General features: G+C 36.4%; 62 protein-coding genes (1 of these 62 cut by a window edge). 45 read left to right on the top strand and 17 right to left on the bottom strand.

What is annotated here, in order from left to right:
- From WJN01_RS01295 to obgE, 3 genes are all read left to right on the top strand, one after another.
- Nucleotides 1–681 carry the 3' portion of an adenylate kinase gene (locus tag WJN01_RS01295; RefSeq protein ID WP_445195350.1) on the top strand. Its footprint begins 429 nt before the window's first position, so 681 of the gene's 1,110 nt are visible here — the last part of the coding sequence; its start codon lies off the left edge, out of view; the stop codon is at nt 679–681.
- Nucleotides 682–726: 45 nt separating this feature from the next.
- Nucleotides 727–1,140 (top strand): hypothetical protein, encoded by a 414-nt coding sequence (locus WJN01_RS01290; RefSeq protein ID WP_445195349.1) that lies wholly within the window; start codon nt 727–729, stop codon nt 1,138–1,140.
- Between the two features lie 187 nt (nt 1,141–1,327).
- Nucleotides 1,328–2,326 (top strand): GTPase ObgE, encoded by a 999-nt coding sequence (gene obgE / locus WJN01_RS01285; protein ID WP_445195348.1) that lies wholly within the window; start codon nt 1,328–1,330, stop codon nt 2,324–2,326.
- 2 nt (nt 2,327–2,328) lie between these two features.
- Here obgE and WJN01_RS01280 read toward each other — a convergent pair whose 3' ends face one another.
- The 4 genes from WJN01_RS01280 to radC all read right to left on the bottom strand — a co-directional run bounded on the left by WJN01_RS01280 (nt 2,329) and on the right by radC (nt 6,054).
- On the bottom strand, nt 2,329–3,186 hold the full coding sequence (locus WJN01_RS01280; RefSeq protein WP_445195347.1) for a hypothetical protein: 858 nt from the start codon (nt 3,184–3,186) through the stop codon (nt 2,329–2,331).
- A 73-nt stretch (nt 3,187–3,259) separates the two neighbouring features.
- The gene (locus tag WJN01_RS01275; protein ID WP_445195346.1) at nt 3,260–3,949 is read right to left on the bottom strand and encodes a YjjG family noncanonical pyrimidine nucleotidase; all 690 of its coding nucleotides are present in this window, start codon (nt 3,947–3,949) and stop codon (nt 3,260–3,262) included.
- Nucleotides 3,939–5,240, bottom strand: coding sequence for a polysaccharide deacetylase family protein (locus WJN01_RS01270; protein ID WP_445195345.1), 1,302 nt, complete (start codon nt 5,238–5,240; stop codon nt 3,939–3,941). The genes WJN01_RS01275 and WJN01_RS01270 overlap by 11 nt, the downstream gene beginning before the upstream one ends.
- Nucleotides 5,241–5,355: 115 nt before the next feature.
- Entirely contained in the window at nt 5,356–6,054 is a 699-nt protein-coding gene (radC, locus tag WJN01_RS01265; RefSeq protein WP_445195344.1) for a RadC family protein, read from the bottom strand.
- Nucleotides 6,055–6,104: 50 nt separating this feature from the next.
- Here radC and WJN01_RS01260 point away from each other — a divergent pair, with 50 nt between their 5' ends.
- Nucleotides 6,105–6,992 (top strand): dienelactone hydrolase family protein, encoded by an 888-nt coding sequence (locus WJN01_RS01260; RefSeq protein ID WP_445195343.1) that lies wholly within the window; start codon nt 6,105–6,107, stop codon nt 6,990–6,992.
- A 133-nt stretch (nt 6,993–7,125) separates the two neighbouring features.
- Entirely contained in the window at nt 7,126–8,928 is a 1,803-nt protein-coding gene (locus WJN01_RS01255; protein ID WP_445195342.1) for a right-handed parallel beta-helix repeat-containing protein, read from the top strand.
- 149 nt (nt 8,929–9,077) lie between these two features.
- On the opposite strand, the gene WJN01_RS01250 is transcribed toward WJN01_RS01255, so the two are convergent.
- Nucleotides 9,078–10,433 carry a UDP-N-acetylmuramate--L-alanine ligase gene (locus tag WJN01_RS01250; protein WP_445195341.1) on the bottom strand — a complete coding sequence of 452 codons (1,356 nt, stop codon included), beginning with the start codon at nt 10,431–10,433 and terminating at the stop codon, nt 9,078–9,080.
- Between the two features lie 70 nt (nt 10,434–10,503).
- Nucleotides 10,504–11,238 carry a tetratricopeptide repeat protein gene (locus WJN01_RS01245; protein WP_445195340.1) on the bottom strand — a complete coding sequence of 245 codons (735 nt, stop codon included), beginning with the start codon at nt 11,236–11,238 and terminating at the stop codon, nt 10,504–10,506.
- 191 nt (nt 11,239–11,429) lie between these two features.
- Here WJN01_RS01245 and WJN01_RS01240 point away from each other — a divergent pair, with 191 nt between their 5' ends.
- The 3 genes from WJN01_RS01240 (at nt 11,430) to WJN01_RS01230 (ending at nt 19,499) form a co-directional block, all read left to right on the top strand.
- Nucleotides 11,430–17,507: an alpha-2-macroglobulin family protein gene (locus WJN01_RS01240; protein ID WP_445195339.1), complete on the top strand. Its 6,078-nt coding sequence runs from the start codon at nt 11,430–11,432 to the stop codon at nt 17,505–17,507.
- A 128-nt stretch (nt 17,508–17,635) separates the two neighbouring features.
- A complete protein-coding gene (locus tag WJN01_RS01235; RefSeq protein ID WP_445195338.1) occupies nt 17,636–18,100 on the top strand; it encodes a hypothetical protein in 465 nt (154 codons plus the stop codon).
- 1 nt (nt 18,101) lies between these two features.
- Nucleotides 18,102–19,499 carry a M64 family metallopeptidase gene (locus WJN01_RS01230; protein WP_445195337.1) on the top strand — a complete coding sequence of 466 codons (1,398 nt, stop codon included), beginning with the start codon at nt 18,102–18,104 and terminating at the stop codon, nt 19,497–19,499.
- Here the strand turns inward: WJN01_RS01230 and WJN01_RS01225 are convergent, their stop codons facing one another.
- From WJN01_RS01225 to WJN01_RS01215, 3 genes are all read right to left on the bottom strand, one after another.
- Nucleotides 19,500–20,225: an SDR family oxidoreductase gene (locus tag WJN01_RS01225; protein WP_445195336.1), complete on the bottom strand. Its 726-nt coding sequence runs from the start codon at nt 20,223–20,225 to the stop codon at nt 19,500–19,502. It abuts the gene before it with no gap.
- Nucleotides 20,226–20,309: 84 nt separating this feature from the next.
- Complete coding sequence (locus tag WJN01_RS01220; RefSeq protein ID WP_445195335.1) at nt 20,310–20,831, bottom strand: DUF4136 domain-containing protein; 522 nt, start codon at nt 20,829–20,831, stop codon at nt 20,310–20,312.
- A 228-nt stretch (nt 20,832–21,059) separates the two neighbouring features.
- The gene (locus WJN01_RS01215) at nt 21,060–22,343 is read right to left on the bottom strand and encodes a replication-associated recombination protein A (protein ID WP_445195334.1); all 1,284 of its coding nucleotides are present in this window, start codon (nt 22,341–22,343) and stop codon (nt 21,060–21,062) included.
- Between the two features lie 152 nt (nt 22,344–22,495).
- Between WJN01_RS01215 and WJN01_RS01210 the strand changes: the two genes are divergently transcribed.
- Complete coding sequence (locus tag WJN01_RS01210; protein WP_445195333.1) at nt 22,496–23,233, top strand: rhomboid family intramembrane serine protease; 738 nt, start codon at nt 22,496–22,498, stop codon at nt 23,231–23,233.
- A 5-nt stretch (nt 23,234–23,238) separates the two neighbouring features.
- On the opposite strand, the gene rlmB is transcribed toward WJN01_RS01210, so the two are convergent.
- The 6 genes from rlmB to WJN01_RS01180 all read right to left on the bottom strand — a co-directional run bounded on the left by rlmB (nt 23,239) and on the right by WJN01_RS01180 (nt 32,659).
- Nucleotides 23,239–23,976: a 23S rRNA (guanosine(2251)-2'-O)-methyltransferase RlmB gene (rlmB, locus tag WJN01_RS01205; RefSeq protein ID WP_445195332.1), complete on the bottom strand. Its 738-nt coding sequence runs from the start codon at nt 23,974–23,976 to the stop codon at nt 23,239–23,241.
- A 62-nt stretch (nt 23,977–24,038) separates the two neighbouring features.
- Complete coding sequence (locus WJN01_RS01200; protein ID WP_445195331.1) at nt 24,039–24,947, bottom strand: hypothetical protein; 909 nt, start codon at nt 24,945–24,947, stop codon at nt 24,039–24,041.
- Between the two features lie 18 nt (nt 24,948–24,965).
- Nucleotides 24,966–25,898: a hypothetical protein gene (locus WJN01_RS01195; protein ID WP_445195330.1), complete on the bottom strand. Its 933-nt coding sequence runs from the start codon at nt 25,896–25,898 to the stop codon at nt 24,966–24,968.
- Between the two features lie 12 nt (nt 25,899–25,910).
- Complete coding sequence (locus WJN01_RS01190; protein WP_445195329.1) at nt 25,911–27,632, bottom strand: SusD/RagB family nutrient-binding outer membrane lipoprotein; 1,722 nt, start codon at nt 27,630–27,632, stop codon at nt 25,911–25,913.
- A gap of 12 nt (nt 27,633–27,644) precedes the next feature.
- The gene (locus WJN01_RS01185) at nt 27,645–30,761 is read right to left on the bottom strand and encodes a SusC/RagA family TonB-linked outer membrane protein (protein WP_445195328.1); all 3,117 of its coding nucleotides are present in this window, start codon (nt 30,759–30,761) and stop codon (nt 27,645–27,647) included.
- Between the two features lie 287 nt (nt 30,762–31,048).
- Nucleotides 31,049–32,659 (bottom strand): POTRA domain-containing protein, encoded by a 1,611-nt coding sequence (locus WJN01_RS01180; protein WP_445195327.1) that lies wholly within the window; start codon nt 32,657–32,659, stop codon nt 31,049–31,051.
- A 260-nt stretch (nt 32,660–32,919) separates the two neighbouring features.
- On the opposite strand from WJN01_RS01180, the gene rpsL reads away from it, so the two are divergent.
- The 36 genes from rpsL (at nt 32,920) to WJN01_RS01000 (ending at nt 55,294) form a co-directional block, all read left to right on the top strand.
- A complete protein-coding gene (rpsL, locus tag WJN01_RS01175) occupies nt 32,920–33,294 on the top strand; it encodes a 30S ribosomal protein S12 (RefSeq protein WP_053975748.1) in 375 nt (124 codons plus the stop codon).
- A 21-nt stretch (nt 33,295–33,315) separates the two neighbouring features.
- The gene (gene rpsG, locus WJN01_RS01170) at nt 33,316–33,792 is read left to right on the top strand and encodes a 30S ribosomal protein S7 (protein ID WP_370477918.1); all 477 of its coding nucleotides are present in this window, start codon (nt 33,316–33,318) and stop codon (nt 33,790–33,792) included.
- A gap of 6 nt (nt 33,793–33,798) precedes the next feature.
- Complete coding sequence (gene fusA / locus WJN01_RS01165; protein WP_445195326.1) at nt 33,799–35,925, top strand: elongation factor G; 2,127 nt, start codon at nt 33,799–33,801, stop codon at nt 35,923–35,925.
- Nucleotides 35,926–35,936: 11 nt separating this feature from the next.
- A complete protein-coding gene (rpsJ, locus tag WJN01_RS01160) occupies nt 35,937–36,242 on the top strand; it encodes a 30S ribosomal protein S10 (RefSeq protein ID WP_019386266.1) in 306 nt (101 codons plus the stop codon).
- 137 nt (nt 36,243–36,379) lie between these two features.
- Nucleotides 36,380–36,997 carry a 50S ribosomal protein L3 gene (gene rplC / locus WJN01_RS01155; RefSeq protein WP_370477922.1) on the top strand — a complete coding sequence of 206 codons (618 nt, stop codon included), beginning with the start codon at nt 36,380–36,382 and terminating at the stop codon, nt 36,995–36,997.
- The gene (rplD, locus tag WJN01_RS01150; protein ID WP_445195325.1) at nt 36,997–37,626 is read left to right on the top strand and encodes a 50S ribosomal protein L4; all 630 of its coding nucleotides are present in this window, start codon (nt 36,997–36,999) and stop codon (nt 37,624–37,626) included. Before rplC ends, rplD begins: the two co-directional genes overlap by 1 nt.
- 7 nt (nt 37,627–37,633) lie before the next feature.
- A complete protein-coding gene (gene rplW, locus WJN01_RS01145; RefSeq protein ID WP_370477926.1) occupies nt 37,634–37,924 on the top strand; it encodes a 50S ribosomal protein L23 in 291 nt (96 codons plus the stop codon).
- Nucleotides 37,925–37,934: 10 nt separating this feature from the next.
- Entirely contained in the window at nt 37,935–38,762 is an 828-nt protein-coding gene (gene rplB, locus WJN01_RS01140; RefSeq protein ID WP_370477928.1) for a 50S ribosomal protein L2, read from the top strand.
- 3 nt (nt 38,763–38,765) lie between these two features.
- Nucleotides 38,766–39,044, top strand: a complete 279-nt coding sequence (gene rpsS, locus WJN01_RS01135; protein WP_027880209.1) for a 30S ribosomal protein S19 — start codon at nt 38,766–38,768, stop codon at nt 39,042–39,044.
- 6 nt (nt 39,045–39,050) lie between these two features.
- Entirely contained in the window at nt 39,051–39,458 is a 408-nt protein-coding gene (gene rplV, locus WJN01_RS01130; RefSeq protein ID WP_445195324.1) for a 50S ribosomal protein L22, read from the top strand.
- Nucleotides 39,459–39,465: 7 nt separating this feature from the next.
- Nucleotides 39,466–40,185 (top strand): 30S ribosomal protein S3, encoded by a 720-nt coding sequence (gene rpsC / locus WJN01_RS01125; RefSeq protein WP_445195323.1) that lies wholly within the window; start codon nt 39,466–39,468, stop codon nt 40,183–40,185.
- A 21-nt stretch (nt 40,186–40,206) separates the two neighbouring features.
- Complete coding sequence (gene rplP / locus WJN01_RS01120; protein WP_370477933.1) at nt 40,207–40,626, top strand: 50S ribosomal protein L16; 420 nt, start codon at nt 40,207–40,209, stop codon at nt 40,624–40,626.
- 13 nt (nt 40,627–40,639) lie between these two features.
- Nucleotides 40,640–40,831, top strand: coding sequence for a 50S ribosomal protein L29 (gene rpmC, locus WJN01_RS01115; RefSeq protein WP_370477935.1), 192 nt, complete (start codon nt 40,640–40,642; stop codon nt 40,829–40,831).
- A 12-nt stretch (nt 40,832–40,843) separates the two neighbouring features.
- Complete coding sequence (gene rpsQ, locus WJN01_RS01110; RefSeq protein WP_042245209.1) at nt 40,844–41,101, top strand: 30S ribosomal protein S17; 258 nt, start codon at nt 40,844–40,846, stop codon at nt 41,099–41,101.
- Between the two features lie 2 nt (nt 41,102–41,103).
- Nucleotides 41,104–41,472, top strand: coding sequence for a 50S ribosomal protein L14 (gene rplN / locus WJN01_RS01105; RefSeq protein WP_027138502.1), 369 nt, complete (start codon nt 41,104–41,106; stop codon nt 41,470–41,472).
- Between the two features lie 15 nt (nt 41,473–41,487).
- On the top strand, nt 41,488–41,799 hold the full coding sequence (rplX, locus tag WJN01_RS01100) for a 50S ribosomal protein L24 (protein WP_445195322.1): 312 nt from the start codon (nt 41,488–41,490) through the stop codon (nt 41,797–41,799).
- A 2-nt stretch (nt 41,800–41,801) separates the two neighbouring features.
- On the top strand, nt 41,802–42,353 hold the full coding sequence (rplE, locus tag WJN01_RS01095) for a 50S ribosomal protein L5 (protein ID WP_445195321.1): 552 nt from the start codon (nt 41,802–41,804) through the stop codon (nt 42,351–42,353).
- 3 nt (nt 42,354–42,356) lie between these two features.
- Nucleotides 42,357–42,626, top strand: a complete 270-nt coding sequence (gene rpsN, locus WJN01_RS01090) for a 30S ribosomal protein S14 (protein WP_445195320.1) — start codon at nt 42,357–42,359, stop codon at nt 42,624–42,626.
- A 68-nt stretch (nt 42,627–42,694) separates the two neighbouring features.
- Entirely contained in the window at nt 42,695–43,093 is a 399-nt protein-coding gene (gene rpsH / locus WJN01_RS01085) for a 30S ribosomal protein S8 (protein WP_370477941.1), read from the top strand.
- 18 nt (nt 43,094–43,111) lie between these two features.
- Nucleotides 43,112–43,654, top strand: coding sequence for a 50S ribosomal protein L6 (gene rplF / locus WJN01_RS01080; RefSeq protein WP_445195319.1), 543 nt, complete (start codon nt 43,112–43,114; stop codon nt 43,652–43,654).
- A gap of 10 nt (nt 43,655–43,664) precedes the next feature.
- A complete protein-coding gene (gene rplR / locus WJN01_RS01075; protein WP_445195318.1) occupies nt 43,665–44,021 on the top strand; it encodes a 50S ribosomal protein L18 in 357 nt (118 codons plus the stop codon).
- Nucleotides 44,022–44,027: 6 nt separating this feature from the next.
- Nucleotides 44,028–44,552 carry a 30S ribosomal protein S5 gene (gene rpsE / locus WJN01_RS01070; RefSeq protein ID WP_370477946.1) on the top strand — a complete coding sequence of 175 codons (525 nt, stop codon included), beginning with the start codon at nt 44,028–44,030 and terminating at the stop codon, nt 44,550–44,552.
- Between the two features lie 11 nt (nt 44,553–44,563).
- Nucleotides 44,564–44,743, top strand: coding sequence for a 50S ribosomal protein L30 (gene rpmD / locus WJN01_RS01065; RefSeq protein WP_370477948.1), 180 nt, complete (start codon nt 44,564–44,566; stop codon nt 44,741–44,743).
- A gap of 16 nt (nt 44,744–44,759) precedes the next feature.
- Nucleotides 44,760–45,212: a 50S ribosomal protein L15 gene (gene rplO, locus WJN01_RS01060; protein WP_445195317.1), complete on the top strand. Its 453-nt coding sequence runs from the start codon at nt 44,760–44,762 to the stop codon at nt 45,210–45,212.
- A gap of 14 nt (nt 45,213–45,226) precedes the next feature.
- Complete coding sequence (gene secY, locus WJN01_RS01055; protein ID WP_445195316.1) at nt 45,227–46,579, top strand: preprotein translocase subunit SecY; 1,353 nt, start codon at nt 45,227–45,229, stop codon at nt 46,577–46,579.
- A gap of 11 nt (nt 46,580–46,590) precedes the next feature.
- Entirely contained in the window at nt 46,591–46,806 is a 216-nt protein-coding gene (infA, locus tag WJN01_RS01050; RefSeq protein WP_007094967.1) for a translation initiation factor IF-1, read from the top strand.
- A 5-nt stretch (nt 46,807–46,811) separates the two neighbouring features.
- Nucleotides 46,812–46,928 (top strand): type B 50S ribosomal protein L36, encoded by a 117-nt coding sequence (gene ykgO / locus WJN01_RS01045; RefSeq protein ID WP_013305171.1) that lies wholly within the window; start codon nt 46,812–46,814, stop codon nt 46,926–46,928.
- 2 nt (nt 46,929–46,930) lie between these two features.
- A complete protein-coding gene (gene rpsM, locus WJN01_RS01040) occupies nt 46,931–47,305 on the top strand; it encodes a 30S ribosomal protein S13 (RefSeq protein ID WP_445195315.1) in 375 nt (124 codons plus the stop codon).
- A 106-nt stretch (nt 47,306–47,411) separates the two neighbouring features.
- Nucleotides 47,412–47,795 carry a 30S ribosomal protein S11 gene (rpsK, locus tag WJN01_RS01035; protein ID WP_370477955.1) on the top strand — a complete coding sequence of 128 codons (384 nt, stop codon included), beginning with the start codon at nt 47,412–47,414 and terminating at the stop codon, nt 47,793–47,795.
- A 172-nt stretch (nt 47,796–47,967) separates the two neighbouring features.
- On the top strand, nt 47,968–48,573 hold the full coding sequence (gene rpsD, locus WJN01_RS01030) for a 30S ribosomal protein S4 (RefSeq protein WP_445195314.1): 606 nt from the start codon (nt 47,968–47,970) through the stop codon (nt 48,571–48,573).
- A 99-nt stretch (nt 48,574–48,672) separates the two neighbouring features.
- Complete coding sequence (locus WJN01_RS01025) at nt 48,673–49,665, top strand: DNA-directed RNA polymerase subunit alpha (RefSeq protein ID WP_370477958.1); 993 nt, start codon at nt 48,673–48,675, stop codon at nt 49,663–49,665.
- A 73-nt stretch (nt 49,666–49,738) separates the two neighbouring features.
- Nucleotides 49,739–50,209 carry a 50S ribosomal protein L17 gene (gene rplQ, locus WJN01_RS01020; protein WP_445195313.1) on the top strand — a complete coding sequence of 157 codons (471 nt, stop codon included), beginning with the start codon at nt 49,739–49,741 and terminating at the stop codon, nt 50,207–50,209.
- A gap of 84 nt (nt 50,210–50,293) precedes the next feature.
- Entirely contained in the window at nt 50,294–51,424 is a 1,131-nt protein-coding gene (gene carA / locus WJN01_RS01015; RefSeq protein ID WP_445195312.1) for a glutamine-hydrolyzing carbamoyl-phosphate synthase small subunit, read from the top strand.
- A 134-nt stretch (nt 51,425–51,558) separates the two neighbouring features.
- On the top strand, nt 51,559–52,851 hold the full coding sequence (gene eno, locus WJN01_RS01010; RefSeq protein ID WP_445195311.1) for a phosphopyruvate hydratase: 1,293 nt from the start codon (nt 51,559–51,561) through the stop codon (nt 52,849–52,851).
- 171 nt (nt 52,852–53,022) lie between these two features.
- Nucleotides 53,023–54,312, top strand: coding sequence for a citrate synthase (locus WJN01_RS01005; protein WP_445195310.1), 1,290 nt, complete (start codon nt 53,023–53,025; stop codon nt 54,310–54,312).
- A 67-nt stretch (nt 54,313–54,379) separates the two neighbouring features.
- Nucleotides 54,380–55,294, top strand: a complete 915-nt coding sequence (locus tag WJN01_RS01000) for a dimethylarginine dimethylaminohydrolase family protein (RefSeq protein ID WP_445195309.1) — start codon at nt 54,380–54,382, stop codon at nt 55,292–55,294.
- 58 nt (nt 55,295–55,352) lie between these two features.
- Here WJN01_RS01000 and WJN01_RS00995 read toward each other — a convergent pair whose 3' ends face one another.
- Both WJN01_RS00995 and WJN01_RS00990 read right to left on the bottom strand, forming a co-directional pair.
- Complete coding sequence (locus tag WJN01_RS00995) at nt 55,353–55,847, bottom strand: hypothetical protein (protein WP_445195308.1); 495 nt, start codon at nt 55,845–55,847, stop codon at nt 55,353–55,355.
- 45 nt (nt 55,848–55,892) lie between these two features.
- Entirely contained in the window at nt 55,893–56,840 is a 948-nt protein-coding gene (locus WJN01_RS00990; RefSeq protein WP_445195307.1) for an NmrA/HSCARG family protein, read from the bottom strand.
- Between the last annotated feature and the right edge of the window lie 115 nt (nt 56,841–56,955).

The following is a 56,955-nucleotide window of genomic DNA, read 5'->3' as shown; positions in this document are numbered from 1 at the left end:
TATGTTGGTATTGAAATTCCCGATAAATTTATAGTCGGTTACGGATTGGATTATGATGGATTGGGAAGAAATTTACCAGAAGTATATCAAATTAAACAAACGCAACACATGACAAACTTAGTACTATTTGGTCCTCCGGGAGCAGGTAAAGGAACACAAGCAGAATTTTTAAAAGAGAAGTATAATTTAGTGCACATTTCAACAGGTGATGTTTTTAGATTCAATATTAAAAACGAAACCGCGCTAGGCATGTTGGCCAAATCTTATATGGACAAAGGCGAATTGGTTCCGGATCAAGTAACTATTGATATGTTGAATGCTGAGGTAGAAAAAAATGCCGATGCCAAAGGTTTTATTTTTGACGGATTTCCGCGTACCAATGCACAGGCCGAAGCTTTAGATAAACTTATGGACAGCAAAGATTCGCAAATAAATGCCATGGTTGCTTTAGAGGTTGATGATGAAATTTTAGTGGAGCGCTTGCTGAAAAGAGGACAAACCAGTGGAAGGGCAGATGATGCCGATGAATCCATCATTAGAAATAGAATCAAGGAATATTACGATAAAACTGCCATTTTAAAGGAATACTATTCCGCACAAAACAAATATTTTGGTGTTGACGGTGTTGGTTCCATTGAAGATATCACCAAGCGATTGAGTGGTGTTATTGATGCTCTTTAGTTAAAAAGTTTATTCGCTATTTATATAGCTGAAACTCACGAAAACTTGATAAAGAAGATACTAATAGGAGTTTTAATAATCGGACTTTTCTCCATATTCGGAATTGCTATTTTCATGGCAAACTTTGATATTTTCGAGGAATCAACAGAAATAGAATTAAATGCTGAATGCGATTTCGAAGGTTTGCGTAAAGTAAAAATGACTGAAATGAGTGGGAATGCAACTGTAAATAGGTCAATTCACATTTACGCAACAGAATGTAACAGTGACAATAATGTTGAACCAGAACCAATTTTTGCCGCAAGTGCTGGATTTATAAAGCCTAAAGATGTAAGTTTTGAATGGAAAAATTTTGACACCTTAACAATTAAGTACAATAAAAAGTTGGATATTTTCATACAGAAAGGAAAATCGGAACAGGTAAAACCGAAAATAATATTTGAGTATAAAGCGGAATAAAAAGCCAGTGAGCAATAATGTTGAATTACAATTACAGGGATTAGACTACGTCCAAATCTACTCGGATTTGCTTACTTCTTTGCTAAACCTAAAATTATTAACTTTAATCCAATAACTGACGGTTATACTAGGGCTTGTTTAGAAAAACTCAACTAAACAACTCCACAAAAAAAAATAAACACAGAAAATGACCGAAGGAAATTTTGTAGACTACGTAAAAATGTACGTGGCATCCGGAAACGGAGGCAAGGGCTCTGCACATTTACATCGCGAAAAATATGTTGCCAAAGGAGGCCCTGATGGTGGTGATGGTGGTCGTGGCGGTCATGTTATTGTTCGTGGAAAAGAAAATCTTTGGACGCTTCTGCATTTAAAATTTAAGAAGCACATTCGCGCTGGCCATGGCGAACACGGCAGTAGTGGCAGAAGTTTTGGAGCTGATGGCGAAGATGTTTACATAGACGTGCCTTTGGGAACTGTGGTTCGGGATACGGAAACCAACAACATCATTTTTGAAATAACCAAAGACGGTGAAGAAAAAATACTTGCGGAAGGTGGTAAAGGCGGACTGGGAAACTGGCACTTTAAAACGGCCACAAACCAAACGCCTCGATATGCACAGCCCGGTTTGCCCATGGAAGAAAAGTACATTACCATGGAACTTAAGGTACTTGCCGATGTGGGATTGGTGGGCTTTCCAAATGCCGGAAAATCAACGTTGCTCTCGGTAATCACGTCTGCTAGGCCTAAAATTGCCGATTACGAATTCACCACCTTAAAACCCAATTTAGGTATTGTGAAATACCGGGATTTTCAAACCTTCGTCATGGCAGATATTCCCGGAATTATTGAAGGTGCTGCGGAAGGGAAGGGGCTAGGACATTACTTTTTACGCCACATAGAGCGCAATTCGGTACTTCTGTTTTTAATTCCTGCTGATGCCAAAGACATTAAAAAGCAGTACGATATTTTGTTGGATGAACTTCGGCGCTACAACCCAGAAATGTTGGACAAAGAGCGCTTAATTGCCATTTCAAAAAGTGATATGCTTGATGATGAACTAAAGGCGGAATTGAAAAAAGAATTGGACAAAGAACTGCCCATTCCGTATTTGTTTATTTCATCGGTAGCACAAAAAGGGATTACCGAATTAAAGGATACCCTCTGGAAAATGCTAAATGATTAAATTTAGAATTTAATATTCAGCTCTTTTTGCATAACGCCTCCATCGGTATTGAACTCATAAAACCAAGAGTCTCCTTTTTTGTAAATAATGGCGTTTTCACCTTCAACCAAAAACAAGTTTTCCTGTCCTGTTTTTTTGATTTTATAAACCACTTTTGGTGTCATGTCCACCAACTGATAACCGTTTTCAATTTTTTGTGCATATAAAACTGTTGGTTCTTCTGTATTAATTTTATCATCGGTAACGGCAACAACTTTTTCTTCAACTACCGGTTTTGTTTCAGCAACTTCTTTTTTGATTTCAACAACTTCAGTCTGTTTTTCCTCTTTTAAGGTTTTGATTTCCTTTTTTAATTTTTCAATCTCGGCAGCCGTTTCTTTGTTTGAAGAAGCGATGGGAGTGGTTTTCGATACCATTTTCTCGTTAGGTTCGTACTTGTAATTTTGTGCTTTAACCGATTCAAAAGCATCCCTTAAAGCCAAATTATAAGCCGTGGCATATTCTTTCTCTCTACTTTCTCCTATTTTTGAAGTAAAAACCATATTCCCGTTACAATCTTTAAGTTCTATTGTGAGCTTGGTTTTAAACAATCCAGAGTCTTTTAAAACATCTGTGGTTAGAGCAGAACAACGATTCATGCTCAAATCCTGTGGGTAGTCTTCACCTTCCATGTAAGCTTCAAAACCATATTTATTAAATAAAAATTGGGTTAATGAGTTTAACTGGTATTGGTCTTTTTCCTTTAAAAAATCATATTTTTTCGGAACAATAATGTACTTATAATCATTCAACTGGTTTTGGGAAAAAATTGAAATTGTTATAAAAAAAGAGACTAATAATGTGAAAAACTTGGTGTTCATTTTTAATGAATTAATTTAAAATCTGAATGTAAATATACGTTTTTGAGTTTTGGTAAATGTTAAATTATAAAACTTACAAATAGTTTTTTAATTGTATGAGGTTATCTATTTTTTTAATGCCGTTGTTTGTCACTGTTTGGCTCAAATCAAAAAACACAACATCCATACCAATATTTTGTGCGCCCAATATATCGGCTTCATAACTATCGCCTACCATAATGCTTTTTTCGGCAATAGTATTGGCTTGCTGCAGAGCATAGTTGAATATTTTTGGGTTTGGTTTTTTCACTCCAACCATTTCGGAATTGGTGACCGTTTTAAAATATTTATGAATGTTAGATTGGTTCAATTTTTTGCTTTGTACTTCTTCAAAACCATTGGTAATGATATGCAAACGGTAGTTGAGGCTTAGGTATTCTAAAATTTCGAAGGTGTTTTCAAAAAGGTGGTTAAATGTGGTTAAATGGGTGATGTAATCTTCAGAAAGTTTATAAATCAATTCGTCCTCAGCCAAATAGCCAACAATCTGAAACGTTTCATTTAATCTGGCATAGCGAAGGGCACTTTTTTCAATGCGTTCCTCTCTATACAATTTCCAGTATTTTAGGTTGATGGGTACATAATGTTCTAAGAATACATTAACATCCAAATCGATATTGTTAATTTGAAAAATCCTTTGAAAAGTCAACGCAGAATTTTTGTCGAAATCCCACAGTGTATGGTCCAAATCAAAAAAAACATCTGTAATGCCGTTAATCTTCATTTGGCGAATCTATTATAATGTTAAATAATTCTTTAAAGCCTTTCCATCTATCATGGTCGCTAAACGTATAATTATGAAATATGGGTACAAATTGGCCATTCACTTGCTTGATTTCATCCATAATTTCACTTAAAACCTTCTTCTTGTCAAGCTGTGAATGTTGTTTCAAAAGGGCATAATCCATAAGATGATAAGGGACAATTTTTAGAGGCGTTTGCACTTCATAGTCCAAATCATAAAACAAAAATGGGGTGCACGAACCCGCCCTAAAACCAATGTGATCTACATAGCCCATAGTGTAATCTTCCTTAATCTCAAGTGAAATGAGGTTTCTGTAGGATTCGGGCAAATTTAGTTTTGAAAACGATTGTCGGGTTGCAATTAAATTGGTGTTCATTATTTCCTCAATCCTTAATTTTTCCTTTTTTAAGATGGACATATCCTCAATGGCAAAAAAGGAAGCTTTTAACCCAACATTGCAATAATCGCCCACATGTTTCATTAGCGAAACAAATTTCTTTTTGTTGGGGTTGATGCCTTTATCGTAGGTAGTATAATCACCAATTAAAAAGAAAAACAGGAATTTGGAGCTAGAGTGTTTCTGTCGGTTTATAATATATTTAAAAGTATCGTATGGGTCGTGAATGAAACCAAACAACACCAAAAGCCGAGTGTATAAACCTTTAAGACGCAATCTGAAAACATCTTTTATCATACCGCCAAACGAACGCATGATGCCCTTTAATTTATACTTGTAGGCACTAGGCACGTCAATGATGGGGACAACGCGATATGACTTAACGGGAAATTCAAATTTTGGAAATTGCTTTTGCAAGGCAGCCTTAAATTTGTAGGCCCAAATATCCACTACGGGCTGATGTAAAAACCCTTCTTTGTAGGCCAAACTTTCTTTGGCAGTAAACCGGCCGTAATCATCTTTTAAATGAGGCAAATATTCCTCATAACGCGACAATAGGTAAAAGGAAGCCGAAAAAATATCAAAAGGAATGGCACTTTTTTCACCAATGTGAAAGAAACATTTTGTGTTTTCCCAAGGGTGTAAGTGGATATCTAAATCGCTCAAACCCTGTTCAAACAAAATATCGTGACTTTTCACAAAAAACTCGTTGCCAAGTTGCTTGGTGGTGTAAGACATCTTTAAACTATCGTGTGCAATAAATTCCTCAATTTGGGTGGTGAAATTGACCTCAATACCCAATATCCTTTTGCAAATATGTTTAAAGACATATTTTAAACGTGGCGATATTTTATGGGTGTAAACTAATAGCATATATTCAGTAAGCAGTTTTCAGTCTCAGTAGGCAGTTTTCAGTTTTTGAGTTTACAATAATTAGTCCCGTTTTTGGAATTTGATATTTTGATTTTTTAACATCTATTCTTTAAAATTACAAAATGCCTTCATCTGCAAAACTAAAGTATGCTTTTTCTGTTATAATGAGATGGTCCAAAATTTTTATATCCAGGCTCTCTGATGCCAATTTTAGTTTTTCGGTAATTTGCTTGTCGGCCTCACTGGGCTTTAAAGTTCCCGACGGATGGTTATGTGCCAGAATGAGCCCGACGGCACCAACTTCCAAAGCATTTTTTAGCACCAACCTAACGTCAACCAAAGTGCCCGTTATGCCACCTTTGCTCAATTGGTTTTTTTGGATGACCTTATTGGAATTGTTCAAATAAATAATCCAGAATTCCTCGTGTTCCAATTCGCCAATAATGGGTTGCATTAATTCAAAAACCGATGTGCTTGAGGTTATCTTTTTTCGCTCAAGGGCTTCTTCGCTACGTCGTCTTCTGCCCAATTCCAAAGCAGCCGCAATGGTTATGGCCTTGGCTTCACCAATGCCCTTAAACTCCATAAGTTGCTTAACGGAAAGTCGCCCTAAGGCACTCAAATTATTATCTACACTCGCCAAAATACGTTTGCAAAGGGCTACAGCACTTTCATTTCTGCTGCCCGAACCAATTAATATGGCAACCAATTCGGCATCACTTAAAGCCGTTTTGCCCTTGTAAAGCAATTTTTCGCGAGGTTGATCGTCCTGGCTCCAGTTTTTTATGGAAAAGGACGCTTGTTTTTCTGTCATGCACTAAAGATAAATATTGTAAATTACAGGAGCAATAAAAAATTAATCCTATGAAGCCATTAAAAAAAGAAGACATTAGCCAAGAGGTATTTGACCTGTACGACTATTATGCCCACAACAAAATTGACAGACGCCAATTTGTAGAAAAACTTTCCATATATGCTGTTGGAGGCGTTACGGTTTCCTCTTTATTGAGTTTTATATCGCCAGATTACATAAATACCGCCATCGTGAAACCCAATGATGAACGTTTAAAATCTGAATATATTGAATATGAATCACCGAAAGGTGGTGGCACCATAAAAGGTCTGTTGTCAAAACCTGATGAGTTTAAAGGAAAACTGCCAGGCATTGTTGTGGTGCACGAAAATAGAGGCTTAAACCCTTATGTTGAAGATGTGTGCAGACGCGCAGCCTTGGAAGGATTTATCACCTTGGCACCCGATGCCTTGTCCCCTCTGGGTGGTTACCCCGGAAACGATGATGATGGACGTGCAATGCAACGCCAGCGCGATAGAAATGAGATGCTCGAAGATTTTATTGCTGCCTATGATTATTTAAGTAACCATAAAGATTGCAATGGAAAAATTGGTGTGGTTGGCTTTTGTTTTGGTGGTTGGATATCGAATATGATGGCGGTTAGAATACCAACCTTGGGCGCTGCCGTACCATTTTACGGTGGACAACCAAGTGCTGAAGACACAGCCAACATAAAAGCCCCATTATTGTTACAATTTGCAGGATTGGATACTCGAGTAAACGCTGGTTGGCCAGATTATGAGGAAGCTTTAAAAGCGAACAATGTGGAATATACCGCTCATTTTTATGATGATGTAAACCATGGTTTTCATAACAATACTACGCCACGTTATGATGAAAAGGCGGCAACTTTGGCTTGGGAACGTAGCATTGCTTTTTTTAAGGAAAAGTTAGGGTAGGTTTATTTAAAATTTTTGATTTTGTAAATAATTTCATCTATATTCGTTTTATTGACTTATAGCTAAGTTAATTACTATGTATTTTACCAAGCTCATAGTCAAAATGTAAATACCCATAACTTCATAACAAATAATGATAACTAAAAGTTTTAATTTTTACAGCAATCCTTCAATTAAGTTCATTTCTATAAAAAACGGAGTATTAATATTCGTTTTTGTTATGACTTTATCATATATTCATTCTCAAACTAATATCCCCGGCGGATTAGTGGAAGGAACTTGGACTAAATCTAATTCTCCTTATATTATCGAAGGAGCGATTCTGGTTGCTGACACAAAATCTTTGACCATAGAACCAGGGGTAAAAGTTGAGTTTCAAGGCGACTACAAGTTTTCTGTGTTAGGACAACTAATTGCAATAGGAACTGTGAACGATACAATTACTTTTACAGCTAGTAATCCTTCTCTTGGCTGGCTTGGAGTTAGATTTGAAAACACTTCGAGTACCAATGACACTTCAAGTTTTTCTTATTGTAAATTTGAATACGGTAAAGCAAACTGGCCTTCCCCTCTTAATAGTGGAGGGGCCTTTTTTATTGAGGGGTATTCAAAAGTTAATATTTCTAATTCTTTAATTGAAAATTGCTATGCGGAATTGAATGGAGGAGGAATATTTTGTGATAATGGGAGTTCTCCAAATATTAAGAATAATACTATACGGAATAATACAGCCAAAGGGGGTGGTGGTGGAATTTATGCTGGTGCTTTATGCAGTCCCGTAATTGATAATAACAACATAAGTTCAAATGTTGCATTAGAGTTGTCTGGAGCTGGTATATACACTTATGATTCTGGAGGTTCAGGTAGTCCAATAATAAAGAATAATAAAATATCTTTCAATATTTGTGATGGGGGTCGAGGTGGTGGAATACGTGTTTTATCCAAGTCAGCTTCAATCACGGGTAACATTATAACATATAATGAAGCTTCAGGTGATATTGGAGGCGGTGGATTATATATAACTAAAGTAGGAACTGGAGGAACAGGAAATATTGTTTCTCATAATGTAATTTCTAATAATAAAACATTTAACGATTTAGATGAATATGGTGGTGGTGGAATTTATTGGAGTTCTAATGGGGCAAATGATTTGATTTCCAATAACTTGATTTCAAATAATTCCACATCCAAAGATGGTGGCGGAATTCATTTTTTTGCTTCAAGCCCAACAATGATTAACAATACTATCGTTAACAATATGGCTAGAAATGGAGGTGGATTGTTTTGCAAAAATTCATCTGACCCCAATATTAGTAATTCAATTTTTTGGGGTAATGAGGCATCTGGTTCAAGAAATCAAATATACTTGGAAGATGAAGGTAGTGATCCCAATATATACTACTCCGATATTGAAAATGGCTTGTTAGGGGTTCAATCTGCTCAAAACACTTTTTATTTAGGCGAGTATTTAAACAATATAAATTTAGATCCGCTTTTCAATAATCCATCCTCAGGAGTTGGTTCTAACTTTGATGGTTTTAATTCAGATTGGACTTTAAACTCATCGGTTCCGTCTCCGTGCATAAATCAAATTAGTCCATCTAGTAATACCTCTCAGTTTGATTTGGCGGGTAACCCACGTGTTCATGAAAATTTTATAGATATGGGATGTTATGAATCTCAAGAGGCAACTTTAGGTTTAAAACGTATAAACGAAAATACTTTTTCTATTTATCCAGTTCCTGCAACTGATTATCTTAGGATAAAGGGCAAAACACAAATTAGCAGTCTTGTGATTTACAACTCAAAAGGACAAATCGTTAAGTCATATTCTAAAATAAATAATCAAGAAAAAATAGATGTTTCAAACCTTGAATCTGGCATTTATTTAATTAGGTTAAATAATTCTATTTCTTATAAAATTTTAAAAAGATAAATTTTGAACGAGATGCCTTATTACCCAAAAATAAATCAACTTAATCAGAGTTTTGGGTTTAGATTAAAGACGTTTTTTATATCTCCAAGAGTAATCCCGAGCATTGTTCAATCTCTTTACTAAAAAAGTTTTGGACAAGAGTTAATAACCTACCCAACCAACCCCTTAACAGCATCAAAATCCAGCCCACCATAATTTCCGGAACTCATTAAAAGCAATGCTTTATCATCAAAATTCTGTGAAAACAAAAAGTTTTTGAAATCTTCTGGGTTGGTGTATATGATTAAATCGTCACGCTGAAAGGCATCGGCAATTTGCTCGTGGGTCACTTTCTCCAGTTTTTTTATTTCAACGGCATGCGGTGAGTAGAATACCACGGCAACATCGGCAGAATCCAAAGCGCCTTTATATTCTTTTAAAAATTCAGCGTTTAAACTACTGTAGGTATGTAGTTCCAAACAGGCTACCAATGTGCGGTTGCTATATTGTTCTTTCACGGCGTTGGTGGTTGCTTCCACTTTACTAGGTGAGTGGGCAAAATCTTTATAAGCCACACTTTGTTTACTTTCGGCTATTTTTTCCAAACGTTTGTTGGCACCTTTAAAAGTCGCAATGGCTTCGTAAAAGTCATCTTCATCAATGCCCATATGCTGGCAAATCCATTTGGCACCAGCTAAATTGTTGAGGTTGTGCTTGCCAAAAACTTCAATTGGTAATGGCCCTTCAGGGGTTTCCAAAAGGGTTTGTCCGTTTTCAACGGTATAATCAGGCGTTCGGTAGGCTATTTTTCTAATGGTGTTTTCGCTGGCCTCAACCACACTTTTTACTTCGGGGTCTTCTTCATTGTAATTAATGCTTCCACCGCTAACAATACTATCTACAAAAATGCGGAACTGCTCCACATAATTGTCATAGGTTGGAAACACGTTAATGTGGTCCCAAGCAATGCCGCTCAATAAGGCAATATTGGGTTTATATAAATGGAATTTAGGTCTTCTGTCAATTGGCGAACTTAAATATTCGTCACCTTCCAAAACCATAAAATCGTTGTGTTCGGTAAGTTTTACCATCACATCAAAACCTTCCAATTGGGCGCCCACCATATAATCAACATCCCGGTCATGGTAGTGCATCACATGTAAAATCATGGACGTTATGGTAGTTTTTCCGTGGCTGCCACCAATAACTACACGGGTTTTATTTTTAGATTGTTCGTACAAAAACTCAGGATAACTGTAAATTTTAAGTCCCAATTCCTGTGCTTTTAAAAGCTCGGGGTTATCAGCTTTGGCATGCATGCCCAAAACTACGGCATCTAAATTTTTGGTGATTTTGTCTGGAAACCAGCCAAAGCTTTTGGGCAAAAGTCCTTTGGCTTTCAATCGTGATTTTGAAGGTTCAAAAATAGTGTCGTCGCTTCCGGTTACCTTGTAGCCTTTGTTATGTAATGCCAAGGCCAGGTTGTGCATGGCTGCACCGCCAATGGCTATAAAATGTACGTTCATGAATTGATTTTGTGAGCTGTAAATATAAGGATTGCGCGTTTTTAAAGTACCATGGATTGTCTTTAAATTTCTACCGCTGGTTTTCTTTGATGCGTTCTATTTGAAGTAATAAATCTTTTTGCTGATGCTTATTATAGGCATCTTGAAGATTTGCAATGGCCTTTTCAGGTTCATTTTGCGCCATATAAAACTTAGTGAGTTTATCATAACACACTAAAGAACCGCCTTCAATTATGGCCATTTTATAATATTTTTCGGCGAGTTCAGGCTCTTTATCATATTCATGAATATAGCCTTTGGCCAAATAGCCATCAACTTTTGAAAGTGTATCCATCTCTTGGGCAAATTCCAAGGCTTTATTTTTACTTCCTCCAAAAATGCCGGGCAATTGCATGTATAATTCAACCAAAGCCCAACGTGCATCAATATGGTTTTTGTCCAGCTCTGCTGCCTTTAAAAATGAGGCTTTTACATCGCCAATAAGTCCAATGGCCTTGAATTTGTTTTCGAGTGCCTTCATCCCTAAAACCCCACCATATTTATAATGGTAATTGGCATTATCAGGATTAAGTTCCACTAATTTTTTATACTGAATGAGCGCTTCATCCCATTTCTTTTGGTGTCCGTAGGCATCGCCCAACAACTCAATCGCTTTTACATTTTGGGGCTCAGATTTTAAAATTTGAACGGTTTGTTCTTCAGCCTCGGTAAACTGTTTTTTTTGAAATAGCAATTCAACTTGGTCAAAACTGGTTTGTCCAAATGCCAATACAGGAAGTAAAAGTAGGATGATAAACTTCTTCATGTTTTTTATTTCGAAAGGCAAAGTTAATCTTTATAAATGACTAAAAAAATGGCTAACTTCACTCATCAAAACGGATGTTTTACGCAATGGCCATTTGTTTGGTATGGCTTTTGAAACTATTTTAGAGTTAAAACGTCAATTAAAGTAAATCATTATAGTTGACATTTTTAATAGATGTAAAAACAAAGTATATGAAACGCATACTACCCATACTTATGATATTATTTTTTGCCAATTTTTCACATGCTCAAGCCAATGATTTTCAAAATTTGTGGGCCAAGGTTGAAAAATTGGAAGCCGATGGTTTACCGCAATCGGCCTTAAAAATTGTTGAGGATATTGAACAGCAAGCCCGTAAATTGAATAACGAAAACCAGATTATTAAAACCATATTTTACAAAAGCAAGTATGCACTGGTTTTGGAGGAAGATGCGCAATTGAGGATTGTTAACGATTTTAAAAATGAAATTGAAACCCAAGAATTTCCAACTAAAAATATTTTGGAAAGCGTTTTGGCGAATCTGTATTGGCAATATTTCAACCAAAACAGATGGAAGTTTTATAACCGGACAAAAACTTCTGAAAAAGTTGATGCCAATGATTTTAGAACTTGGGATTTACATACGCTGTTTGATGAAATTCATTCGCATTTTCAAAATTCGTTGGAAAATGGGTTGATGCTCCAGCAGGAAAAATTGAACAAATACAGCGTTTTGTTGAATGAAGTGAAAGGCTCTAAAAAGTTCCGACCAACCTTATTCGATTTTTTGAATCACCAAGCTTTAAGTTTTTACAAAACAAGCGAAACCCAAATTACCAAACCGGCATATAAATTTGAACTTGACGATAAAGATTATATAAGTGATTCCAAATCATTTTCAGAGTTAAAAATCACCTCAAAAGATTCCACTTCTCTTCAACTCAATGCCTTGAAAATCTATCAAGATTTGATTCAGTTTCATTTAAAGGACAAAGAACCCTTGGCATTGGCAGATGTTGATATTGAACGTTTAAAATTTGCAAATCAATACGCAACATTTAGCGATAAACAAGCCTTCTTGTTGGATGCTTTGAAAACTGAAAGCAAACGTTTTAAATCTAATGAAGTTTCAGGATTATATGATTTTGAAATGGCTTCAATTTATTTCCAACAGAGCCAAAACTATCAGCCCAAGACATCAGAGGAAAATAGATGGAAAGCAAAGGAGGCTTTGGAAATTTGCAATCGTGTGATTTCAGAATTTCCAAAAAGCACAGGTGCCGAAAAATGTGAAACCCTAAAATCGCAAATTGAATATGCCACGTTTCAAATTACGGCTGAGGACTTTTTGCCCATTCAAATGGATTCAAAAGTTTTGGTGCGCTATAAAAATTTGAACGCCCTTCAATTTAAAATCTATGGCATTTCAGAAAATGAGTTTGAAAAATTCAGCAAAATTTACAAAAAGGAAGACCAACTAAAATTCATTAAAAAGCTTGATGTTGTTGAATCTTGGGATAACCAATTAAAAAATGAAAGCGATTATCAGTTGCACACTACTGAGGTACTAGTACCTAAATTGGACAACGGTAGGTATGTCATTTTAGCAATACAGAAAGATGACGAAAATGTATTTGGCTTTGCGAATATTCAAGTGACCAATTTAGCTCTGGTTGAAACGGAAACGCCAGATTATAAAATATTTCAAATTATAAATCGAAATAATGGTGCTCCTGTTACTAAAGCAAAAGTTGAATTGTCTTTTACCGAAAACTACGATAACAAAACGACAAAACAAACCCATACGCCAGATGCCAATGGGCAAATTAAAATAGAAAAATCAGGCGACCGTTACCGTAACATTACCGCCAAGGTTACAAACGGAAACGATGTGGCTTATTTTGGTGACTATTACATCAATAGGCATTACAACGAAAGGGAGGAAATTACCAATTACGGGGCTTTTGTTTTTACCGATAGAAGCATTTATAGGCCTGGACAAACGGTTTATTTTAAGGCTATAGTTGTAAAATCCAAAGAAAATAAATCTGAAGTTTTGGCTTCAGAAAAAGTTTCTGCCGCACTTTTTAACGTAAATGGTGAAGAAGTAAAAGAACTTGAACTGGTAACCAATGAATTTGGTTCTGTTTCTGGAGAATTTATTTTACCCAATAGTGGTTTAACAGGTCAATATCATATTCAACTCGATGGCGACAAAAAGGATTTGAATGGCAGCCAATATTTTTCGGTTGAAGAATACAAACGCCCAAAGTTTGAAACCAAGTTTGAACCGGTAACCGAAACCTTTAAGGTAACCGATTCCATTACTGTAAAAGGCAATGCTTTGGCTTATGCCGGAAGTTCCATTACAAATGCCAAAGTGGTGTATCGAGTACACCGTAAAGTACAGTACCCAAGGTGGTATTTTTGGTATCGCCCTTGGTTTAATAGCGAACCTCAGGAAATAACCCATGGTGAAAGCATGACGAATGAAAAAGGTGAATTTGAAATAACCTTTAAAGCCCTGCCAGCCCAAAGTGTAGACAAAAGTAGTTTGCCGATTTTCAATTATGAAATAACAGCCGATGTTACAGATTTAAATGGTGAAACCCGAAGTGCCGCAACTACGGTACATGTGGGTTACCATGCCTTGGTTGCCAAAATGGATGTTGATTCACAGTTGGACAAAACCCAAAAAGGCCATGCCATAAAAATAACAACCGAAAATTTAAATGGTGAGTTTGTGCCAGCCAAAGGTGTGATTAAAATATATAAATTAATAGCTCCAAAAAGGGCCTTGAGGCAGCGTCCATGGCCTGCGCCAGATTATCAGGAATTCTCTGAAGAAACATTTAAAAATCTGTTTCCGCATGAGGCCTATACCAATGAACATCTTGATGAAAACTGGGAAAAAGGCGATTTGGTTTTTGAGGAGAATTTCAATACTGAAATAGCAAAGGAAGTCAACCTCGGCAAAATTAAAAAGTGGAAATCGGGGCAATACTTAATTGTTTTGGAAAGTAAAGACAAATTTGGGCAATTGGTAAAAGACCAAACCAAAACCACACTTTTTAGTAACGATGATGATTCTTTGGCCGACAATCAATTATTCAGTATCAGCATAGACAAAGAAACCTATCAAATTGGAGATGTTGCTAAAATTACCTTGGGTTCTTCCGCCGAAGATTTATCGATTACTGTGTCTGTTGAAAAGGATGGAAAAATCTTAAAAACTGAAATTATCACCTTGCAAAACGGCAAAAAAGCTATCACCGTTCCTGTTGAGAAAAGTGATGTAGGTGGTTTTGCGGTACATTATACCTTTGCGGTTTTTAATAGTTTTCAATCCGGTTCTCTGGCTATTTCAGTGCCATATCCAAAAACCGATTTAGATATTGAAACATTGACGTTTCGAGATAAATTACAACCGGGAACTGACGAAACTTGGAGTTTTAAAATCAAAGGGCCACAAGGCGAAAAAGTAAGTACCGAACTATTGGCAAGCATGTACGATGCCTCTTTAGACCAGTTTAAACCGCATGCGTGGAATTTCAATCCGTTGCAACAGCCGTTGTATTATGCCCGCACTTATAGTCAATCCAACAAAAGTTTTGGCACGCGTAATTTTAGGGTTTACAACAGCAAAATGCGTTTAAGCTACCCACAGCAACAATATGACCGATTGAATTGGTTTGGGTTTGGTTTTGGCTATTCAAACAATCTATTAATTCGTGGTTTGAGTGGAAGAGTAGCAAGTGTGCAAATGGTTGAAGATTCTGTTGAAGCAGAAGAACCTGTGGCATTTGCAAAATTAAATGATAGTGCTTTGGAAGAGGTAGTCATGGTTGGTGCTGCTCCTGAAATGATGAAGGAATCAAAATCTATTTCTCAAAATAAGGAAGAAAAAAAAAACTTCGATAACATTCAAATCCGCAAAAACCTTCAAGAAACAGCATTTTTCTTTCCAAAGTTGCAGACCGATGAAGTAGGAAATGTAAGTTTCAGTTTTACAACACCCGAAGCCTTGACCCAATGGAAACTGCAGTTATTGGCACATACCAAAACTTTGGAAAGCACCACGAAAACTTTAACAGCGGTTACCCAAAAGGAACTTATGGTAACACCAAACGCACCACGCTTTTTACGAGAAGGGGACAATATTACAATAAGCACTAAAATTTCAAACCTAACGGAAAAACCGCTTTCAGGCCAAGCCAAACTCATTTTAACTGATGCAATTTCTGGAAGCGACATCACAAACTTACTTGTCAGGTTGAGCGCAGTCGAAACCTTTTCCATAAATGCCAAAGGTAATACCCAAGTTTCTTGGAATTTAAACATTCCCGATAATGTAGGTGCCATTCAATACAAAATAATGGCCAAATCGGAAACTTTTAGTGACGGCGAGCAAAACGTTCTTCCTGTATTGAGCAACCGTATGTTGGTTACAGAGACATTGCCCATGTGGGTGCGTTCCAACGAAACGCGAACCTTCACCTTAGATAAACTAAAAACGAACAATTCAACGACTTTAAAACACCATAAGCTAACCTTAGAAATGACTTCCAATCCGGCTTGGTACGCCGTTCAGGCCTTGCCTTATCTTATGGAATACCCTTACGATTGCAACGAACAAACCTTTAGTCGCTACTACGCCAATGCTCTGGCCAGCCATATTGCAAACAACAATCCTAAAATCAAAGAGGTTTTCAATCAGTGGAAATCTCAAGATGTGCTGATCAGCAATCTTGAAAAAAACGAGGAATTAAAATCAATCCTTATTCAAGAAACACCGTGGCTTCGGGATGCGCAAAGTGAAACCGAACAGAAAAAACGCATTGCCCTATTGTTCGATTTAAATAAAATGAACAATGAACTGCAATCAGCTATCCAAAAACTGCAAAATAACCAAATGCCTTCTGGCGCATGGCCTTGGTTTAATGGCGGTTATGAAAACAGATTTATTACACAGCATATTATTTCTGGCTTCGGACATCTTACCAAGCTCGGTGTCACCCTGAGCGCAGTCGAAGGGTCTCATAATAAAATGATTGAAAAAGCCATCAGTTATCTCGATTCAGAATTCATTAAAGAATATGATGACATCAGAAAATATGATGCTAATGTAGATTTAAGCAAAGACCACTTGAGCTATACCCAATTGCATTATTTGTACATGCGAAGCTTTTTCCCCGAAATTAAAAGGAGTAAAAATGTTGAGGAGATTACAAGCTATTATCAAACCCAAATTCAAAAGTATTGGTTAAAAAGACCGTTATATGCCAAAGGATTAATGGCTTTGGTATCGCACAGAAATAACGATGCAAAAATGGCCTCAAAAATCATGAATTCCTTAGAGGAAACAAGTGTAACCTCAAATGAATTGGGCATGTACTGGAAAGCCAATGCCAATTCATGGTTTTGGTACCAAGCGCCCATTGAAACCCAAGCGTTGTTGATTGAAGCGTTTTCAGAGGCCGGATCTGTCATTCAAAGCAAAGAGAAGAATCTCGAAACCATTGATAATCTTAAAATATGGTTGCTTAAAAACAAGCAAACCAATCGTTGGAAAACCACCAAAGCCACTACAGATGCTGTTTACGCTTTGTTGCTTCAGGGTAGAGATTGGTTAAGCGTTACCGATATGGTTGATGTGGTTTTGGGCGGAGAAAAAATTGACCCTTCAAAACTTGAAAATGTTAAGGTTGAAGCGGGAACAGGCTATTATAAAACCTCTTGGAATGCTTCAGAAATTAAACCTGAAATGGCCGAAGTAAAAATTTCAAAAGAGGGAAAAGGCATTGCCTGGGGAAGTTTATATTGGCAATATTTTGAAGACTTGGATAAAATTACTTCAGCAGAAACGCCATTAAAATTAAATAAACAACTATTCTTTAGAACGAATACGGATACCGGTGAAGAAATCACTGAAATAACTTCAAGTACAAATTTAAAAGTGGGTGATTTAGTAAGGGTGCGAATAGAGTTGCGAAGTGATAGAAACATGGAATTCATTCATATGAAAGACATGCGCGCTTCAGGATTGGAGCCCATTAACGTTTTATCCCAATACAAATGGCAGGATGGTTTAGGTTATTATGAAAGTACAAAAGATGCTTCAACCAATTTCTTTTTTGATTATTTACCAAAAGGCATTTATGTTTTTGAGTACGATTTACGTGTAAACAATGCTGGTAATATGAGCAATGGTATTACAACCATTCAAAGCATGTATGCGCCCGAGTTTAGTAGCCACAGTGAAGGAAGCAGGATTTTGGTTGGCAATTAACACAGGGGTTCCTTTAAATTGATTTTGAAGTTAAGAAATCATTACCTTGCATCAGCTAAAATTTGAAGTTTGAAAAACTAATGCCCCAAAATAATTTTTATAAAAGCTTTGCACAGGTATCATTTTTTATGTTTGCACTATTAAGTCTTGCTTCCTGTGGCTCAAAAAGGAGTATTCCGCAAGCAGATGCGCAATCTGAGGCGAACCCAAAACTTATTTTTTTAAATTATACCATTTCAAAATCTGATGATGGGTTTAAGCAAGTTCAATTCATCAATAAAACAATCACAGACGGAAAACTAAAAAAAGCATCTTCAAATTACTTGAATTCTGGCAAAATTGGGGATTTGAAATGCGCCCAGTTAGATAAGCAATCCAATGAACTTCAAGTGGTTATCATTCAAAACCCTTTATCGAAAAAAGTTGAATTTGTTAATGATTCGCTTATCTTTGAAAAAAAACAAATCGATTTAGAAAATGGTGCCCTTTCTTTAAGGCTACAATTAAATGGTAAAACAAAATATATTGAAATCAGTGAAATTGTAGATAGCTTAAAGCAAAGTAAACCCCTAATTAAAACCAAATTGAATTAAAATGAAACACCTACTTTGCATAGCCATTCTATTTTTATACACCACAACAATTTTGGCTCAAGTTTTTGAGGTTGAATCCATTAAAGTTTCTGGTGATGATAATAACCGAATTAACTTGGTTATTTTAAGTGAGGGGTATCAATCTTCTGAATTGCCTCAGTTTATTACTGATGCCACAAACTTTTCAAATGATATGTTTACCCAATCTCCCTATTTGGAATATGCCGATTATTTTAATGTTTACGCCATAAAAGTACCTTCCAATGAAAGTGGAGCGGACCACCCTGGAACGGCTACTGATGTTGTTGAACCGATATCACCAATAGAAACAGTAGATACTTATTTTGATACTTCGTTTGATAGTTATGGCTTCCATAGATTGTTGTACACGAGTAGTTTTGCAACAATCAATAATGTAATGGCAGATAATTTTCCCAATTACGATCAAATAATCATTTTAGTAAATTCTAATGTTTATGGTGGTGCCGGTGGCTTTATTGCAACGGCTTCAAATGGTGCAAGTGCCAATGAGATTGCAATCCATGAATTGGGGCATTCTTTGTTTAATTTGAAGGACGAATATTATCAAGATGATATTTATGCGATGGAGGGTATAAATATGACTCAAGAAACTAATCCTAGCTTGGTGAAATGGACGAACTGGATGGGAACAAATAGCGTTGGGATTTACCAGCATTCCGATTTTTCCGGTAATCCAAAACCATGGTATAGGCCACATCAAAACTGTAAGATGCGCTATTTGGGGGCTCCTTTTTGCTCTGTTTGTAAAGAAGCAATGGTCGAAAAAATACACGATTTAATATCTCCTATAGATAACTATGTCCCAAATAATAGTACCGTGGAAAACCCTTCTAGTTTTCCATTGGATTTTCAACTCGAATTGATCAAGCCAATACCAAATACTTTGGAAAGTGTTTGGACATTAAATGGCTCTAATTTTGCCAACAATGTTGATGATGTTACACTTTTAGAGACCAGTTTGATAGAAGGGGAGAATATCTTAACAGCAGTTATACACGATAATTCACCTTTTCAGAGAGTAGATAACCATGATAATTTTCATGTATCTCTGGTAAACTGGAAAATCAACTATACTACTTTGGGTGTTAAGGACATAGAAAGTAAAATGGATAACTACAGTATTTCTATGTTTCCTAATCCTGCAAGTACAACGGTGACTTTTATGTATGAAGGTGAAGCCAATTCAAAGCTGAATATTGAATTGGTTAGTTTGGATGGAAGAATGGTAAAAGCACTAAAAATATCAAACCTTGAAAGTTGTCAGTTGGATATAAGTAACTTAAATACAGGTATTTATATTACTAATTTCTATTCGGATAAAGTGCTTATAGCCAACAAGAAATTGGTAAAACACTAATTACTTTTTCGGCGGCATACTTGGTCGAACCTCAATTTTGCTTGGCAGCGTTCTTGGGTTCATTTTGATTAAATCAACCACCAACTCACCAATATCCTCAATTTGAATTTTCCATGCATCGTCGGCATCTGGTGTATTATTGTTAAAATATGTCGATACAGAGCCAGGCATAATCGTGCTTACTTTTATGCCATGGTTTCTTAAATCAAGCATTACTGATTGGGTAAATCCTGTTAAGCCAAATTTACTGGCATTGTATGCCGATCCTTTGGCAAAAAAATTAGTACCAGCCAAACTTGAAATGGTGATGTAGTAGCCTTGCGATTTTTTTAATGCATCTACACTTGTCTTTATGGAATAAAAAGCACCCGTTAAATTAGTGTCAATGGTTTCCTGCCATTGCTCTATGGATAAATCTTCAATAGAAGCAAAGTGTCCCAATCCTGCATTGGCGATTACAATGTCCAATTGATTGAAGTGCTTCAAAACGGTTTCAACTGCCTTTTGCTGACTTTCAAAACTGCGAACATCAGCCTCAATGCCTATAGCTTTAGCGTCTGTAAAATTATTGGAATTTAATGTTTTGGCTGCCTCATCCGCTGAGGATTGGCTTCTACTCGTCACGGCAACATGGATTCCTTCGTTCATTAGTGATTGCGCAATACCGAAACCAATTCCTTTAGAACCGCCAGTAATTAGGGCGACTTTGCCTTTTAAGTTATTCATAGTTTTATTGATTTTCATAAAACTACAAAATGTAATAACGATTAACGTATTTTAAATGTTAGGATATTTATAAAATTTGAAGGTTTATTGATTAGGCGGATACTGTGACAGCATTTTTTTTGCAATGGCATTTAAATGTTCTTCACGTTTTTCTGGTGTAGCATTTGGGGAATAACTTGATTCTGCAACAGCTTGCCAAAAAAGTTGTTTTTTATTTTCATCTACAAAGTCGATGGTGATTTGTCGGTTTACATTGGCTTGCCCTATAGGGATTCCAATTGAAATTCCCCCACCAACATTTCTACCCGTACCACCAACGCCAACGCCAACAGTCTGTCTAGGTGGTTCTTGGTATGATGAACTTTTTATGTCAATTAAAAAATCTGGGTTTTCAGAAATCCCAAAACCTTTGGCAGTCATTTGTGCATCAATGGCATCTAAAAACCGTTTGGTATCCAGTTCGCTAAGTCCTGTTTCCATGTCGCCGTAATACTGATAGGTTTTATAAACGTTGAAATTGACCGTATGGTCAAAATCATAGCTTACCCGAATAGGGGCGCACGATACAATAACTAAAGCCAAAAGGGTAAATTTTAAAGCTTTCATGGGGTTAAATTTTAGATAAATGTAATCAAAAATTATTCCAACATCTTTTAATTAAGTTGCTAATTGCATTAGGGATTGAACCGTTCGACTGCGTTCACCACATGCTAATTGTTTGAGTTTCCCAACGTAGGAGGGAGTGAGTATTGAAATATTTATATTCATGAATTCAATAATTTAAAATAGGAATCAACGAATAATGCCCGACCCTTGTGGTAATGCCCAAAAAGATTAGTAGTTATATTTATCTTTCCAACGTTGCTTTAAAAACTCACGGTGCGCATTCTCTCTGGCATTGTTGCCAGGGTCGTACAGTTTCGTATTTTTAATTTCGTCTGGCAAAAACTCTTGGTCAGCAAAATTGTTTTCGTAGTTATGGGCATATTTGTAATTGTCGCCATACCCCAATTCTTTCATAAGTTTTGTCGGTGCATTTCGTATTTCAAGAGGAACACTTAAATCGCCCGTTTCCTTAACCAATTTTTGTGCACTGCCAATAGCGGTATAGGCGGCATTGCTTTTAGGGGAGCAAGCCAAATATGTGGCGCATTGGCTTAAAATAATTCTGGATTCAGGGTAACCAATGGTATTTACAGCTTGAAACGTGTTGTTTGCAATAACCAAGGCCGTGGGGTTGGCATTGCCGATATCTTCGCTGGCTGAAATAAGCATTCGACGGGCGATAAACTTAACGTCTTCGCCACCTTCAATCATACGAGCGAGCCAATAAACGGCGGCATTGGGGTCGCTGCCACGAATGGACTTTATAAACGCCGAAATAATATCGTAATGTTGCTCGCCAGTTTTGTCGTAACGAACGGTATTGTTCTGTACTTTCTTGAGTACAATTTCATCTGTAATGGTAACAGAATCTGTATTGAAAGAGTTGACAATAAGTTCAAAAATATTGAGCAATTTTCGGGCATCGCCCCCCGAAAGTTTTAAAAGGGCATTCGTTTCCTTTAATTCGATATTTTTTTTTGAAAGCAGCTCATCTTGTTTAATGGCACGTGTTAAAAGGGTTTCTAAATCCGTTTTGTCAAAAGCATTTAAAATATAAACCTGACAACGCGATAGTAGGGCAGAAATAACCTCAAAACTGGGGTTTTCGGTTGTTGCGCCTATAAGGGTAATCCAGCCCTTTTCAACAGCCTGTAATAACGAGTCTTGTTGCGATTTGCTGAATCGATGAATTTCATCTATGAATAAAATTGGATTTTTGGTGGTAAACAGCCCGCCACTTTGCTTGGCTTTTTCAATAACGTCCCTAACATCCTTAACGCCAGAATTTATGGCACTCAATGTATAAAATGGTCTTCCAGATTCTGTGGCAATAATGTTGGCAAGTGTGGTTTTTCCCGTTCCAGGAGGCCCCCAAAAAATCATTGATGGAATCAAGCCTTGTTTAATATGCTGCGAAAGTGCGCCACCTTCACCCACTAAGTGTGTTTGACTCACATATTCGGACAAGGTTTTTGGACGTAATCGTTCGGCTAAGGGCTCATTTACATTCATATGCGTAAAATTAAAACAATTCCTTTGTAAAATAGAATGTTATTTTGAACTTAATTTCATCAACATTAAAAAGTAAAATTTTTGTAAAGTGATGGATATGACATTTTAGCATCAAAAACAAAGTTGGTCGATTATTTGCTATCTTAAGCTCAATGAAAACCCAATCACATTTTAAATTTTCAACTGGGGTAGTGGCCTACCCTATATCTTTAGTACTGCTCATTTGGTTGGTATTTTGGTTTGAGGTACGTTTTGGATATAACTTTAACAAGTATGGCATCTATCCGCAGACTTTAAAGGGGTTGAGGGGGGTTGTGTTAAGCCCTTTTATACATGGCAGCATTAAGCATATTTATCATAACACCGTGCCATTATTTGTGCTATCCGTGGCATTATTTTATTTCTATAGAGCTATTGCTTGGAAAGTCATTGTTTATGGTATTTTATTATCTGGTTTTTTAACGTGGTGGATTGGTCGACCTTCATATCATATCGGGATAAGCGGACTCATTTATGTTTTAATAAGTTTTACTTTTTTTAAAGGGGTTTTTGCAAAACATTTTAGGCTCATTGCCTTGTCTCTGTTGGTCGTTTTTCTTTATGGAAGCATGATTTGGTATACATTGCCTATTGAAGAAGGTATTTCATGGGAAGGTCATACAGCGGGTTTAATTACGGGTTTCCTTTTTGCTTTAATTTTTAGAAAGCAAGTTGCTAAGCCAAAAAAATATGTTTGGGAACAGGGAAACTATAACGAAGATGATGACCCGTTTTTAAAACACTTTGATAAAGATGGGAATTTTATAGAAAATATTGAAACAGAAATAGAAGACGAGCCAACTATTAATTATATCTATAAACAGGATAAATCTAAAAATCCAAAAATCTAGTAAGTCTAAGAAAGTCTTTGTCTAACAGCTTCATACAAAAATGCCCCACAAGCCACTGAAACATTTAAAGATTCAATGGTTCCAAGCAGAGGTAATTTAGCCTTGGCATCCACAACTTTTAAAATTGAGGGGTTTATACCACGACTTTCAGAACCCATAATTATAGCACACGGTTCACTAAATGAAACATCGTATAGGGTGTCATTTGTTTTTTCCGTTGCGGCTATGACCTTTATTCCAGAAGCTTGCATATAAAATACGGCGTCTTTTATATGGTCTACCTTACAAATAGGCACTTTAAAAACAGCACCCGCACTTGTTTTAATGGTGTCCCCATTTACAGGAGCACCACCTTTTTTTTGAATTATTATACCATCAACACCTGTGCATTCGGCAGTTCTAATAATTGCCCCAAAATTCCTGACATCACTAAGTTGGTCCAATAATAGAAACAAGGGGTCTTTGCCAGATTCAATCACATTTAAAACTAAAGTTTCCATATCGTGGAATGCAACAGGAGAGATTTGGGCAACAGCACCTTGGTGGTTTTTATTGGTCAGTCTATTGAGTTTTTCAACAGGCACATAAGATTTGTTGATGGATTTTTTATTGACTAAAGATTCCAACTCGTTGAATAGTTCACCGCTTAAGCCTTTTTGAAGAAACACTTTATCAATGGTTTCACCGGCGTTAATGGCCTCAATTATGGCTCTTATGCCAAATATTTGGGTTAGGTTTTCCATGGGTTAAAGGTATAAAAAAACCACCTCGAAATTGAGGTGGTTTTTTAAACAATTAAAATATTTTAAAGGGCATATATGTCATAAGTAACATTTCCTTCTCCATCAGTTGTTTTAGTAAATCCTACAGGATCTACGTAACCAATAGTAGGATCTACAGTGCCTTCAAAAACTTCTCTGGTCCCATCTGGATGAGTAAACGTAAGTTGATAAGGTATTGGGCTATCATCAACACTGGTATATACACCTATCTCAACAACGTAATCTCCATCAGGATGATTTTCATTGGCAGGATTATTAAAGAAATCACCCTCGAATCGAGATCCAGATTCCGATGATTCATATAGGGTTGTAAACCCTGAATCAATGATATATAGGTCTATATCATTTTCACTATAAGGGCCTTGCCAATCTAAGCTTACCATTAAAGTTTTATCGGTAGGAACTGTCCAAGAGGTACCAGCTATAAATTGAAAGTTTACCGCTTCAGAAGTCATAGTGTATGGATCATCAACTGGTACATAGGGATTTATTGGGTTTCCTTCTTCATCTTCTTTTGGAGGTTGCACAAGGGCAATACCCGTAATATTAGCCGTTAAAAAATCTGCTACACCCAAGAAAGGTATGTCATTACCGAAAGATGATGCGTCATAAGTCCCTGACAAGGAAGTTGTACCTTTAGGGATAGTAACATAAACTTTATCGATATTAGAAGTAAGTGCTAGTTCGTTATAAGACGATTTAAACGTAACCTCCACTTTAGCATCTACTTCAAAGGCTTGAGGTACTTCAACAATAAAGGATATAGCATCACCAGTATAAATAGTTGTCGATGGATTTGTAATCGTCAGCGTACCAGTTAGCGCTACCTTTTGCTCATTGTCAACATAAGCAATTGAATAACTGTCGTCTTCACTACAGGAGAAAAGCCCGATAGTTAATATGGAAAATGTGATATATATTATTTTTTTCATAATCTAACTAATTTTGAGTTAATTTTTTTGGGCTACAAATTTTCCTGGACCAAAGGTAAACGCAGTTGGTGGATTTCCAGCAAGACCTAAGCCTGTATCGAAATTAAGACTAATGTATCCAATACATGAAAGGGCAATAGAAACAACCGCATTTGATTCGAAATATGTGGGCGTATAACCCGCGCAACATATTTCTTCGGTTAATACACCCATTTGATTTTCAAAAGTGGCAATACCCAAAGGGGTAACATCAACTGTAATGTTAAAGTTCCCTGCAGAATCGTAAGGATTAACAAGTATTATTTGGTTAGCGGTGGGACCGGCAATAATTTCAAATTGCGTATTACCTGTTGCTGAAAAACCATCATCTTGAAGAATGGTATAGGTACCTATCATATCTGCCTGATTAAAAGGGCATGAAATGATAGTCCCAAATGTCATGGCATTTTTATAGGCGGGTGTTTCTAATTGTGCTTCAGTGGTTCCAATGCCTATTGACATGGTGTCATCATCATATGAAGGTTGCAAACCATTAAATACCACACCGTCTGCTCGGGTTGCGGTACCTAGGAAATTAAATTGGTCACCAAATCCGAATGTGTTGACATCAACACCAATAGCATCGGCGATAAGTTGGCTGGTTATTGTAACCGTTCCAGGGAAACTGGTTAGGGTAATAATATCGTCAGCAACATATTTTACACCTCCAACTATTGCGGTTATCCCCAGATTGTATTCAATAACATTGTTATTTGGATCCCAAACTTCTGAAGTAAAAGAAATGTTTTGAGCGTCTTCAAATGTAGCAGGCATAACATTACCTGAGAATCTAATAAAAGCACCTTGCTCCAATTCGTGGTGAGAGGGATTTCTAAACGTGCTTTGGTCTGTACAAGTGAAACTTACCGCTCCAAGTACAAAATAGGCTAATAAATATTTTATTTTTTTCATAATTATCTTTTTTTAATCAATAAAACCAGCAGGATTGGTATCCCAAAAAACTTGGTCGGTTAATTTTTTCTGATCTAAATCCGGATCAAGATTTGCGTTCGTGTTTAACTCTGATGCAGGCAAGAAGAAACTTCTTGGGAATGCTCCTCCACTACTCAAAACATGAGGCTCAAGAGTTGGATATCCTGTTCTTCTGTATAAGTTATAAGCTTCTATACTATTACCGAAAGATGCAATATAGAATTCGCGTGCAATAACTTCTAATTTACCTTCATTGTCAGCGGCATTAAATTCTGCCATAACCTCGTCAATATAGTCGTCAACGTCGGCCGATGGCATTGGTATACCACTCACATCAGCTACTTTATCAAACGATAGTTGCATTGCTTTTTCAAGTAATGTAGCGCTGTTTCCGCTAGCTCCCATACCCTGTGGGGCAGGTAAAGCAGCTTCAGCCAATAGGAAATGAACGAAACAAGCTGTAAGAAATGGACCTACACCAGCTCCACCATTATTAGTACTGTTTACTGTAGATGGGTTTACCGTACTAAGGTGTGTGCTTATATGAAGTGCTCTTTGCTCAGCTTCTGTTCCAGAGGCACTTGGGTCATAAACAAAAGTGGAGTTGGCAACGGCAATTTCTTCCGCTTGAGTTCCTGCACTGTCATAAGCACCACCACCTGGATAAATACCATAAGCAACACGTTGTAGACCATCGTTTTCAATACCTTCGTCATCACCGTGGTCTCTACCATCATAGCCATCACCTAAATAGCAATACAAAAAGGAAGGCGTACAATGGTCATAATCTTGAGCTGGTGGATCGTTTAAATCTTGTCTGTAGAAATAGTATGGCGTTCTAGGATCTGGAGCAGATTTAGTATTGAGCAATAGATTCATGAAATCATTGCTTTGAAATACGTTACCAGCATCTGTTCCTTGGCCATATTGCTGTTGGAAATAAGGATGTCTGTTATCCGGATTGGTTTCATTCGTTCCAAAAAGCACTTGAAAATCATCGGCGGGGTCAGAGATAAAATTACCGCTGGCAACGATGGCATTTAAGCTAGCTACCATTGCTGGTGTAGCTACTAACTTACTTTGCACATACATTCTTAACTTTAATGAATTAGCTAATTTTATCCATTTACTTGCGTCACCGTTGTAGTATATATCGTTAAATGCAATTGCGTTTTCCTGGCTCAAGTTCACGATAGCTTCATCCAATTGGTCATACATGGCGTTGTAAATGTCTTCACCCTCATCCAATTTCGGATTTGGAAATTCAGCGTTAACAGCTTGACTGTATGCTGCCGTACCAATAAAATCCACTAAAGTAATGTAGGCAAAAGCCTCAACAACTTGACCTACGCCAATATGTTGTGGTAAACCTCTTGCTTCAGCTATGGGTTTAATAAAATTTAAATTGGTGGTTATGGCATAGGTTTGTTGCCAAGCCGCATTCATAGTTTCGGTTCCCGCACTATTTGCATAAGTTCCAAACAAATGGTTATGTCTCATCATTGGTTCAACGATGGCATTCAATCCAAAGTGCTGAAATCCAAATGTGCCTTCAATTGAATTAAGAACAAAATTAGGGTCTGCCGAGCTCTCCCCAAGTTCATTGGGATCCTCTTGTAATTCTAAATTTAAGGTTTCACAAGAGTTAAATAGCATCGTTACCATTAACCCCAGTAAAACAGAATATTTTGTTATTCTTTTATATGTTTTCATTGCGTATTTTTTTTAAAAAGTTAATTTGACGCTAAACGAGTATTGTTTGTAAGAAGGAGCATTTTGGAAATCAACTCCAAATGTGTTTCCTTGTCCTGTGGCCAATACTTCTGGGTCAAGATTTAATCCTTTTGGTAAGTTAGGTGTTGAATACCACAAGTTATTACCTGAAAGTGTAAATGATATTGATCCAAACGGTGTCTTTTCCAAAAACTTTTCAGACATTTTATAGCTTAGGGAAACATCTCTTAAGCGCACCACAGAAGCATCATAAACCAAGTTTTCATCAACGTCTTGTAGGTTTATGAAGTAAACGTCGTTTGGTCCAATTTGTATGTTGTTTTTAATCTTATCTCCATTACTGTCTGTTAAAGGCTCACCTGTTTCAGGATCTCCCAAAACCCCAGGAATGATAAAAGAACCTTCTCTGCTTTGAGTATCAATCGTTACACCTCGTCTTAATAAATTAGAAGCCGTATTTGAATAAATATCACCTCCATGTACATATTCTAATTGAGCACTTAAACTTAGGTTTTTGTATGAAATAGTGTTGATTGTAGAAAATCTAAAATCTTCATTGGGGTCTCCAATAATTTTGTCAGGAAGACCAACATTGTCACTAAAAATAATTTTTCCAGTAGTAGGGTCAATAACTAAATTACCTGCATCATCCTTTACAGCATATGTTCCTCTGAATACACCAAATGGTTCTCCATTTATTGCATGGTTAATATCAGCCGAGCCGATGGTTACTAAATCAACTGGAAGGTTTTGCACCGTAGATTCGTAAGCGGTGAAGTTATTGTTAATGGACCAAAAGAAATTTTCTGATTTAAGCGGCGTAACGGTTAAACCAACCTCTATACCTTTAGTTTCAACATCACCCGCATTAATTTGCGTTAAAACGAACCCTGTTGAATTTGGTAGATCTGAGTATAAAATTTGATCTTGAATTGTTTTATGGTACAAAGACACATCAAACGTTAAACGGTTATTAAAAAACCTACCTTCAGTACCTACCTCATATTCTTCCAAAAACTCTGGACTTAAATCTGGATTGGGTAAGAACGTATTAACCGAGTTAAACGTTACTATGGAATTGGTAAAAGGATTAATCCATCCATTTGATTGAGAGCTAAGCGCCGGACGTGTTAAGTATGCTACAGGGAAACTAGCTGATGATCCGTAACTAGCTCTAAATTTCAAGTAGTCTCCTCCAAATCCTTCAAAAGCAGATGATGGGATAAATGATAGAGCCACACTGGGATAGAATATTGATTGGTTGGCTTTTTCAACCGTAGAGCCCCAGTCATTTCTGGCTTGTAAGTTTAAGTAGAGATAATTTTTGTAAGCAAAATCAACCGCGCCAAAAAGACCGATCCTATTTTGCTCTGAAGGAGTAATGGCAAAACCATCCAAAGTAGACCAACTTGTAATTGGGCTGTATTCCCTATAATTGTCTAAATCAAGAAAACCATAAACTACCTGATCTGTACCTTGAACACCGTATACATCCCTAATGGTATTTTTTGTTTCAAAACCTAATTGACCATTCATAGAAAATGAATCATTAAAATCTATATTGTTAAAATTTAAGATAAATCTGTGGTTTTGTACTCTATTGTAATTATCAAAACTTTGAATGAACCCGAGAGGGCTATCAATACCACCTTTATTAACGTAGTTGAAGTTTAACTCGTTATATAAATCAAGACCATAGGTATATCTTAAACTGGTTTTTTCCGAAAAATCATAAGTTAAATTGACACTACCTATAAAACGATCGGTATCCAAATTATATCCTGAGTTCTTAATGGTCCAAATCGGGTTTGTAACGTCTGTTCTATAATAAACACTTTCTCCCGTTACTGGATGTTGGTAAGGCAAGTTATGGATGTCCAAGTTTCTAGGAATCCAAGTCAATATCTGGAAAGCGTTTAGACTGGGTCTATTAGTATCTGTGTTGCTATAATCAGCTTTGGCACTAAGCGAAAATTTGTTGCTCAATTTTATGTCTCCACCAAAGGACAGGTTCAATCTTTTTAAGGAGTTTGATTCCACAAAACCTTTTTGGTCCGCATAACTCACATTAAAAGCGAAAGATGCATCTTCTACTTTTTTGGAAACCAACACAGAAGTTGTAGTTGCCAACTCGGCATTAAAGAAGTCTGAAACGTTATCAGGAACAGCTTTATATTCCACCATTTTTCCCTGAAATTCAGGAAAAACGTCAGCATATCTTCCAAGGTTTAAATGATGGGGAACCATTTGGCCATTAAACGCAGCACCCCAGTTTCCAAAGAAAGTTGTATTGATGGCATTATCTGCTCCTTGTCCGTATTTGTTTTGGTATTCCGGCAAGTTTGCAACATCTAACAAAGAAGTAGTCTGTATAATTTCAATTTCAAACTTTTTATCACGCTCACCTGAAGCTCCTGTTTTGGTAGTAATCAAGATTACACCGTTTCTACCATCCTCACCGTATAAGGTGGACGCCGCTAAACCTTTAAGTACACTAGTAGATGCAATGTTATTTGGGTCAAGGTCAAAAGTACGGTCTCCAGTAATAGGAATACCATCCACAATATATAGAGGTTGGTTGTTGCCGGTAATCGAGTTTTTAGATCGGATGATAACGTTAGGAGATTGTCCTAAGAATCCACCAGCCGTGTTAACCTGAACACCCGCAACCTTACCAGTAAGTAATTTGGCAACATCTGTTTCCGGTTTGTTTTCGATGGCGTCCGACTCAATTGTAGTTACGGCATAACCAAGTGCCTTTTTTTCACGTTTAATACCTTGGGCTGTTACAACCACTTCCTCCAATGCTTGCGCATCTTCCGTCAAGGTAACGTTAATAATGTTAGAGGAGCCTACCGTAATCTCCTGAGTGGTATATCCAACAAAACTAAACACAAGAATTGAGCCTTGGCTAGTTCTAATTGCATAATTACCATCAAAATCAGATGATGTACCATTTGTAGTACCTTTAACTAAGACAGTTGCTCCAGGAAGGGGCAGTCCAGAACCATCTGAAACTGTACCTGAAATTGTCTTTTCTTGTGCAAAAGTTATCTGCACAACAAACGCTAGTAATAGCGTTAGAATTCCACTAAACTTTGTTTTCATTTTATAATTATTTGAATTAGTCAACTCCAAAAATCCTAAAATAAAGTTAATAAAACAATAATTTCCCGTTAAAATTTTTGATTAAGTTTAAAATTGATTGTGCTTTTTGCAATGAAACCAAAGAATGAGACAATAAAATTTAATGAATTTTTAAGTTTACTATGAATTCTTTTGTTTGAAAATCATTTAATTATGCATGCATAATTGTTTTGACTTGCTTGAATTTATAATGATTTTCGGTTTCAAAAAAAAATAAAGTCTTCAGCCTAAAAAAAAGGGAATAAATTCTAAAAACTGGCTTTCAAACTGATATGAACTTTAGAATTGGACAGTTTAAACTCAGAATCCTCGTTTTTACCGTTCGCATAATTTAATTTAAAAAGCCCTGATTTTGTCAAGATTCCAAAACCAAACCCGTATCCAAAAAGTTTTTGTTGGGTGTCTGTTATTTTGTTTTCAAAATAGCCCGTATCAAATATGGAGTGAATGTAAATGCCATTGTTAAGTTGAAAACGGTATTCCGTATTAATAATACCAAAAAGTGATGCAAACAGGCTGTTTTCTTCGAAACCTCTTATAGAGTTAATGCCTCCAAACCTGAGCAGTTCGTTTTCAAAATAGTTGCCCGAAACCAAATTAGCACCGTTGGCTCTAATAAAAATGCTATTTTTTTGGTTTAAATTGAAGATGTTAGATGCGTCAACACTGAACAATGATTGCTTTTCCGTATTTGTTTCTGTTTTCCGGTTTCCAAATCCCGTTTCCAAATCGATTCTTGACTTTACACGGAAAAGTAGATTGTAGGGTTGGGCCTTCTGGAATTGGTATCCAGTTGTGAAAAACTGTGTTTTATAGTCCTCAATGCTTAATGAAGAGTTTGTTGATAGCAAATTGTTTGACTCTGTAGCAACAATACCTGAGAATATTTTATGTTGTGCATTTATTTGGTAATGGATTTTGGCAGATTGATTTACCGTTGTAAAGGAAGAATCTCTTTTAAATATCCTCAACAGTAAATCGACTCCTATGGGTGAATCGAATAAATAGGGCAATGACGCATCCGCTTCAAATGTTTTTTGGTCGTTTTCATCACTTTTGTATAAAAGCCTGAACGATTCGCCAAAATTCAAATTATTTATCAAATTCAAGTTTAAATAGCCGTCAAATTCCAACCGATTGGTTTCTTCGTTCGTGCCAAAGCCCAAAAACCCATCAAAGGTGTTGCTTCTCGATTTTTCAAGGTACAGATAAAGCTCCGTCGAGTCTTTCAAAAATAGAACCTCTGGGGGTTTTGTTTCATTCGCAAAATTTAAATTTGCAAGCAGCTCGGTTTTCTTTTTTATCGCTGCCAAATTAAATGTTTGACCAGACTTGACCTTTAAATAATGTTTCAAAAAGGATTTTGGGAATTTTTGATAGCCCTTTATCACAATATTATTGATGTTTCTTTTCTGTGTTGAAGATTCAATAGTTAATTCGGCATCCAAAGTATTATCATTTTTGGCCGTGATATTGGACAGCTGTAATTTTGAAAAAGGAAATCCTTTTTTTGAAATTTCAGAATTGATGAAATTCAATGCGTTTTCAATTTGTGAAAATTCAAGAACAAAATATTCATCAAAAACATGGTTTGATATCGTCTTTAAAACTGCTTTTTCAACATCTTCATTTTTGTAGTATATATATATGGTATCGGATTTTGTTTTCAGAGCAATTTGGGCATGAAATGTCGAGTCATTTATTTTTTCAATTCCATTAACCTTATTTTCAATATAACCAATTTTATAAAGGGTGTTTTGGGTCTGCTCAACCTCAGTAGTAATGGAATTAAAATCAACGTGTTTTTTTGAATAGCCCAAAGAATCCACAACCCTTGTTTCAGTTTCAGTTTCACCCAAAATTTTTAATGTTAGATTTTGGCAAAAACCTTTAAAAGAAAAAAGGACATATATAATAAGGTATAAACAGGACGTTTTTTGCACGTTATTGGGTTGATTTAATGATGTAAATCTAACGGAAAATATATGCTAATAATATCCTCTACATTATTATTTTCAAATTCACTTGAAAATTAATTAATTAGGATTTGAATTATTCATTTTAATTTCTACCTTTGCAGCCCTCTAATAAGAGGATTATAAAATTTATATTAATATTTATGCCAACAATTTCGCAATTAGTAAGAAAAGGAAGAGCCAAAATAACCAAGAAGAGTAAATCGGCTGCTTTAGATTCTTGTCCGCAAAGACGTGGTGTATGTACTCGTGTTTACACAACAACTCCTAAAAAACCTAACTCAGCAATGCGTAAGGTAGCTAGGGTTCGTTTAACAAACGGAAACGAGGTTAACGCATACATCGGTGGTGAGGGGCACAATCTACAAGAGCACTCGATAGTATTGGTTAGAGGCGGAAGGGTAAAGGATTTGCCAGGAGTTAGATACCACATTGTGCGTGGTGCCCTTGACACAGCAGGTGTTAACGGTAGAACACAACGTAGATCTAAGTATGGTGCTAAACGCCCTAAAAAGTAATTAAAACTTTAAGAAGAAGACATGAGAAAAAGAGCAGCAAAAAAGAGACCGCTTTTGCCAGATCCACGTTTTAACGACCAGTTAGTAACTCGTTTCGTTAACATGATGATGTGGGACGGAAAAAAGTCTGTCGCTTTTAAGGTATTCTATGATGCTATTGACATTGTAGACTCGAAAAAAACTGACGAAGAAAAAACAGCTTTAGAGCTTTGGAAAGATGCGTTGTCAAACGTGATGCCTCACGTAGAAGTACGTAGCCGTCGTGTTGGTGGTGCAACATTCCAAATTCCAATGCAAATTCGTCCTGACAGAAAGGTATCTACGGCAATGAAATGGCTAATCAGCTATTCACGTAAAAGAAATGAAAAATCTATGGCTTTGCGTTTAGCTTCAGAAATTTTAGCAGCAGCTAAAGAAGAAGGAGCGGCGGTTAAGAAAAGAGTGGACACCCACAAGATGGCGGAAGCTAACAAAGCATTCTCACACTTTAGATTTTAATAAGAAATGGCAAGAGATTTAAAATTCACAAGAAATATTGGTATTGCGGCTCATATTGATGCTGGTAAAACAACAACAACAGAGCGTATACTATATTATACAGGAGTTTCTCATAAAATAGGTGAGGTGCACGATGGTGCGGCTACTATGGACTGGATGGAGCAAGAGCAGGAAAGAGGTATTACCATTACTTCGGCTGCAACAACTTGTACTTGGCAGTTCCCATTGAAAAATGGTCAGCCTACCGATGAAACCAAAGGTTATCACTTTAATATTATAGATACTCCAGGTCACGTTGATTTTACTGTTGAGGTAAACCGTTCATTACGTGTATTGGATGGTTTAGTGTTCTTGTTTAGTGCGGTTGATGGTGTTGAGCCACAATCTGAAACTAACTGGAGACTTGCAGACAACTATAAAGTACCACGTATTGGGTTCGTAAATAAAATGGACCGTCAAGGCGCTAACTTTATGGCAGTTTGCCAACAGGTTAAAGACATGTTGAAATCTAACGCGGTACCAATCGTTTTGAACATTGGTGACGAAATAGATTTTAAAGGTATTGTTGACTTAGTAAAAAACAGAGCTATCGTTTGGCATGATGAAACTCAAGGGGCAACTTTTGATGTTATTGAAATTCCAGATGAATTAAAGGCTGAGGCTAAAAAATACAGGGCTTTACTTATTGAAGAAGTAGCAACTTACGATGAGAACTTATTAGAGAAATTCATGGAAGATGAAGATTCTATTACAGAAGACGAAGTGCACGCTGCGCTTAGAGCTGCTGTAATGGATATGGCAATCATTCCTATGATTTGTGGTTCTTCATTTAAAAACAAAGGCGTACAATTTTTATTAGATGCTGTATGTCGTTATTTGCCTTCTCCTTTAGATAGAGACAACATTAAGGGAATCAACCCTGAAACTGAAAAAGAAGAAACACGTAAGCCAGATGTAAATGCGCCTTTTTCTGCATTGGCGTTTAAAATTGCTACCGATCCTTTCGTAGGTCGTTTGGCATTCTTCCGTGCTTATTCTGGTCGTTTAGATGCTGGTTCTTACATCTTAAATAACCGTTCAGGTAAAAAGGAGCGTATCTCTCGTATCTATCAAATGCATTCAAACAAGCAAAATGCAATTGAATTTATTGAAGCAGGAGATATTGGAGCAGCAGTAGGATTTAAAGATATCAAGACTGGTGATACCATGTCTGATGAAAAACATCCTATCGTTCTTGAATCAATGAATTTCCCTGATCCAGTAATTGGTATTGCTGTTGAGCCTAAAACTAAAGCTGATGTTGATAAGTTAGGTATGGCTTTAGGTAAATTGGCTGAAGAAGACCCAACATTTACTGTAAGAACTGATGAAGCTTCAGGACAGACTATTATTTCTGGAATGGGTGAGCTTCACTTAGATATTATTGTTGACCGTCTTAAACGTGAGTTTAAGGTTGAAGTTAACCAAGGTCAACCACAAGTAGAGTACAAAGAAGCTATCACACAACGTGCTGAACACAGAGAAGTTTACAAAAAACAATCTGGTGGTCGTGGTAAGTTCGCTGACATTGTATTTACGTTGGAGCCAGCTGAAGAAGGAAAAGTTGGTCTAGAATTCGTTTCTGAAATTAAAGGTGGTAACGTTCCTAAAGAATTTATCCCTTCAATTGAAAAAGGATTTAAAATGGCTATGGTTAATGGTCCATTGGCAGGATATGAAGTTGATGCGATGAAAGTAACATTGACTGATGGTTCTTACCATGATGTGGATTCTGATCAATTATCATTCGAATTGGCTGCAAAACTTGGATTTAAAGCTGCTGCAAAAGCTGCAAAAGCTGTAATCATGGAGCCTATTATGAAACTTGAGGTAATTACTCCTGAAGAAAACATGGGTGACATTGTAGGAGATTTGAACAGACGTCGTGGTCAAGTAAGCGATATGGGTGACAGAGCAGGTGCAAAAACTGTAAAAGCTACTGTGCCTTTATCAGAAATGTTTGGTTATGTAACTACATTAAGAACCTTATCATCAGGTCGTGCAACGTCAACAATGGAATTTTCACATTATGCTGAAACACCTTCAAATATATCTGAAGAAGTGATTAAGGCAGCTAAAGGTGTTGAAGCTTAAAATCTAAGAAAATGAGTCAAAAAATCAGAATAAAATTAAAATCTTACGATCACAACTTGGTAGATAAATCTGCTGATAAGATTGTAAAAACAGTAAAGAGTACAGGTGCCGTTGTAACAGGACCAATTCCGTTACCAACGAACAAGAAAATTTTCACTGTTTTACGTTCACCTCACGTAAACAAGAAATCAAGAGAACAATTTCAATTAAGCTCTTACAAGCGTTTACTTGATATTTACTCTTCGTCATCAAAAACCATTGATGCGTTAATGAAGCTTGAATTACCAAGTGGTGTTGAAGTAGAGATTAAGGTATAATTTCAATTTCGGTTAAAAGCCGAAGTTAACATGTCCCACCGATGCGGTCGCGGGAAAAACGGAAAAATACATTTCAGGGACGAAAGGTATTTTGTCCCTGAAATTTTTTAAATAAGTAATAAATTAAATTAATAATTATGTCTGGGTTAATTGGAAAGAAAATCGGTATGACCAGCATCTTCGATGAAAACGGGAAAAACATTCCTTGTACAGTAATCGAAGCTGGACCATGTATCGTTACCCAAGTCAGAACTAAAGAAGTTGATGGCTACGAAGCTGTTCAGCTTGGTTTCGATGACGCGACAGAAAAAAGCGCTACAAAAGCAGACTTAGGTCATGCCAAAAAAGCGGGTACTTCTGTAAAACGCAAAGTTGTTGAATTCAAAGGTTTTGAGGAGGAGTACAAATTAGGTGATGCAATCACTGTTGAACATTTTATTGAAGGAGAGTTTGTTGACATTTCCGGAACTTCAAAAGGAAAAGGTTTCCAAGGTGTTGTAAAACGTCACGGTTTTGGTGGTGTAGGTCAAGCTACCCACGGTCAGCACAACCGTTTAAGAGCCCCTGGTTCTATTGGTGCGGCTTCTTATCCTGCAAGAGTGTTTAAAGGCATGAAAATGGCCGGAAGAACTGGTGGAGAAAAGGTTAAAGTTGAAAATTTAAGAGTTTTGAAAGTAGTTGCTGAAAAGAACTTACTTGTTGTTAAAGGTTGTGTGCCTGGACACAAAAATTCTTATGTAATTATTAGAAAGTAATGAAAGTAGCAGTTTTAGATATAAACGGAAAAGACACAGGTAGAAAGGCAGACCTTTCTAAAGATGTGTTTGCTATTGAGCCTAATAATCACGCTGTGTATTTAGATGTTAAGCAATATTTGGCCAATCAACGTCAAGGAACTCACAAATCTAAAGAAAGAGCTGAGATTTCTGGAAGCACTCGTAAGATTAAAAAGCAAAAAGGAACTGGTACAGCTAGAGCTGGTAGTATTAAGTCTGGTGTATTTAAAGGTGGTGGGCGTATGTTCGGTCCAAGACCAAGAAATTACAGCTTCAAACTTAACAAAAACCTTAAGCGTTTAGCACGTAGATCTGCATTAAGTATCAAAGCTGGTGATCAATCAATTACAGTTTTAGAAGACTTTAATTTTGATGCGCCAAAAACAAAGAACTTTACAGCAGTTTTAAAGGCTTTAGAGCTTGAAAACAAAAAATCTCTGTTTGTGTTGGGTGGGTCAAATAATAACGTATATTTGTCATCGCGCAATTTAAAAAGCTCAGAGGTTATAACTACTTCAGAATTAAGTACTTATAAAATCATGAATGCTAATCAAGTAGTGCTTTTAGAAGGAGCTTTAGAAGGAATTGAATCAAACTTAAGTAAATAAGAAACAGATGAGTATCTTAATTAAACCTATAATCACAGAAAAAGCGACTGCAGATAGCGAGTTAAGAAACTGCTATACTTTCGCGGTTGATACAAAGGCGAATAAGATAGAAATCAAAAAAGCGGTTGAGGCTGCTTATGGTGTTTCTGTTGAAAAAGTTCGTACTATAAATGTCCGTCCAGATAGAAGAACCCGTTACACAAAAACAGGTATTCAACATGGTAAAACAAACGCTGTTAAAAAAGCGATTGTACAACTGGCGGAAGGTGAAATGATTGATTTATACAGTAACATGTAATTAGACAACAATGTCAGTAAGAAAATTAAAACCAATCACACCAGGACAGCGTTTTAGAGTAGTAAATGGATTTGACGCCATAACTACTGATAAGCCGGAGAAAAGTTTATTAGCTCCGAACAAAAAGTCTGGTGGTAGAAACAGTCAAGGAAAAATGACCATGCGCTACATTGGTGGTGGTCATAAAAAGAAGTATCGTATTATCGATTTTAAAAGAGACAAAGCAGGAATTCCTGCTGAGGTTAAAACAATTGAGTACGATCCAAACAGAACGGCTTTTATCGCTTTATTGAATTATCAAGATGGTGAAAAAAGATACATCGTTGCTCAAAACGGATTGCAAGTTGGGCAAAATGTAGTATCTGGTAAAGAAGGTATTGCTCCAGAAATTGGAAATGCTATGCCTTTAGGTGAAATTCCATTAGGAACCATTATTTCTTGTGTTGAGTTACGTCCAGGACAAGGTGCTGTTATGGCACGTAGTGCCGGTGCTTTTGCTCAGTTAATGGCAAGAGATGGTAAGTTTGCCACTATTAAATTGCCTTCAGGCGAAACACGTTTGGTGTTAACCACTTGTATGGCAACCATTGGTGTGGTTTCAAACTCAGATCACCAATTACAAGTTAGTGGTAAAGCAGGTAGAACAAGATGGTTGGGCAGACGTCCAAGAACTAGACCAGTAGTTATGAACCCAATCGATCACCCAATGGGTGGTGGTGAAGGTCGTGCTTCAGGAGGACACCCAAGATCTAGAAACGGTATACCAGCTAAAGGTTATAGAACACGTTCTAAAACAAAAGCAAGTAATAAATATATTGTAGAACGTAGAAAGAAATAAGACATGGCAAGATCATTAAAAAAAGGACCTTACGTTCATTATAAATTAGAGAAAAAAGTGGCTGCAAATGTTGAAGCTAACAAAAAAACTGTAATCAAAACTTGGTCTCGTGCTAGTATGATTACTCCAGATTTTGTTGGACAAACCATAGCAGTACACAATGGCCGTCAATTTGTACCAGTTTATGTAACTGAGAACATGGTGGGCCATAAATTAGGAGAATTTTCACCAACACGTTCATTCCGTGGGCATGCAGGTGCTAAAAATAAAGGTAAAAAGTAGTAAGCTATGGGAAGTCGTAAAAAACAAATGGCAGACGCTATTAAGGAAGCAAAGAAGGAAGTTGCTTTTGCAAAACTTAATAATTGTCCTACGTCACCAAGAAAAATGCGCTTAGTAGCCGATTTAGTAAGAGGTGAAAAGGTGGAGAATGCACTTAATATCTTAAAGTTCAACCAAAAAGAAGCATCTAGCCGTTTAGAGAAGTTGTTATTATCAGCTATCGCTAACTGGCAAGCAAAGAATGAGGATGCTGATGTTGAATCTGCAGAATTATTTGTAAAGGAGATTAGAGTTGATGGTGGATCTATGTTAAAGAGATTGCGTCCAGCACCTCAAGGTCGTGCACACAGAATTAGAAAACGTTCAAACCATGTAACATTAGTGGTTGGAGCAAACAATAACACACAAGCTTAATAAGAGTATGGGACAAAAAACAAATCCAATCGGAAATCGCTTAGGAATTATCAGAGGATGGGAATCTAACTGGTACGGAGGAGACGATTATGGCGACAAACTTGCCGAAGACGATAAGATTAGAAAATACGTTCACGTACGTCTTTCTAAAGCTAGTGTAAGTAGAGTAATCATTGAGCGTACTTTAAAACTTGTAACCGTTACTATCACTACGGCTCGCCCAGGTATCATTATTGGTAAAGGTGGCCAGGAGGTAGACAAGTTAAAAGAAGAGCTTAAAAAGATTACCGGAAAAGAAGTTCAGATAAACATTTTTGAAATTAAAAGACCTGAACTGGATGCATTTTTAGTAGCATCAAGTATTGCTCGTCAAATAGAGAATCGTATCTCTTACCGTCGTGCAATCAAAATGGCTATTGCTGCTACAATGCGTATGAATGCTGAAGGAATTAAAGTTCAAATCAGTGGTCGTTTAAACGGTGCCGAGATGGCACGTAATGAACACTACAAAGAAGGACGTATTCCTTTATCAACCTTTAGAGCCGATATTGACTATGCTTTAGTTGAGGCACACACTACTTACGGTAGATTGGGTGTAAAAGTATGGATCATGAAAGGTGAAGTATATGGTAAAAGAGAGCTTTCTCCGCTTGTAGGACTATCTAAAAAGCAAGGTGGAAAAGGTGGAGCCGGACGTGGAACAAAAGCACCACGTCGTAGAAAGTAATTTTTTATAAAGTAAAGAAAAATGTTACAGCCTAAAAGAACAAAATTTCGTAAGCAGCAAAAAGGACGCATGAAGGGTAATGCCGGAAGAGGGCATCAACTATCAAGCGGAACTTTTGGAATAAAAGCGTTAGATTCTGTGTTTATCACATCAAGACAAATTGAAGCAGCTCGTATTGCCGCCACACGTTACATGAAAAGGGAAGGTCAACTTTGGATTAAAATATTTCCAGACAAGCCTATCACAAAAAAGCCTCTTGAAGTGCGTATGGGTAAAGGTAAAGGTGCTGTTGAACTTTGGGTAGCAGTAGTTAAACCAGGAAGAGTACTTTTTGAAGTAGGAGGTGTGCCATTAGACATTGCTAAAGAAGCATTGCGTCTGGCTGCACAAAAACTACCAGTAAAAACTAAGTTTTTAATCGCTAGAGATTACGAAGCATAATTTATTTGATATTATGAAACAATCAGAAATTAAAGAATTATCTGTAGCTGAGTTACAAGAGAAGCTTAGTGAAACTAAAAAGAGTTATTCAGACCTGAAATTGGCTCATGCAATATCTCCTTTAGAAAATCCAATTCAACTACGTACCATCAGACGTACCGTAGCTAGAATTGCGACTGAATTAACTAAAAGAGATTCACAATAATTCTGCTTAAATATGGAAACAAGAAATTTAAGAAAAGAACGTATAGGTGTTGTTACTAGCAACAAAATGCAGAAATCTATTGTGGTTTCTGAGGTTAAAAAAGTAAAACATCCTATGTATGGTAAGTTCGTGTTAAAAACTAAGAAATATGTTGCGCACGACGAAAAAAATGACTGCAACGAAGGAGATACTGTAAGGATCATGGAAACTCGTCCTATGAGTAAATCTAAATGTTGGAGATTAGTTGAAATAATTGAAAGAGCGAAGTAATCATGGTACAACAAGAATCAAGACTTAAAGTAGCGGACAACACTGGAGCAAAAGAAGTATTAACAATACGTGTTCTGGGTGGTACTAAAAGAAGATATGCTTCTGTAGGAGACAAAATAGTTGTTTCAGTAAAAGACGCAACACCTAATGGTAACATTAAAAAAGGTGCTGTTTCTACTGCAGTAGTAGTACGTACTGTAAAAGAAGTGCGACGACCAGACGGATCTTACATAAGATTTGACGATAACGCATGTGTATTGTTGAACCCAGCGGGTGAAATGAGAGGTACGCGTGTATTTGGTCCTGTTGCAAGAGAACTTCGTGACAAACAATTCATGAAGATTGTATCATTAGCACCAGAAGTGCTTTAATACAAAAATATTAAGATGGGAAAGCTTAAAATAAAAACTGGAGATACCGTAAAAGTAATTGCTGGAGACCATAAAGGTGCTGAAGGTAAAGTACAAAAGGTATTAATAGACAAGAACAAAGCGATTGTTGAAGGTGTAAACTTGGTTAAAAAACACACTAAACCAAGTGCTCAAAACCCTCAAGGAGGAATCGTAGAGAAAGAAGCTGCCATTCATATTTCTAACTTATCGTTGTTAACCGCAAAAGGAGAAGCAACAAGAGTTGGTTACAGAATGGAAGGCGATAAAAAAGTAAGATTTTCAACAAAATCTAATGAAGTAATTTAGTTATGGCATATTCACCTAGACTTAAACAAGAGTACAAAAGCAGAGTAATTGCAGCTCTTACAGACGAATTTGGATATAAAAATGTAATGCAAGTGCCTAAACTTGAAAAGATAGTAATATCTAAAGGTGTTGGTGCTGCAGTTGCAGACAAAAAGTTAATTGACTACGCTGTAGAAGAGTTAACCTCTATATCTGGACAAAAAGCCGTAGCTACAATTTCTAAAAAAGACGTTGCATCTTTTAAATTACGTAAAGGTATGCCAATTGGCGCTAAAGTAACTTTACGCGGAGAAAGAATGTATGAGTTTTTAGATCGTTTGGTTACTTCAGCACTTCCGCGTGTTAGAGATTTTAACGGAATTAAAGCTACAGGTTTTGATGGAAGAGGTAATTACAATTTAGGAATTACCGAGCAAATTATATTCCCAGAAATCAACATTGATAAAGTGAACAGGATTTCTGGTATGGATATTACATTTGTAACTTCTGCTGAAACTGATAAGGAAGCAAAATCATTATTAACCGAATTAGGATTACCTTTTCAAAAGAACTAAGATATGGCTAAAGAATCAATGAAAGCCCGTGAGGTAAAAAGAGCTAAAACAGTAGCCAAGTATGCTGCAAAACGTAAAGCTTTGAAAGAAGCTGGAGAGTACGAAGCATTACAAAAGCTGCCTAAAAACGCATCTCCTATTCGTATGCATAATAGATGTAAGTTAACAGGAAGACCAAAAGGTTACATGCGTACGTTTGGTATTTCTCGTGTTATGTTCAGAGAAATGGCCAACCAAGGTCTTATCCCTGGCGTTAAAAAAGCAAGTTGGTAATATTATTTAAATAATCAGGTTTAAGGTTCGAAACAGTTCGAAAACCAAAACCACAAAATCAATTCATTATGTATTCAGATCCAATTGCGGATTTTTTGACAAGAATTAGAAACGCGGTACGTGCCAACCACAGAGTGGTGGAGATTCCAGCGTCTAATTTAAAAAAGGACATCACTAAAATATTATTCGAGCAAGGATATATTTTAAGTTACAAGTTTGATGATTCCACGGTACAAGGCACAATAAAAATTGCGCTTAAGTACAACAAAGAAACTAAAGAGCCAGTAATTAAGAAACTTCAAAGAATCAGTACGCCAGGTTTACGTAAGTATGCCAGTGCCAAAGATTTACCTAGAATTCTTAACGGTCTTGGTATTGCCATTGTTTCAACTTCTCATGGAGTTATGACAGGTAAACAAGCCAAAAGAGATAATGTAGGTGGTGAGGTTTTATGTTACGTATACTAATTTTTAATACCCAAAGAAATGTCAAGAATAGGAAATAATCCAGTAGCCATTCCAGAAGGTGTAACAGTTGATGTTAACGACAACTTAGTAACTGTAAAAGGAAAATTAGGCGAGCTAACACAGGAGTTTGATTCTGTTGAAATAAAAGTAGAAGGAAGCAATGTGTTAGTAACACGTTCATCTGACACTAAAGATCAAAAAGCAAAACACGGTCTGTACAGAGCGTTGTTGAACAACATGATCAAAGGTGTTTCAAAAGGATGGACCAAAGAACTAGAATTGGTAGGTGTAGGTTATAGAGCATCTAACCAAGGGCAAAAATTAGATTTAGCATTAGGTTTTTCACACAACATCATTTTAGATTTAGCTCCAGAAGTTAAAGTTGAAACGGTAACTGAAAAAGGTAAAAACCCAATAGTTAAATTAACTTCTCATGATAAACAATTAGTTGGTCAAGTAGCAGCGAAGATTCGTGGTTTTAGAAGACCTGAGCCTTACAAAGGAAAAGGAATCAAGTTTGTTGGTGAAGTAATAAGAAGAAAAGCAGGTAAATCAGCTTAATAATTAAGTTATGGCATTGACAAAGAACGAAAGAAGACTAAGAATAAAAAACAGAATCCGTAAGGTTGTTTCTGGTACAGGAGCAAGACCAAGATTGGCTGTTTATAGAAGTAACAAAGAAATTTATGCTCAGTTGGTAGATGACGTAACTGGTAACACAATCAGTGCTGCATCTTCAAGAGATAAAGACATTAGTTCTGCAAAAGCAACTAAAGCTGAAGTGGCTAAATTAGTAGGTAAAGCACTTGCTGAAAAGGCCTTAAAAGCTGGTGTAGATACAGTTTCTTTTGATAGAGGCGGGTATTTGTACCATGGAAGAGTTAAACAATTAGCTGAAGGAGCTAGAGAAGGCGGACTAAAATTCTAAGATATTATGTTTCAAAAATATAAAAGTGCAGAGTTAGTAAAACCAGGTGGATTAGATCTTAAAGATCGTTTAGTTGGTGTACAAAGGGTTACTAAAGTAACTAAAGGTGGTAGAGCATTTGGTTTTTCAGCAATTGTTGTAGTTGGTGATGAAGCTGGTGTTGTTGGCCAAGGTTTAGGAAAATCTAAAGACGTTGCAAGTGCAATTGCAAAGGCCGTTGAAGATGCTAAGAAAAACCTTGTTCGCATTCCTTTAAAAGGAAAAACATTACCTCACGAGCAAAAAGGAAAATATGGTGGAGCAAGAGTAAACATTATTCCTGCTGCCGAAGGTACAGGTGTAATTGCCGGTGGTGCTGTAAGAACAGTATTAGAGGCCGTTGGTGTACACGATGTATTATCAAAATCTCAAGGGTCTTCAAACCCACACAACGTGGTAAAAGCTACTTTTGATGCCCTATTGCAGTTAAGAGATGCTAATACCATTGCTAGAGACAGAGGTATTTCACTTGAAAAAGTTTTTAACGCTTAATACAGACAGAAATGGCAAAGATTAAAGTAACAAAAGTTAAAAGCGCAATCAATCGCACACAAAGACAAAAAAGAACTTTAGAAGCTCTTGGTCTTAACAAGATTGGTCAAGTAAAAGAGCACGAAGCTACACCAAATATTCTTGGTATGGTTGCTAAAGTTTCACATTTAGTTTCTGTTGAGGAAGCTTAAAAATATAAAACTGAAAATGGATTTAAGTAATTTACAACCTGCAGAAGGTTCAGTAAAAAGCCAAGGGAAAAGAGTAGGTAGAGGACAAGGTTCTGGAAAAGGTGGCACAGCAACTCGTGGACACAAAGGAGCTAAATCTCGTTCAGGATACTCTAAGAAAGTAGGATTTGAAGGTGGACAAATGCCACTTCAAAGACGTGTTCCTAAATTTGGTTTTACAAATATTAACCGTGTTGCTTACCAAGGCATTAATTTAGATACCTTACAGCAATTGGTTGATGACAAAAAGATAACAGATACAGTTGATTTGGAAACCTTGTTTGCAAACCGTTTGGTTGGCAAAAACGACCTAGTTAAAATTTTAGGTAGAGGTGAATTAAAGGCGAAATTAAAAGTATCTGCTAATAAGTTTACTGCTTCAGCAAAAGCGGCTATTGAAGCTGCTGGTGGAGAAGCTGTAACTTTATAAGACTTATTATAAGTATGAAATTTATAGAATCAATAAAGAATGTTTGGAAAATTGAGGAACTAAGAAACAGAATCATTGTTACTTTGAGTCTGTTATTGGTTTATCGTTTTGGTGCCCAAGTGGTGTTACCAGGTATTGATGCAGCTCAGTTAAGTGGTTTGGCCGATAAAACCGATAGCGGTTTATTAGGTTTGCTTAATGCCTTTACTGGTGGTGCATTTGCCAATGCTTCGGTTTTTGCCTTAGGTATCATGCCTTACATTTCTGCTTCTATTGTGGTACAATTAATGGGTATTGCCATTCCTTATTTGCAAAAGTTGCAAAAAGAAGGTGCTAGCGGACAAAAGAAAATAAATCAGATTACGCGTTGGTTGACCATTGCTATCTGTCTATTGCAAGCTCCGGGCTACTTAGCCAGTTTGCCAGCTCTTGGTATTCCTCAAAGCGCTTTCTTGTTAGGTACTGGTCCTTTATTCTATTTCTCTTCAGTTACTATTTTGGTAACAGGCTGTATCTTCGCGATGTGGTTGGGAGAAAAAATTACTGATAAAGGTATTGGTAATGGTATTTCCTTATTGATTATGGTTGGTATCATTGCTACGTTACCTCAAACATTTTTACAAAATGCTGCAACTAGACTTGAAGGTGGTGGCAATGGTGGCTTGATGATGATTTTAATTGAATTGGTAATCTGGTTTGTTATCATCCTTGCTTCAATTATGTTGGTAATGGCCGTGAGAAAAATAGCTGTACAATATGCTAGAAGAACAGCTAGTGGTGGTTATGAAAAAAGTGCCATGGCTGGTTCAAGACAATACATTCCATTAAAGCTAAATGCATCTGGTGTAATGCCAATTATCTTTGCTCAGGCTATTATGTTTGTGCCAGGTTTGATAGGTAGTAACTTGCTAAAAGAAACGGCATTTGGAACATGGTTGCAAACCAATTATTCAGATATTTTTGGATTGGTTTATAACATTACATTTGCTTTGTTAATCATAGTGTTTACTTATTTTTATACGGCAATTACGGTACCTACCAATAAAATGGCAGACGATTTAAAACGTAGTGGAGGTTTTATTCCTGGCATCCGTCCAGGTTCTGAAACATCTGAGTATTTGGATAAAATAATGTCCCAAATAACCTTGCCTGGATCTATATTCTTGGCACTTATTGCTGTGTTCCCAGCATTTATTGTAAAGCTTATGGGTGTGCAACAAGGATGGGCTTTATTCTTTGGAGGAACCTCGCTATTGATTATGGTTGGAGTTGCAATTGACACGATGCAACAAATAAATTCTTATTTGTTGAACAGGCACTATGATGGTTTGATGAAGACTGGTAAAAATAGAAAAGCAGTAGCTTAATATTATATACTATGGCAAAACAAGCAGCAATAGAACAAGACGGAACAATTATAGAAGCATTGTCAAATGCTATGTTCCGTGTGGAATTAGAAAATGGTCACATTGTGACGGCACATATTTCTGGTAAAATGCGTATGCACTACATCAAATTGTTACCAGGAGACAAAGTAAAATTAGAAATGAGTCCTTACGATTTAACTAAGGCTCGAATAACTTATAGATACTAAGACTCATGAAAGTAAGAGCATCAGTTAAAAAAAGAAGCGCAGATTGTAAAATTGTGCGTAGAAAAGGAAGACTTTACGTAATTAACAAAAAGAATCCTAGATTTAAACAAAGACAAGGGTAATTATGGCAAGAATTGCAGGTGTAGACATACCGAAAAACAAAAGAGGAGTTATTGCTTTAACCTATATCTATGGGATAGGTAAAAGTAGAGCACAGGAAATTTTAGCTACTGCTAAAGTTGACGAAGGTACAAAAGTTCAAGATTGGACTGATGACCAAATTAGTAATATACGTGAGGCTGTTGGAACTTACACTATTGAAGGTGAGTTGCGTTCTGAAACACAATTGAACATTAAACGTTTAATGGACATTGGATGTTACAGAGGTATCCGTCATAGAGCTGGTCTTCCATTAAGAGGACAACGTACCAAAAACAACTCTAGAACCAGAAAAGGTAGAAGAAAAACAGTTGCTAACAAGAAAAAAGCAACTAAGTAATAATTAGAAATATTTAGTCTTTAGTATTTAGACGTTGGAAAGAATCTGTTTGAAATTACGGTTTAGGATTCTAGCGACTATCACTAATAACTAAGCACTAGAAAATATGGCAAAAACAAGCACAAAAAAACGTAAAGTTATTGTTGATTCTGTAGGTGAAGCGCACATTACAGCATCTTTCAACAACATTATTATTTCACTTACCAACAAAAAAGGAGATGTAGTTGCATGGTCCTCGGCTGGTAAAATGGGATTTAGAGGTTCTAAGAAAAATACGCCTTATGCTGCTCAATTAGCTGCTGAAGATGCTGCTGCTGTGGCTCAAGAAGCTGGTTTAAAAAAGGTAAAGGTTTATGTAAAAGGACCAGGAAACGGAAGAGAATCTGCTATCCGTTCAATCCATAATGCAGGTATTGAAGTAACAGAAATTATAGACGTTACTCCACTACCACATAATGGTTGTCGTCCTCCAAAAAGACGTCGCGTTTAAAAGATGTATATAATAGAATGAATATCAACTGTTTTTTGCAGTTGATATTCATTTTTTATACGTACATTTGCACACCGAAAAAATAATTAACAAGTATCACGGGGAGATTAACGATTATCGAAGGATAAGATTAAGACCTTAATTCATAATCACTCCCACAAACAAATTTAAAATGGCAAGATATACTGGTCCTAAAACTAAAATAGCTCGTAAATTTGGCGAAGCTATCTTCGGAGACGATAAGTCATTCGAAAAAAGAAATTACCCTCCTGGGCAACACGGAAACAACAGAAGACGTGGTAAAAAGTCTGAGTACGCAATCCAATTGCAGGAAAAGCAAAAAGCAAAATACACTTACGGTATTTTAGAACGTCAATTCAGAAACTTATTTAAAAGTGCAAGAGCTGCACAAGGTATTACTGGTGAAGTGCTTTTACAACTTTGTGAATCTCGTTTAGATAACGTAGTATTCAGAATGGGTATTGCTCCTTCTAGAAGTGGTGCAAGACAATTAGTATCGCACAGACACATTACAGTAAACGGGGAATTAGTAAACATTCCATCTTACCAATTAAAAGCTGGTGATGTTGTTGCTGTAAGAGAGAAATCAAAATCGCTTGAAGCTATTGAAAAATCACTTTCAAACTCAAGCCACGTTTATGAGTGGATTACTTGGAACGATGCTACCAAACAAGGAACTTATGTTTCTGTACCAGCGAGAATCCAAATCCCTGAAAACATTAATGAGCAATTCATCGTCGAATTATACTCTAAATAATAAATTAACAACATTGGTATTTAGCCAAAGGGTTTATTCGTACTTCTTCAAACTTATAAACCGCGCAACTAAGTAACAATTAAAACGAAGAAAAAAATTATGGCAGTATTTAATTTTCAAAAGCCTGACAAAGTAATCATGATTGATTCTACTGATTTCGAAGGCAAATTCGAATTCAGACCTTTAGAACCTGGTTACGGACTAACAGTAGGTAATGCATTAAGAAGAGTTTTATTATCATCTTTAGAAGGATTCGCTATTACATCGGTTAGAATTGAAGGCGTTGATCATGAATTTTCAGCAATTGCTGGAGTAGTAGAGGATGTAACTGAAATCATCTTAAACTTAAAACAAATTCGTTTTAAAAGACAGATTGAAGATATTGATAACGAATCAATATCAATTTCAATTTCTGGTCAAGAACGTATCACAGCTGGAGATTTCCAAAAGTTTATTTCAGGATTCCAAGTATTGAATACAGAACTAGTTATCTGTAACTTAGATCCAAAAGTAAGCCTTAACATGGAAATTACCATTGAAAAAGGTAGAGGTTATGTGCCGGCAGAAGAGAACAAAAAAGCTTCTGCGCCAATTGGTACCATCTTTACAGATTCAATTTACACGCCAATAAAAAACGTTAAGTACAGTATTGAAAACTATCGTGTTGAGCAAAAAACAGATTACGAAAAATTAGTTTTTGAAATCATTACAGACGGTTCCATTACACCTCAAGACGCTTTAACTGAGGCGGCTAAAACCTTAATTCATCACTTCATGTTGTTCTCTGATGAGCGTATAACATTAGAAGCTGATGAAATTGCACAAACTGAAACTTATGATGAAGAATCACTTCACATGCGTCAGTTGCTTAAAACTAAGTTAATCGATATGGATTTATCTGTTCGTGCACTTAACTGTTTGAAAGCTGCAGAAGTTGATACTTTGGGTGACCTAGTATCATTCAATAAAAATGATTTAATGAAATTCAGAAACTTTGGTAAAAAGTCTTTAACAGAGCTTGAAGAACTTGTGAACGTTAAAGGTTTAAATTTTGGAATGGATTTAAGCAAATATAAATTAGATAAAGATTAATTATTTCTAACTCTTCTATAATTTGCTCCTCATAAAGAGTGCAGTAGCAAGATAGAGGTTTAAAACAAATGTCATGAGACACGGAAAAAAAGTAAACCATTTAGGTAGAAAAACAGCCCATAGAAAGTCAATGTTGGCTAATATGGCATGTTCATTAATTGAGCACAAACGCATTAACACAACATTAGCAAAGGCAAAGGCGCTAAAACTTTTTGTTGAGCCAATGATTACAAAGTCTAAAGAAGACACGACGCACAACAGACGTATTGTAATGTCAAGACTAAGACAAAAAGATGCAGTAACCGAATTGTTTAGAGAAGTTGCTACAAAAGTTGGTGACAGACCAGGTGGTTACACTAGAATCATCAAACTAGGTAATCGTTTAGGTGATAACGCTGATATGGCCATGATAGAGCTTGTAGATTACAATGAAATTTACAATGCAGGAAAAGCTAAGAAGAAAACAACTAGAAGAAGTAGAAGAGGTGGTTCTAAACCAGCTGCTACTCCAGTTGAAACTCAAGCATCAAACGAAGAAGAATAAATGTTAATAAGCATTTAAATATAAAGGATAAACTATTTTAGTTTATCCTTTTTTTTATGCAATTTTGTAAAACTTTTCGAATTTATGAAATATCAAAAAAGACAAAAAGCCATCATTTTACTCGCTGATGGAACAATTTTTTACGGTAAAGCAGTAGGTAACAAGCAAGGAACTTCATTTGGAGAGGTGTGTTTTAATACAGGAATGACAGGCTACCAAGAAATTTTTACTGACCCATCTTATTTCGGTCAGATAATGGTGGCCACCAATGCACATATTGGTAATTACGGAACAAATGCAGATGAAGTAGAATCAGATTCAGTTAAAATTGCTGGTCTCGTAGTTAAAAATTTTAGCTATGACTACTCAAGAGCAGCCGCAGATGATTCATTGGAAAATTTTCTAGATAAAAACAATCTTTTAGCAATATCAGATGTTGATACTAGAGCCTTGGTAAGTTATATTAGAGATCACGGTGCTATGAATGCCGTAATATCTACCGAAGTTGATAATATTGAAGGGTTAAAAAAACAATTGTCCGAAGTACCAAATATGGAAGGTTTAGAGCTGGCATCAAAAGTTTCAACTAAAGAACCTTATTATTTTGGTGATGAAAATGCAACCTACAAAGTTGCTGCTTTGGACATTGGAATAAAAAAGAATATTCTTAGGAACATTGCCAAAAGAGATGCATATATAAAAGTGTTTCCATATAACGCTAAATTTGAAGATTTGGCAGCTTTTAATCCGGATGGTTATTTTTTATCAAATGGACCTGGAGATCCAGAACCTTTGGTCGATGCTCAGGATTTAGCGAAGGAAATTATAAAAAGAGATTTGCCTTTATTCGGAATTTGTTTGGGGCATCAAGTCATCGCATTGGCCAATGGAGCTAGTACTTACAAGATGTACAATGGGCATAGGGGAATTAATCACCCTGTAAAGAATTTAAAAACCGGGAAAGGTGAAATAACCTCTCAAAATCATGGGTTTGCTGTAGATCGTGAGTCAGCCGAATCCAATGCAGATTTAGTAGTAACGCATATACATTTAAATGATAATACAGTTGCTGGATTGGCCATGAAAAACAAAAATGTATTTTCGGTGCAATATCACCCAGAAGCTAGCCCAGGGCCTCATGATTCATCTTATTTGTTTGACCAATTTATGGATAACGTAAAAAAGAGTAAAAAGGCCGTTAAATCTCAAGTGTAGGTAACTACATTTAAGGCTTATGTTTACTAAAACGTTATAGCCGTTATTTGGTTAAATTCTTAAAAAACATCTGAAATAAAACAAGATTTAACCGTAAATTTGAATTAACAAAAAGTATAAAAAACTAACTAATTATGAGTGCAATTATAAACGTTCACGCAAGACAAATTTTAGATTCAAGAGGGAACCCTACAGTTGAAGTAGATGTAGTAACAGAAAACAATATTTTAGGTAGGGCAGCAGTACCGTCAGGAGCGTCAACAGGAGAGCATGAAGCTGTTGAATTACGTGATGGTGGAAAAACTTATATGGGAAAAGGTGTTCTTAAAGCTGTTGATAATGTAAATACCGTAATTGCTGAAGAATTATTGGGTGTTTCAGTATTTGAACAAAACCTAATAGATAAGATAATGATTGATTTAGATGGTACGCCAAATAAATCAAAATTGGGTGCTAATGCTATTTTAGGCGTGTCTTTAGCGGTGGCTAAGGCAGCGGCTAACGAATTAAACATGCCTTTATATAGATATGTGGGAGGTGTTTCAGCTAACACGCTACCTGTGCCAATGATGAACATCATCAATGGTGGTTCTCATAGTGATGCCCCGATTGCATTTCAAGAATTCATGATTATGCCTGTAAAGGCAAAGAATTTTACCCATGCTATGCAAATGGGAACTGAAATTTTCCATAACCTTAAAAAAGTATTGCACGATAGAGGTTTAAGCACAGCTGTAGGTGATGAAGGCGGTTTTGCACCAAATTTAGCAGGAGGAACAGAAGATGCATTGGATTCTATAAAATTAGCCGTAGAAAAAGCTGGCTATACATTTGGTGATGATGTTATGATTGCCTTGGATTGTGCTTCCGCAGAATTCTATAAAAATGGTAAATACGATTATACCGAGTTTGAAGGAAATAAAGGAAAAGTAAGAACTTCTGCAGAACAAGCTGATTACTTGGCAGAATTGGTTGCTAAATACCCTATTATTTCAATAGAAGATGGTATGGATGAAAACGACTGGGATGGTTGGAAATTATTAACCGAAAAAATTGGCGATAAGGTACAATTGGTAGGCGATGATTTATTCGTAACCAACGTTGAGCGTTTATCAAAAGGTATTGAAAAAGGTATTGCCAACTCTATTCTTGTTAAAGTAAACCAAATAGGGTCTTTAACTGAAACCATTGCTGCTGTAAATATGGCTAAAAATGCTGGATATACCTCAGTGATGTCTCACCGTTCTGGAGAAACAGAAGATAATACTATTGCTGATTTGGCCGTAGCATTAAATTGTGGACAAATAAAAACAGGTTCCGCTTCACGTAGCGACCGTATGGCAAAATACAACCAATTACTTAGAATAGAAGAGGAATTGGGAGATGTTGCATATTTCCCAAAAGAAAAAGCTTTTAAGGTTAAGTAATTACTTTAAAAATTTATACAAAAGGCGGTTATTTTTTAATAATCGCTTTTTTTTTAATGTGAATTTTGTTAATATGGTAATCGATTAAATCAATCGAAATATTCCTTAAAAAATAGGGGGATATTTCGTAATTTAGCGTTCTTCTAAATCAAATTAAACGACTAAAAAATAATGGCAAACAATACAGCTACTATCGAAATTGACGGTAAAAAACACGAATTTCCTTTAGTAAAGGGTACAGAAAATGAAGTTGCAATAGATATTACTAAACTGAGAAGCGATTCAGGAGGTGTAATCACACTAGATCCTGGCTACAAAAACACAGGCTCATGTGAAAGTGCCATTACATTTTTAGATGGAGAGAGAGGTATTTTAAGATATCGAGGATATTCCATTGAAGAATTGGCGGAAAAAGCAGATTTTTTGGAAGTAGCATATCTTTTAATTTTTGGTGAATTGCCAACAAAAGCCCAGAGCGAGAAGTTCCATAATGATATTAAAGCAGAGGCGGTAGTAGATGAAGATGTGAAGAAAATAGTTGATGCGTTCCCAAAAGCGGCACACCCAATGGGCGTGATTTCATCTTTAACCAGTGCCTTAACAGCATTTAACCCTTCTTCGGTAAACGTAGAATCTGAGGAGGATATGTATAAGTCTGTAGTAAGGTTATTGGGAAAATTTCCAGTTTTAGTGGCGTGGACGTTCAGAAAAAAGGTTGGTCGCCCTTTAAATTATGGAGATGACACGATAGGTTACGTTGAAAACATCTTAAAAATGATGTTTAAAAAGCCCAATGGCGAATATGAGCAAAATAAAATTTTGGTTAATGCATTGGATAAGCTTTTAATTCTTCATGCCGATCACGAGCAAAACTGTTCAACCTCTACCGTTCGTATTGCGGGATCGTCACATGTGGGGTTATTTGCTTCCATATCTGCCGGTATTTCTGCACTATGGGGGCCACTTCATGGTGGGGCTAACCAAGCGGTTTTAGAAATGCTGGAAGCCATTAAAGCAGATGACGGAGATACCAAAAAGTATATGGCCAAAGCAAAAGATAAGAATGATGCTTTCCGATTGATGGGCTTTGGGCACCGCGTTTATAAAAACTTCGATCCGCGTGCTAGAATCATCAAAAAGGCAGCAGATGAGGTATTGGGCGATTTAGGTGTGGAAGATCCAATTTTGGGTATTGCCAAAGGTCTTGAAAAAGAGGCGTTGGAAGATTCATATTTTGTTGATAGAAAATTATATCCTAACGTAGATTTCTACTCTGGAATTATCTATCGAGCCATGGGCATACCAACAGATATGTTTACCGTAATGTTCGCTTTAGGTCGTTTACCAGGCTGGATAGCGCAATGGCGAGAAATGCGCTTGCGTAAAGAACCAATTGGAAGACCAAGACAAATTTACATCGGTGCAACCGAAAGAAAGTTTGTGCCAATAGAAGAAAGGTAAAATCTTATCTGAATAAAAATGAAAAGCTCTGTAAGTAAAACTTGCGGAGCTTTTTTATATTTACAGCATGTTACAACTAAATGTAAAAAACGAAACTTCACGATTGCGAACGGTTATTTTGGGAACCGCCAAAAGTAACGGGCCTATACCAAAAGTAGAAGACTGCTACGACCCTAAAAGTATTGAGCACGTTTTGGCAGGCACATACCCAAAAGAAGATGATATGATAAAGGAAATGGATGCCGTTGCCGCTGTTTTTAAAAAATATGGCGTAGAGGTGTTTAGGCCAAAAGTCATTAAGGATTGTAATCAGATATTTTCGCGAGACATTGCTTTTGTAATAGAGGACAAAATTATTCGTGCCAATATTTTGCCCGATCGTGAAAGGGAGGTTGAGGCGATTAGATGTGTTTGGAACCAAATAGATAGAAAAAACAGAATCCTGCTTCCTGAAGAATGCCATGTTGAGGGTGGCGATGTTATACCTTGGAACGATTATATTTTTATAGGTACTTATTCAGGAGAAGATTACTCAAATTACATTACAGCCCGCACCAATTTGGATGCCGTAATAGCCATTCAGGAGTTGTTTCCAGATAAGATGGTGAAATCTTTTGAGCTGAGAAAATCCAACACCAATGCGAAAGAAAACGCCTTGCATTTAGATTGTTGTTTTCAACCGATTGGAAAAGGAAAAGCCATTATCCATAAAAATGGATTTTTGGTTGAACGCGAATATGATTGGTTGGTTAATTTCTTCGGCAAAGAGAATATTTTTGAAATCACCAAAGATGAAATGTATGAGATGTATAGCAATATCTTTTCCATTTCAGAAGATGTTGTTATTTCCGAACGAAACTTTACACGATTGAACACTTGGCTGCGACAACAAGGCTTTACTGTTGAGGAAGTGCCTTATGCCGAAATTGGAAAACAAGAAGGTTTGTTGCGTTGCACAACTATGCCTTTGATTAGGGATTGAATTTATCAGTTATTTCATTGTTTTATTCTGATAATTGATAAAGAGAAACCTACAAAAACTAATCGATTATTTCTGTTTTCATAAATTGACGCACCAGCGGTATAGGGTCTCCCATTTTTTTGGTTTTCGAAGTTCCAGTTGAAATATCGGTAACCCTAACTTTATTTTCAGAAATCAGTGAATCATTTTTGTACTTTTTCATAAGCCATTGATTAGGATTTTCAGTTTTAAAACATTCAGCAACCAATTTATAAATTTTGTCCTTTTGAATAAAAGATTCATAATCCAAGTAACCTCGACTTGTTTTTGTGAATTTTCTTTCAAAAACTTTACAATAACTCAGGGTTGCATAGTCTAAGGGCTGATCGTTCAAAATTTGCCTATGTTCTTTGTCAAACCAGAAACAAATTCTTGTTAATGTGTCTTTTTCCACTACTGAAACCTGTGTAGGTCTCATAAAATCAGGTATTTTTTCAACTGAAGGTTGGTTCTGTCCAAAAGTAAGAGAAGGTAAAAATAGGATTGATAAATAGAGAAACATCAAATTTTTCATATGATTGGGGTTATTTTAAACAAAAATCAAATTTACCTCTTTTTCTTACAAATTCAATTTTGATTTATTCAAATCAAGCCATTTATCGAAATCCTGAAGATCCGGATTTAAGGATAATGATTTTTCAATACTGCGGATGTTACAGAAATCATCATTGAAATCCCTTTTAAACTGGAACATATTCCCTAAGTCATCGGCACCGGGGAATCCAAAATTACGATAAACTTCTGGCTCAACATTGTTATACATAACCTTAACACCTAAAGCTTTTGAGAATTTATCAGCCATTTCTTGGCCACTTAATTTTTCTCCAGCAATGCCTATTGTTTTACTAGCTTCTTTTGGGCCATTTTTAAAAATACCGTAAGCACATTTTCCTATATCTTCGGCAGCCATTCCTGGCAATTTTTTATCATCCATAGGGAACGTAATGTAGTAATTGCCATCTTCGGCCTTTGTTGGGCCCATGCCAAAATGTATAAAATTATCCCAATAAAATGAAGTCCTTAAAAATGTAGTTGGTAAACCAGCTTCCTTAAATAGTTTTTCAGCATTTCCTTTTTCATCAAAATGAGGCACTTTGTATTTTCCTTGTAATGTAGGCATACGGTTATCATCCAACGGAACCCAATTTCTGGTGTCTTCTAAGGTTGACCAAATCATATGTCGTAAGTTGGAGGCTTTGGCAGCAGCTACAAAATTCTTTACCTCTTGGTATTCTTTTTCAGCAGAAAAATGTTCCCAAAAGAATGTTACAAAATAGGCTCCGTATGCATCCTTTAAGGCGTTTTTGATACTTGAAACATCGTCAATGTCAGCAGTTGTTATTTCTGCTCCAAGTTGCTCCAATGCTTTGGCTTTATCAGATTGCACATTTCGAGTCACAGCTCTCACTTTGAATTCGCCAACTTTATCGTTCAATATGGCTCTAACAAGTCCACCTCCCTGGGCACCAGTGGCACCAAATACGGTAATTATTTTTTGATTTTTCATTTTAGTAAAGGGTAATTCTACTAAGTTCGACAAATATTCCTTTAAAGTCAAGTTTTCAAATGATTAAAAAGAATTCACTACATTGAATTTATCACTGTAAATAGCTTTATTTTTG

The organism is Tamlana sedimenti (assembly GCF_038148895.1).
Lineage (GTDB): Bacteria > Bacteroidota > Bacteroidia > Flavobacteriales > Flavobacteriaceae > Tamlana.
This window is presented reverse-complemented; position numbering and strand designations above follow the sequence as displayed.

Excerpts from the sequence above, each read along its gene's own strand:
- infA (WP_007094967.1), top strand. The coding sequence starts at position 46,591 with ATGGCAAAACAAGCAGCAATAGAACAAGACGGAACAATTATAGAAGCA.
- radC (WP_445195344.1), bottom strand. The coding sequence starts at position 6,054 with ATGACAGAAAAACAAGCGTCCTTTTCCATAAAAAACTGGAGCCAGGAC.
- rplP (WP_370477933.1), top strand. The coding sequence starts at position 40,207 with ATGTTACAGCCTAAAAGAACAAAATTTCGTAAGCAGCAAAAAGGACGC.
- WJN01_RS01005 (WP_445195310.1), top strand. The coding sequence starts at position 53,023 with ATGGCAAACAATACAGCTACTATCGAAATTGACGGTAAAAAACACGAA.
- WJN01_RS01275 (WP_445195346.1), bottom strand. The coding sequence starts at position 3,949 with ATGAAGATTAACGGCATTACAGATGTTTTTTTTGATTTGGACCATACA.
- WJN01_RS01245 (WP_445195340.1), bottom strand. The coding sequence starts at position 11,238 with ATGAAGAAGTTTATCATCCTACTTTTACTTCCTGTATTGGCATTTGGA.
- rplE (WP_445195321.1), top strand. The coding sequence starts at position 41,802 with ATGGCATATTCACCTAGACTTAAACAAGAGTACAAAAGCAGAGTAATT.
- rplV (WP_445195324.1), top strand. The coding sequence starts at position 39,051 with ATGGGAAGTCGTAAAAAACAAATGGCAGACGCTATTAAGGAAGCAAAG.
- rpsJ (WP_019386266.1), top strand. The coding sequence starts at position 35,937 with ATGAGTCAAAAAATCAGAATAAAATTAAAATCTTACGATCACAACTTG.
- WJN01_RS01025 (WP_370477958.1), top strand. The coding sequence starts at position 48,673 with ATGGCAGTATTTAATTTTCAAAAGCCTGACAAAGTAATCATGATTGAT.
- rpmD (WP_370477948.1), top strand. The coding sequence starts at position 44,564 with ATGGCAAAGATTAAAGTAACAAAAGTTAAAAGCGCAATCAATCGCACA.
- rpsL (WP_053975748.1), top strand. The coding sequence starts at position 32,920 with ATGCCAACAATTTCGCAATTAGTAAGAAAAGGAAGAGCCAAAATAACC.
- rpsC (WP_445195323.1), top strand. The coding sequence starts at position 39,466 with ATGGGACAAAAAACAAATCCAATCGGAAATCGCTTAGGAATTATCAGA.
- WJN01_RS01230 (WP_445195337.1), top strand. The coding sequence starts at position 18,102 with ATGAAACACCTACTTTGCATAGCCATTCTATTTTTATACACCACAACA.
- rpsG (WP_370477918.1), top strand. The coding sequence starts at position 33,316 with ATGAGAAAAAGAGCAGCAAAAAAGAGACCGCTTTTGCCAGATCCACGT.
- WJN01_RS01215 (WP_445195334.1), bottom strand. The coding sequence starts at position 22,343 with ATGAATGTAAATGAGCCCTTAGCCGAACGATTACGTCCAAAAACCTTG.
- rplC (WP_370477922.1), top strand. The coding sequence starts at position 36,380 with ATGTCTGGGTTAATTGGAAAGAAAATCGGTATGACCAGCATCTTCGAT.
- rplD (WP_445195325.1), top strand. The coding sequence starts at position 36,997 with ATGAAAGTAGCAGTTTTAGATATAAACGGAAAAGACACAGGTAGAAAG.
- rpsH (WP_370477941.1), top strand. The coding sequence starts at position 42,695 with ATGTATTCAGATCCAATTGCGGATTTTTTGACAAGAATTAGAAACGCG.
- WJN01_RS01235 (WP_445195338.1), top strand. The coding sequence starts at position 17,636 with ATGTTTGCACTATTAAGTCTTGCTTCCTGTGGCTCAAAAAGGAGTATT.
- fusA (WP_445195326.1), top strand. The coding sequence starts at position 33,799 with ATGGCAAGAGATTTAAAATTCACAAGAAATATTGGTATTGCGGCTCAT.
- rplF (WP_445195319.1), top strand. The coding sequence starts at position 43,112 with ATGTCAAGAATAGGAAATAATCCAGTAGCCATTCCAGAAGGTGTAACA.
- WJN01_RS00990 (WP_445195307.1), bottom strand. The coding sequence starts at position 56,840 with ATGAAAAATCAAAAAATAATTACCGTATTTGGTGCCACTGGTGCCCAG.
- rpsK (WP_370477955.1), top strand. The coding sequence starts at position 47,412 with ATGGCAAAAACAAGCACAAAAAAACGTAAAGTTATTGTTGATTCTGTA.
- rpsD (WP_445195314.1), top strand. The coding sequence starts at position 47,968 with ATGGCAAGATATACTGGTCCTAAAACTAAAATAGCTCGTAAATTTGGC.
- secY (WP_445195316.1), top strand. The coding sequence starts at position 45,227 with ATGAAATTTATAGAATCAATAAAGAATGTTTGGAAAATTGAGGAACTA.
- rpsN (WP_445195320.1), top strand. The coding sequence starts at position 42,357 with ATGGCTAAAGAATCAATGAAAGCCCGTGAGGTAAAAAGAGCTAAAACA.
- rpsM (WP_445195315.1), top strand. The coding sequence starts at position 46,931 with ATGGCAAGAATTGCAGGTGTAGACATACCGAAAAACAAAAGAGGAGTT.
- WJN01_RS01280 (WP_445195347.1), bottom strand. The coding sequence starts at position 3,186 with ATGAACACCAAGTTTTTCACATTATTAGTCTCTTTTTTTATAACAATT.
- WJN01_RS01240 (WP_445195339.1), top strand. The coding sequence starts at position 11,430 with ATGAAACGCATACTACCCATACTTATGATATTATTTTTTGCCAATTTT.
- WJN01_RS01200 (WP_445195331.1), bottom strand. The coding sequence starts at position 24,947 with ATGAAAAAAATAATATATATCACATTTTCCATATTAACTATCGGGCTT.
- WJN01_RS01250 (WP_445195341.1), bottom strand. The coding sequence starts at position 10,433 with ATGAACGTACATTTTATAGCCATTGGCGGTGCAGCCATGCACAACCTG.
- WJN01_RS01220 (WP_445195335.1), bottom strand. The coding sequence starts at position 20,831 with ATGAAAGCTTTAAAATTTACCCTTTTGGCTTTAGTTATTGTATCGTGC.
- WJN01_RS00995 (WP_445195308.1), bottom strand. The coding sequence starts at position 55,847 with ATGAAAAATTTGATGTTTCTCTATTTATCAATCCTATTTTTACCTTCT.
- WJN01_RS01260 (WP_445195343.1), top strand. The coding sequence starts at position 6,105 with ATGAAGCCATTAAAAAAAGAAGACATTAGCCAAGAGGTATTTGACCTG.
- obgE (WP_445195348.1), top strand. The coding sequence starts at position 1,328 with ATGACCGAAGGAAATTTTGTAGACTACGTAAAAATGTACGTGGCATCC.
- rpmC (WP_370477935.1), top strand. The coding sequence starts at position 40,640 with ATGAAACAATCAGAAATTAAAGAATTATCTGTAGCTGAGTTACAAGAG.
- WJN01_RS01190 (WP_445195329.1), bottom strand. The coding sequence starts at position 27,632 with ATGAAAACATATAAAAGAATAACAAAATATTCTGTTTTACTGGGGTTA.
- eno (WP_445195311.1), top strand. The coding sequence starts at position 51,559 with ATGAGTGCAATTATAAACGTTCACGCAAGACAAATTTTAGATTCAAGA.
- rlmB (WP_445195332.1), bottom strand. The coding sequence starts at position 23,976 with ATGGAAAACCTAACCCAAATATTTGGCATAAGAGCCATAATTGAGGCC.
- WJN01_RS01270 (WP_445195345.1), bottom strand. The coding sequence starts at position 5,240 with ATGCTATTAGTTTACACCCATAAAATATCGCCACGTTTAAAATATGTC.
- carA (WP_445195312.1), top strand. The coding sequence starts at position 50,294 with ATGAAATATCAAAAAAGACAAAAAGCCATCATTTTACTCGCTGATGGA.
- rplO (WP_445195317.1), top strand. The coding sequence starts at position 44,760 with ATGGATTTAAGTAATTTACAACCTGCAGAAGGTTCAGTAAAAAGCCAA.
- rpsE (WP_370477946.1), top strand. The coding sequence starts at position 44,028 with ATGTTTCAAAAATATAAAAGTGCAGAGTTAGTAAAACCAGGTGGATTA.
- WJN01_RS01255 (WP_445195342.1), top strand. The coding sequence starts at position 7,126 with ATGATAACTAAAAGTTTTAATTTTTACAGCAATCCTTCAATTAAGTTC.
- WJN01_RS01210 (WP_445195333.1), top strand. The coding sequence starts at position 22,496 with ATGAAAACCCAATCACATTTTAAATTTTCAACTGGGGTAGTGGCCTAC.
- rpsQ (WP_042245209.1), top strand. The coding sequence starts at position 40,844 with ATGGAAACAAGAAATTTAAGAAAAGAACGTATAGGTGTTGTTACTAGC.
- rplX (WP_445195322.1), top strand. The coding sequence starts at position 41,488 with ATGGGAAAGCTTAAAATAAAAACTGGAGATACCGTAAAAGTAATTGCT.
- WJN01_RS01000 (WP_445195309.1), top strand. The coding sequence starts at position 54,380 with ATGTTACAACTAAATGTAAAAAACGAAACTTCACGATTGCGAACGGTT.
- rplR (WP_445195318.1), top strand. The coding sequence starts at position 43,665 with ATGGCATTGACAAAGAACGAAAGAAGACTAAGAATAAAAAACAGAATC.
- WJN01_RS01225 (WP_445195336.1), bottom strand. The coding sequence starts at position 20,225 with ATGAATAACTTAAAAGGCAAAGTCGCCCTAATTACTGGCGGTTCTAAA.
- WJN01_RS01185 (WP_445195328.1), bottom strand. The coding sequence starts at position 30,761 with ATGAAAACAAAGTTTAGTGGAATTCTAACGCTATTACTAGCGTTTGTT.
- rplW (WP_370477926.1), top strand. The coding sequence starts at position 37,634 with ATGAGTATCTTAATTAAACCTATAATCACAGAAAAAGCGACTGCAGAT.
- WJN01_RS01195 (WP_445195330.1), bottom strand. The coding sequence starts at position 25,898 with ATGAAAAAAATAAAATATTTATTAGCCTATTTTGTACTTGGAGCGGTA.
- rpsS (WP_027880209.1), top strand. The coding sequence starts at position 38,766 with ATGGCAAGATCATTAAAAAAAGGACCTTACGTTCATTATAAATTAGAG.
- ykgO (WP_013305171.1), top strand. The coding sequence starts at position 46,812 with ATGAAAGTAAGAGCATCAGTTAAAAAAAGAAGCGCAGATTGTAAAATT.
- rplB (WP_370477928.1), top strand. The coding sequence starts at position 37,935 with ATGTCAGTAAGAAAATTAAAACCAATCACACCAGGACAGCGTTTTAGA.
- rplN (WP_027138502.1), top strand. The coding sequence starts at position 41,104 with ATGGTACAACAAGAATCAAGACTTAAAGTAGCGGACAACACTGGAGCA.
- rplQ (WP_445195313.1), top strand. The coding sequence starts at position 49,739 with ATGAGACACGGAAAAAAAGTAAACCATTTAGGTAGAAAAACAGCCCAT.